The 56302-nt window shown below is 42.1% G+C and carries 64 protein-coding genes, 1 tRNA gene, 2 pseudogenes and 1 riboswitch (2 of these 68 only partly in view); of the genes and pseudogenes, 12 read left to right on the top strand and 55 right to left on the bottom strand.

Going from position 1 to position 56302, the window contains the following annotated elements:
• The 4 genes from GYO_RS34325 to GYO_RS43120 all read right to left on the bottom strand — a co-directional run.
• Positions 1 to 1322: the start of a type I restriction endonuclease subunit R gene (locus tag GYO_RS34325; RefSeq protein WP_041521178.1), read on the bottom strand. 1810 nt of this gene lie to the left of the window's left edge; the window shows 1322 of its 3132 coding nt (coding positions 1-1322); its start codon is at positions 1320 to 1322; its stop codon lies beyond the left edge, outside the window.
• Between the two features lie 53 nt (positions 1323 to 1375).
• Positions 1376 to 2653 carry a restriction endonuclease subunit S gene (locus GYO_RS34330; RefSeq protein WP_014114350.1) on the bottom strand — a complete coding sequence of 426 codons (1278 nt, stop codon included), beginning with the start codon at positions 2651 to 2653 and terminating at the stop codon, positions 1376 to 1378.
• A gap of 6 nt (positions 2654 to 2659) precedes the next feature.
• Positions 2660 to 5536 carry a type I restriction-modification system subunit M gene (locus tag GYO_RS34335; RefSeq protein WP_014114351.1) on the bottom strand — a complete coding sequence of 959 codons (2877 nt, stop codon included), beginning with the start codon at positions 5534 to 5536 and terminating at the stop codon, positions 2660 to 2662.
• Positions 5537 to 5946: 410 nt separating this feature from the next.
• Positions 5947 to 6210, bottom strand: coding sequence for a hypothetical protein (locus GYO_RS43120; protein WP_014114352.1), 264 nt, complete (start codon positions 6208 to 6210; stop codon positions 5947 to 5949).
• 747 nt (positions 6211 to 6957) lie between these two features.
• Here GYO_RS43120 and GYO_RS34345 point away from each other — a divergent pair.
• Positions 6958 to 7620: pseudogene (locus tag GYO_RS34345) on the top strand (YtxH domain-containing protein); the annotation flags it as partial.
• Here the strand turns inward: GYO_RS34345 and GYO_RS44280 are convergent.
• From GYO_RS44280 to GYO_RS34490, 29 genes and pseudogenes are all read right to left on the bottom strand, one after another.
• A pseudogene (locus GYO_RS44280) lies at positions 7597 to 7740 on the bottom strand (helix-turn-helix domain-containing protein); the annotation flags it as partial. The pseudogenes GYO_RS34345 and GYO_RS44280 sit on opposite strands and share 24 nt — an antisense overlap.
• Before the next feature lie 165 nt (positions 7741 to 7905).
• The gene (locus GYO_RS34350) at positions 7906 to 8880 is read right to left on the bottom strand and encodes a tyrosine-type recombinase/integrase (protein WP_014114354.1); all 975 of its coding nucleotides are present in this window, start codon (positions 8878 to 8880) and stop codon (positions 7906 to 7908) included.
• A gap of 148 nt (positions 8881 to 9028) precedes the next feature.
• Positions 9029 to 9832, bottom strand: coding sequence for a sporulation transcription factor Spo0A (spo0A, locus tag GYO_RS34355; protein ID WP_003226427.1), 804 nt, complete (start codon positions 9830 to 9832; stop codon positions 9029 to 9031).
• Positions 9833 to 10108: 276 nt separating this feature from the next.
• Positions 10109 to 11389 (bottom strand): SpoIVB peptidase, encoded by a 1281-nt coding sequence (spoIVB, locus tag GYO_RS34365; protein WP_014114356.1) that lies wholly within the window; start codon positions 11387 to 11389, stop codon positions 10109 to 10111.
• Positions 11390 to 11563: 174 nt separating this feature from the next.
• A complete protein-coding gene (gene recN / locus GYO_RS34370; RefSeq protein WP_014114357.1) occupies positions 11564 to 13294 on the bottom strand; it encodes a DNA repair protein RecN in 1731 nt (576 codons plus the stop codon).
• Positions 13295 to 13329: 35 nt separating this feature from the next.
• Positions 13330 to 13779 carry an arginine repressor ArgR gene (argR, locus tag GYO_RS34375; RefSeq protein WP_014114358.1) on the bottom strand — a complete coding sequence of 150 codons (450 nt, stop codon included), beginning with the start codon at positions 13777 to 13779 and terminating at the stop codon, positions 13330 to 13332.
• 96 nt (positions 13780 to 13875) lie between these two features.
• Entirely contained in the window at positions 13876 to 14721 is an 846-nt protein-coding gene (locus GYO_RS34380; protein WP_014114359.1) for a TlyA family RNA methyltransferase, read from the bottom strand.
• Complete coding sequence (gene dxs / locus GYO_RS34385) at positions 14718 to 16619, bottom strand: 1-deoxy-D-xylulose-5-phosphate synthase (protein WP_014114360.1); 1902 nt, start codon at positions 16617 to 16619, stop codon at positions 14718 to 14720. Before dxs ends, GYO_RS34380 begins: the two co-directional genes overlap by 4 nt.
• Positions 16620 to 16799: 180 nt before the next feature.
• Positions 16800 to 17690: a polyprenyl synthetase family protein gene (locus tag GYO_RS34390; RefSeq protein ID WP_014114362.1), complete on the bottom strand. Its 891-nt coding sequence runs from the start codon at positions 17688 to 17690 to the stop codon at positions 16800 to 16802.
• Positions 17680 to 17934 (bottom strand): exodeoxyribonuclease VII small subunit, encoded by a 255-nt coding sequence (locus tag GYO_RS34395; RefSeq protein WP_014114363.1) that lies wholly within the window; start codon positions 17932 to 17934, stop codon positions 17680 to 17682. The genes GYO_RS34390 and GYO_RS34395 overlap by 11 nt, the downstream gene beginning before the upstream one ends.
• Complete coding sequence (gene xseA, locus GYO_RS34400; protein ID WP_014114364.1) at positions 17931 to 19277, bottom strand: exodeoxyribonuclease VII large subunit; 1347 nt, start codon at positions 19275 to 19277, stop codon at positions 17931 to 17933. The genes GYO_RS34395 and xseA overlap by 4 nt, the downstream gene beginning before the upstream one ends.
• A 135-nt stretch (positions 19278 to 19412) precedes the next feature.
• The gene (gene folD, locus GYO_RS34405) at positions 19413 to 20264 is read right to left on the bottom strand and encodes a bifunctional methylenetetrahydrofolate dehydrogenase/methenyltetrahydrofolate cyclohydrolase FolD (protein WP_014114365.1); all 852 of its coding nucleotides are present in this window, start codon (positions 20262 to 20264) and stop codon (positions 19413 to 19415) included.
• Positions 20265 to 20275: 11 nt separating this feature from the next.
• Positions 20276 to 20671 (bottom strand): transcription antitermination factor NusB, encoded by a 396-nt coding sequence (nusB, locus tag GYO_RS34410; RefSeq protein WP_014114366.1) that lies wholly within the window; start codon positions 20669 to 20671, stop codon positions 20276 to 20278.
• A gap of 264 nt (positions 20672 to 20935) precedes the next feature.
• Complete coding sequence (gene yqhY, locus GYO_RS34415) at positions 20936 to 21343, bottom strand: fatty acid biosynthesis protein YqhY (RefSeq protein WP_003236896.1); 408 nt, start codon at positions 21341 to 21343, stop codon at positions 20936 to 20938.
• 20 nt (positions 21344 to 21363) lie between these two features.
• On the bottom strand, positions 21364 to 22716 hold the full coding sequence (gene accC / locus GYO_RS34420; protein WP_014114367.1) for an acetyl-CoA carboxylase biotin carboxylase subunit: 1353 nt from the start codon (positions 22714 to 22716) through the stop codon (positions 21364 to 21366).
• 11 nt (positions 22717 to 22727) lie between these two features.
• Positions 22728 to 23210 carry an acetyl-CoA carboxylase biotin carboxyl carrier protein gene (gene accB / locus GYO_RS34425; RefSeq protein WP_014114368.1) on the bottom strand — a complete coding sequence of 161 codons (483 nt, stop codon included), beginning with the start codon at positions 23208 to 23210 and terminating at the stop codon, positions 22728 to 22730.
• Positions 23211 to 23366: 156 nt separating this feature from the next.
• Positions 23367 to 24023: a stage III sporulation ratchet engulfment protein SpoIIIAH gene (gene spoIIIAH / locus GYO_RS34430; protein WP_014114369.1), complete on the bottom strand. Its 657-nt coding sequence runs from the start codon at positions 24021 to 24023 to the stop codon at positions 23367 to 23369.
• Positions 24024 to 24713: a stage III sporulation protein AG gene (spoIIIAG, locus tag GYO_RS34435; RefSeq protein WP_014114370.1), complete on the bottom strand. Its 690-nt coding sequence runs from the start codon at positions 24711 to 24713 to the stop codon at positions 24024 to 24026.
• Positions 24706 to 25326 carry a stage III sporulation protein AF gene (gene spoIIIAF, locus GYO_RS34440; RefSeq protein WP_014114371.1) on the bottom strand — a complete coding sequence of 207 codons (621 nt, stop codon included), beginning with the start codon at positions 25324 to 25326 and terminating at the stop codon, positions 24706 to 24708. Before spoIIIAF ends, spoIIIAG begins: the two co-directional genes overlap by 8 nt.
• A gap of 13 nt (positions 25327 to 25339) precedes the next feature.
• Entirely contained in the window at positions 25340 to 26539 is a 1200-nt protein-coding gene (gene spoIIIAE / locus GYO_RS34445; protein WP_014114372.1) for a stage III sporulation protein AE, read from the bottom strand.
• Between the two features lie 18 nt (positions 26540 to 26557).
• Positions 26558 to 26959, bottom strand: a complete 402-nt coding sequence (gene spoIIIAD, locus GYO_RS34450; RefSeq protein WP_003230228.1) for a stage III sporulation protein AD — start codon at positions 26957 to 26959, stop codon at positions 26558 to 26560.
• A 6-nt stretch (positions 26960 to 26965) separates the two neighbouring features.
• Entirely contained in the window at positions 26966 to 27172 is a 207-nt protein-coding gene (gene spoIIIAC / locus GYO_RS34455) for a stage III sporulation protein AC (RefSeq protein ID WP_003153142.1), read from the bottom strand.
• A gap of 22 nt (positions 27173 to 27194) precedes the next feature.
• Positions 27195 to 27710: a stage III sporulation protein SpoIIIAB gene (gene spoIIIAB / locus GYO_RS34460; protein WP_003226383.1), complete on the bottom strand. Its 516-nt coding sequence runs from the start codon at positions 27708 to 27710 to the stop codon at positions 27195 to 27197.
• On the bottom strand, positions 27704 to 28627 hold the full coding sequence (gene spoIIIAA, locus GYO_RS34465) for a stage III sporulation protein AA (RefSeq protein ID WP_014114373.1): 924 nt from the start codon (positions 28625 to 28627) through the stop codon (positions 27704 to 27706). Before spoIIIAA ends, spoIIIAB begins: the two co-directional genes overlap by 7 nt.
• A 75-nt stretch (positions 28628 to 28702) precedes the next feature.
• Complete coding sequence (locus GYO_RS34470) at positions 28703 to 28984, bottom strand: YqhV family protein (RefSeq protein WP_003226379.1); 282 nt, start codon at positions 28982 to 28984, stop codon at positions 28703 to 28705.
• Between the two features lie 143 nt (positions 28985 to 29127).
• A complete protein-coding gene (gene efp, locus GYO_RS34475) occupies positions 29128 to 29685 on the bottom strand; it encodes an elongation factor P (RefSeq protein ID WP_014114375.1) in 558 nt (185 codons plus the stop codon).
• Between the two features lie 24 nt (positions 29686 to 29709).
• Positions 29710 to 30771 (bottom strand): aminopeptidase PapA, encoded by a 1062-nt coding sequence (gene papA / locus GYO_RS34480; RefSeq protein ID WP_014114376.1) that lies wholly within the window; start codon positions 30769 to 30771, stop codon positions 29710 to 29712.
• A 2-nt stretch (positions 30772 to 30773) separates the two neighbouring features.
• Entirely contained in the window at positions 30774 to 31214 is a 441-nt protein-coding gene (aroQ, locus tag GYO_RS34485) for a type II 3-dehydroquinate dehydratase (RefSeq protein WP_014114377.1), read from the bottom strand.
• Between the two features lie 87 nt (positions 31215 to 31301).
• On the bottom strand, positions 31302 to 31838 hold the full coding sequence (locus GYO_RS34490) for a YqhR family membrane protein (protein WP_014114378.1): 537 nt from the start codon (positions 31836 to 31838) through the stop codon (positions 31302 to 31304).
• A 225-nt stretch (positions 31839 to 32063) separates the two neighbouring features.
• Here GYO_RS34490 and GYO_RS34495 point away from each other — a divergent pair, with 225 nt between their 5' ends.
• Together GYO_RS34495 and GYO_RS34500 are read left to right on the top strand one after the other, a co-directional pair.
• Positions 32064 to 33020, top strand: coding sequence for a DUF1385 domain-containing protein (locus GYO_RS34495; protein WP_014114379.1), 957 nt, complete (start codon positions 32064 to 32066; stop codon positions 33018 to 33020).
• A 39-nt stretch (positions 33021 to 33059) separates the two neighbouring features.
• The gene (locus GYO_RS34500; RefSeq protein WP_014114380.1) at positions 33060 to 33455 is read left to right on the top strand and encodes an SA1362 family protein; all 396 of its coding nucleotides are present in this window, start codon (positions 33060 to 33062) and stop codon (positions 33453 to 33455) included.
• Here the strand turns inward: GYO_RS34500 and GYO_RS34505 are convergent.
• The 3 genes from GYO_RS34505 to lipM form a co-directional block, all read right to left on the bottom strand.
• Positions 33452 to 34327 (bottom strand): patatin-like phospholipase family protein, encoded by an 876-nt coding sequence (locus GYO_RS34505; protein ID WP_014114381.1) that lies wholly within the window; start codon positions 34325 to 34327, stop codon positions 33452 to 33454. The genes GYO_RS34500 and GYO_RS34505 overlap by 4 nt on opposite strands.
• Before the next feature lie 124 nt (positions 34328 to 34451).
• Positions 34452 to 34880 (bottom strand): transcriptional regulator MntR, encoded by a 429-nt coding sequence (mntR, locus tag GYO_RS34510; RefSeq protein ID WP_014114382.1) that lies wholly within the window; start codon positions 34878 to 34880, stop codon positions 34452 to 34454.
• 99 nt (positions 34881 to 34979) lie between these two features.
• Complete coding sequence (lipM, locus tag GYO_RS34515; protein ID WP_014114383.1) at positions 34980 to 35816, bottom strand: octanoyltransferase LipM; 837 nt, start codon at positions 35814 to 35816, stop codon at positions 34980 to 34982.
• A gap of 190 nt (positions 35817 to 36006) precedes the next feature.
• Here lipM and GYO_RS34520 point away from each other — a divergent pair, with 190 nt between their 5' ends.
• On the top strand, positions 36007 to 36387 hold the full coding sequence (locus GYO_RS34520; RefSeq protein WP_014114384.1) for a rhodanese-like domain-containing protein: 381 nt from the start codon (positions 36007 to 36009) through the stop codon (positions 36385 to 36387).
• Positions 36388 to 36424: 37 nt separating this feature from the next.
• Here the strand turns inward: GYO_RS34520 and gcvPB are convergent, their stop codons facing one another.
• Genes gcvPB through gcvT form a run of 3 tightly spaced genes read right to left on the bottom strand, consistent with a single transcriptional unit; the run spans position 36425 to position 40348 of the window.
• Positions 36425 to 37891, bottom strand: coding sequence for an aminomethyl-transferring glycine dehydrogenase subunit GcvPB (gene gcvPB, locus GYO_RS34525; protein WP_014114385.1), 1467 nt, complete (start codon positions 37889 to 37891; stop codon positions 36425 to 36427).
• On the bottom strand, positions 37884 to 39230 hold the full coding sequence (gene gcvPA, locus GYO_RS34530; RefSeq protein WP_014114386.1) for an aminomethyl-transferring glycine dehydrogenase subunit GcvPA: 1347 nt from the start codon (positions 39228 to 39230) through the stop codon (positions 37884 to 37886). The genes gcvPB and gcvPA overlap by 8 nt, the downstream gene beginning before the upstream one ends.
• Positions 39231 to 39259: 29 nt before the next feature.
• Positions 39260 to 40348 carry a glycine cleavage system aminomethyltransferase GcvT gene (gcvT, locus tag GYO_RS34535; protein WP_014114387.1) on the bottom strand — a complete coding sequence of 363 codons (1089 nt, stop codon included), beginning with the start codon at positions 40346 to 40348 and terminating at the stop codon, positions 39260 to 39262.
• Between the two features lie 174 nt (positions 40349 to 40522).
• A riboswitch (glycine riboswitch) is annotated at positions 40523 to 40624 on the bottom strand.
• Positions 40625 to 40792: 168 nt separating this feature from the next.
• Between gcvT and GYO_RS34540 the strand changes: the two genes are divergently transcribed.
• The 4 genes from GYO_RS34540 to sinR all read left to right on the top strand — a co-directional run bounded on the left by GYO_RS34540 (position 40793) and on the right by sinR (position 44009).
• Entirely contained in the window at positions 40793 to 42466 is a 1674-nt protein-coding gene (locus tag GYO_RS34540) for a DEAD/DEAH box helicase (protein WP_014114388.1), read from the top strand.
• A 20-nt stretch (positions 42467 to 42486) separates the two neighbouring features.
• Positions 42487 to 43281, top strand: coding sequence for a YqhG family protein (locus GYO_RS34545; RefSeq protein ID WP_014114389.1), 795 nt, complete (start codon positions 42487 to 42489; stop codon positions 43279 to 43281).
• A gap of 185 nt (positions 43282 to 43466) precedes the next feature.
• Positions 43467 to 43640: an anti-repressor SinI gene (gene sinI / locus GYO_RS34550; RefSeq protein WP_003226347.1), complete on the top strand. Its 174-nt coding sequence runs from the start codon at positions 43467 to 43469 to the stop codon at positions 43638 to 43640.
• Between the two features lie 33 nt (positions 43641 to 43673).
• Complete coding sequence (gene sinR, locus GYO_RS34555; protein ID WP_003226345.1) at positions 43674 to 44009, top strand: transcriptional regulator SinR; 336 nt, start codon at positions 43674 to 43676, stop codon at positions 44007 to 44009.
• Between the two features lie 93 nt (positions 44010 to 44102).
• On the opposite strand, the gene tasA is transcribed toward sinR, so the two are convergent.
• The 3 genes from tasA to tapA form a co-directional block, all read right to left on the bottom strand.
• Entirely contained in the window at positions 44103 to 44888 is a 786-nt protein-coding gene (tasA, locus tag GYO_RS34560) for a biofilm matrix protein TasA (RefSeq protein ID WP_014114390.1), read from the bottom strand.
• A gap of 63 nt (positions 44889 to 44951) precedes the next feature.
• Positions 44952 to 45524, bottom strand: coding sequence for a signal peptidase I SipW (gene sipW, locus GYO_RS34565; RefSeq protein WP_014114391.1), 573 nt, complete (start codon positions 45522 to 45524; stop codon positions 44952 to 44954).
• Complete coding sequence (gene tapA, locus GYO_RS34570; RefSeq protein ID WP_014114392.1) at positions 45508 to 46269, bottom strand: amyloid fiber anchoring/assembly protein TapA; 762 nt, start codon at positions 46267 to 46269, stop codon at positions 45508 to 45510. The genes sipW and tapA overlap by 17 nt, the downstream gene beginning before the upstream one ends.
• Before the next feature lie 270 nt (positions 46270 to 46539).
• Here tapA and GYO_RS34575 point away from each other — a divergent pair, with 270 nt between their 5' ends.
• A complete protein-coding gene (locus GYO_RS34575; protein WP_014114393.1) occupies positions 46540 to 46866 on the top strand; it encodes a YqzG/YhdC family protein in 327 nt (108 codons plus the stop codon).
• 41 nt (positions 46867 to 46907) lie between these two features.
• Here the strand turns inward: GYO_RS34575 and GYO_RS34580 are convergent, their stop codons facing one another.
• From GYO_RS34580 to corA, 10 genes are all read right to left on the bottom strand, one after another.
• Complete coding sequence (locus GYO_RS34580) at positions 46908 to 47087, bottom strand: YqzE family protein (protein WP_003226330.1); 180 nt, start codon at positions 47085 to 47087, stop codon at positions 46908 to 46910.
• Positions 47088 to 47158: 71 nt separating this feature from the next.
• Positions 47159 to 47533 carry a competence type IV pilus minor pilin ComGG gene (comGG, locus tag GYO_RS34585; RefSeq protein ID WP_014114394.1) on the bottom strand — a complete coding sequence of 125 codons (375 nt, stop codon included), beginning with the start codon at positions 47531 to 47533 and terminating at the stop codon, positions 47159 to 47161.
• Complete coding sequence (comGF, locus tag GYO_RS34590) at positions 47534 to 47917, bottom strand: competence type IV pilus minor pilin ComGF (RefSeq protein WP_041520999.1); 384 nt, start codon at positions 47915 to 47917, stop codon at positions 47534 to 47536.
• Positions 47918 to 47942: 25 nt separating this feature from the next.
• Complete coding sequence (gene comGE, locus GYO_RS34595) at positions 47943 to 48290, bottom strand: competence type IV pilus minor pilin ComGE (RefSeq protein ID WP_014114398.1); 348 nt, start codon at positions 48288 to 48290, stop codon at positions 47943 to 47945.
• Complete coding sequence (gene comGD / locus GYO_RS34600) at positions 48274 to 48705, bottom strand: competence type IV pilus minor pilin ComGD (RefSeq protein ID WP_014114399.1); 432 nt, start codon at positions 48703 to 48705, stop codon at positions 48274 to 48276. The genes comGE and comGD overlap by 17 nt, the downstream gene beginning before the upstream one ends.
• Positions 48695 to 48991, bottom strand: a complete 297-nt coding sequence (comGC, locus tag GYO_RS34605) for a comG operon protein ComGC (RefSeq protein WP_014114400.1) — start codon at positions 48989 to 48991, stop codon at positions 48695 to 48697. The genes comGD and comGC overlap by 11 nt, the downstream gene beginning before the upstream one ends.
• Positions 48992 to 49004: 13 nt before the next feature.
• Positions 49005 to 50042: a competence type IV pilus assembly protein ComGB gene (gene comGB / locus GYO_RS34610; protein ID WP_014114401.1), complete on the bottom strand. Its 1038-nt coding sequence runs from the start codon at positions 50040 to 50042 to the stop codon at positions 49005 to 49007.
• On the bottom strand, positions 50029 to 51099 hold the full coding sequence (gene comGA, locus GYO_RS34615; RefSeq protein WP_014114402.1) for a competence protein ComGA: 1071 nt from the start codon (positions 51097 to 51099) through the stop codon (positions 50029 to 50031). The genes comGB and comGA overlap by 14 nt, the downstream gene beginning before the upstream one ends.
• A gap of 213 nt (positions 51100 to 51312) precedes the next feature.
• Complete coding sequence (locus GYO_RS34625) at positions 51313 to 51723, bottom strand: CBS domain-containing protein (RefSeq protein WP_014114403.1); 411 nt, start codon at positions 51721 to 51723, stop codon at positions 51313 to 51315.
• Between the two features lie 62 nt (positions 51724 to 51785).
• On the bottom strand, positions 51786 to 52739 hold the full coding sequence (gene corA, locus GYO_RS34630) for a magnesium transporter CorA (protein WP_014114404.1): 954 nt from the start codon (positions 52737 to 52739) through the stop codon (positions 51786 to 51788).
• 143 nt (positions 52740 to 52882) lie between these two features.
• Between corA and GYO_RS34635 the strand changes: the two genes are divergently transcribed.
• Positions 52883 to 54211, top strand: a complete 1329-nt coding sequence (locus GYO_RS34635; RefSeq protein ID WP_014114405.1) for a hemolysin family protein — start codon at positions 52883 to 52885, stop codon at positions 54209 to 54211.
• Between the two features lie 40 nt (positions 54212 to 54251).
• On the opposite strand, the gene rsbRD is transcribed toward GYO_RS34635, so the two are convergent.
• Entirely contained in the window at positions 54252 to 55091 is an 840-nt protein-coding gene (gene rsbRD, locus GYO_RS34640; RefSeq protein WP_014114406.1) for an RsbT co-antagonist protein RsbRD, read from the bottom strand.
• A gap of 86 nt (positions 55092 to 55177) precedes the next feature.
• Here rsbRD and GYO_RS34645 point away from each other — a divergent pair.
• Positions 55178 to 55248: transfer RNA gene (locus GYO_RS34645), tRNA-Gln, on the top strand.
• A gap of 66 nt (positions 55249 to 55314) precedes the next feature.
• Here GYO_RS34645 and mgsR read toward each other — a convergent pair.
• Complete coding sequence (mgsR, locus tag GYO_RS34650; RefSeq protein ID WP_003226302.1) at positions 55315 to 55692, bottom strand: transcriptional regulator MgsR; 378 nt, start codon at positions 55690 to 55692, stop codon at positions 55315 to 55317.
• A 233-nt stretch (positions 55693 to 55925) separates the two neighbouring features.
• Here mgsR and GYO_RS34655 point away from each other — a divergent pair, with 233 nt between their 5' ends.
• Positions 55926 to 56171: a DUF2626 domain-containing protein gene (locus GYO_RS34655; RefSeq protein ID WP_003226300.1), complete on the top strand. Its 246-nt coding sequence runs from the start codon at positions 55926 to 55928 to the stop codon at positions 56169 to 56171.
• A 39-nt stretch (positions 56172 to 56210) separates the two neighbouring features.
• Here the strand turns inward: GYO_RS34655 and GYO_RS34660 are convergent, their stop codons facing one another.
• A protein-coding gene (locus GYO_RS34660; RefSeq protein WP_041521000.1) for an MBL fold metallo-hydrolase crosses the window boundary here: on the bottom strand, positions 56211 to 56302 show its end. The gene runs 544 nt beyond the window's last position; the window shows 92 of its 636 coding nt (coding positions 545-636); its start codon lies off the right edge, out of view; it ends in the stop codon at positions 56211 to 56213.

A 56302-nucleotide genomic window follows, 5' to 3' on the forward strand; every position in this document is an offset into this window, starting at 1 on the left:
GCCTTATCAAGGTTTGCGCCTAAAAGTGAATATTGGGAACGATGTGCCTCGTCAATCATTATAAGGATATTTGGACTTTTATTTAATTCCGGAAAAATTTGTTCCAAGTCCCTATCTTGAAATTTGTGAATCATAGCCATTACTAAATCCGAGTTATCATTTGCTAATAACTCTTTCAAACTTTTGCCGTCAGGAACGTCTTTAGGATTTATAAATTCTGCTGTCTTTATCGTGAAACCAACACTTTGTCCTGTTTCCGATAATTGTTCTTCCAACTGAGTACGATCTGTGATAAAGATTATTTTCCAAGTCTGTAGTTTAGACTTTAATTTCATTTCTCGAACCAGGAACATCATTGTAAGTGACTTGCCGGAACCTTGGGTGTGCCAAATAATCCCGCCACGTTCAAACTTATTTCGTCCTTCTTCTAGACGTTTAACAGCTAATTTCACAGCCCTAAACTGTTGATATCGGCCGACTACCTTTATTCTTTTTCCTTTATCGTCAGTTTTGAATACAGTAAATACTTGTATGATATCTAAAAGGTTACGGAGGTCAAGCATACCCGCTACTAATCTTTGTTGGTCATTAGGAGAGGACTGTCCATGTTCTAAATCGTTAACTGTTCTTGGATATGGATCTGTCCATCTGTAAAACAGCTTCTCAATATGAGTTGTGATTGTGCCAAATTTTGCAGAGGTTCGGCACGTAGTTATTAAAAATTGGTTGTAATAAAAAAGTTCCTGATTCCCTTCTCCGGTTGCATTACGCTGTTCAGAATACCTTAATAGTTGGTCAATAGCTTCAGTAATCGGTTCTTTAACTTTTGGTGATTTTGCTTCTACAACTACTAACGGCAGACCATTTATAAACAATACAATATCAGGGATGATGTGGTTTTCAGTCCCAATAATTTGAATTTTAAATTGTGAAATAGCGGTAAATATATTATTTTCAATATTTTTAAAGTCAATGAGTCTAACTGTAGGACTTAATTCACCTGTCATCTCATTTTTTTCAACTGTCGTATTTTCAAGTAGTAAATCTAAAACTTTTTTGTTATTTTCCAATAAGCTATTTTCATCAAATGTTGTGACCTTTCTAATAACTCCTTCTATCTGGCTCTGAGTCAAAAAAGGATTTATTCTTTTCAATGATTTTCTAAGTTTGGGTAACAAAACAACCTCCGAAAAGCTATTCCTATAGCTTTCCAAAGGATTTTGTTGCATCTTTAATTCAATTACTTCATTTTCTCCATTATTCCATCCTAAATTTTTCAGTTGTTCTAAAAAAGGCATTTCGACATGATTATACTCGTCCAATTTAAGACTTTCTCTCTGGGTGCCAGAATATTTGTTGTCATTAGAAATTATCACTATAAAGCCACACCCTTTTTCGATAATTCATTTACATGGATTTTTCCAGTTAATAAATCTTGCATTAAGCCTTTCTTAATTCTTTTCAATTTATCATTTCTTATCTGTTCCTCTTTAATTCGTGCCCTAATGCTCTTCATACTTTCAACTATTCGAATTTGTTCCTCAATACTCATTTTCGGAACAAGAAGTTCTTTCATATCACCAACATTAAAGTGCTGTTGTGCAATCCCGCCTTGATATTTCAAAATTTGACTCTTGCCGCCTTTTGAATTTATCCATGTAACAAGAAACTCCGGAATCATTTTATTTAAATCAGGTTTGGTAATAACTAAATCAATACAATTAATTCCATCTAATTTCTCGGTGACGATTGCTGACACCCCAGGATTTCCAGTCCTAACAGAAACTATATCTCCGGTCCTCAGTATACTCTTAGAATTCCTCGCATTGTCTTCCCTTGACATATATACTAAATTGGTAAGTTCAATTCCAGTTTCTTTTACATTAAATGAACGCAACATGGGAATACCATCTTCAACGTAATATTGAGATGGCTTTACAACGATTCCAACTTTTATTTCCTTAGTTAATTGAGAACTTGGAAGTACTCCCCACTCCTTAGGTATTATTCCAATTGGACTCTCCTTAAACTCGTGAGTTAATTCTGACCTTATATTTCCTTTATCATCAATCCCCTTAGTTAACAGTTCTTGTAACAGGCCATCTTTAATACGGTTATATTTTTCAATAAGTTGAGAACTCAAGGTTATTGATTTATCAATTGATCTTAACACTCCGGCAATTTCTTTTTGCTCCTCAATAGCTTCAGGTATTACAAACTCCAAATTTTTAACAATTTTTGCATTTAGGTTGCTCTGTGTGGTGTGAGCAGAATGTTCAAGAATTGAACCTCTTTTGAAATCAAGTAAATAATATAAAAATTCAAGGTCTACCTTATTAAGGTTTGGGATGATATTTAATATTGCCTGATTTGTTGCAACTTCCATTTTATTAATCCTTGGAACACCTAAAGTTGCATATATTGAATATAGTAATGTGTTTTCAGGAACTAACCAGGCTGATGAAGATTGTAATCCATCCTGAGTGATGTTTTTTTTAGTAACCGTCAAATATTTTTTCGTACTTGTCATATCTTCAATGGTAACAAAGGGAATATCTCCATTGTAATAAGATGAGTTATCGCTTTTTGGAGTTCCACCGGATTGCATTTTAATTGCTAATTCCTCTAACTTAATTTTAATCCAATCGCCCATCCAAATTTACCCCCGATAACCTAAGCTTATTAATAACTCATTTAAAGCTTGATCTGCCATTTCTTTACTTTGTTCAATTTCTTCCCATGAAATTGCATATTTATCATAAAGATTTTCCAGGCTATTAATTAGCGTCCTTTTTTCGTTATTTAAATAACGGTGTAACTGAGCATTAATTAAATCATATTGTTTTTCTAAAATTAATGCTTTGCTTTCCTCAAGTGTAATAATCCCACCTATTTCTTCAAGTAAATAATCTAAACTTTCAAATTTTGTTATGAGGCTTACTTTATCTTTAGAAATGGAATTATATTGTTTTGTTATTTCCTTAAAAGCCTTTTTTGCATCGCTAATTTGTCCGAGTACTTCTTTATTAGTACTACTTTCCTTGTTTAATTCCTTTTCTAAATTTGTTACAGATTTTTTTATATCCTCGAAATCATTGGTAGATTTTAAGCTTTCTTTAAATGGGAGAATTAATTCTTGTATATCTAAATCGTATTTTTCCAATTCTTTATCAGCTAACTCGATTAACCGATTTGTTTCCGCTGCCTCTTCTTCTGTTCCGTACCGCTTTAAAATCATTTTCAAGTTTAACAAATCATGTTTCTCTTTAATGTTTGCCTTCAATCCTTTTATTTCCTTTTCCAAATCTAAAATTAGCTCCCTGGCATTAATAAAAGGTGCTGCAAGGTCAATTCGCTGTTTTTCTTTACTGAGATAATCAATTTCATTTTTCAACTCTTTTTTCATTAAAGCAGCTGTTATCTTTTCATCTTCCTCTGCCTCATATTCTAAAACAGCAGAAGCCTCTTCAACTGCTCCAACTAATGATATCTCTTTTAATGATAATTTTTTTTCTAATTCTTCTATTTCAGCTTTTTCCAATTGGAAGAAATGCTTAATAATATACATGTCAGGAATTAGGCTTGGTGCCCATCCATTCGCCATAATTGTTTTCAAGTCATATTTAACACTGTCCCACCAATTTACAAAAACTCCGGCTATTTGATATTGATCTAATACACCAATAGGCACAAATTTTTGCTTAATAGTTTCAAGAAGTTCTTTCCTAACAGTTGGTAATTTACCGCTGTTTTCTTCTCCTGCTTTTGTAATCAATGTAGGTGCCAAAGTAGCAAAATCATTTTTAGCTATCTCCCACCATTTAGTCAACTCGTTCTCTAAAGTAACAAAGGTATTAATTACATTGTCATTTCTCTCAATTATAGTTTTAATCGATTCTTTCCTGTCTACAGTGTCAATAAAAACTTTATAATTTTCTTCCTTGGCATCAAATAAAAGCTCAGTGTTAAAATTAAATTTTTGTGAGTTAGTTTCCTTAACAGCATTAATTTCGTCAACAGGTACACCACCAATAATATGAGCTTTTACGTCTTGAGGCTCGGGTTCAGGAGTGTTATCAACATATCTTCTGATATTCAAATTGTAGTCATTTTCATCTCTGATTGTTGATATATCAACGAGCTTCGAGTATTTTTCTTCCTCAATTTTATTGGTAAATACATATTCAATCTTTTCTATATCTTCAGGCCTCAAGATATTCTGATTTTTACCTTCTGCGTAATCTTGATCTGCATTAATAAAGAAAATTTTATCCCTTAGTTCATCAGGTTTATTTTTATTTAAAACTAAAATACAAGCAGGAATACCTGTACCATAAAATAAATGTTGCGGTAACCCAATAATTCCTTCAATAATATTATCTTTTATTAAACCTTCGCGTATTTCTTTTTCCTTTCCCCCTCGAAACAAAACACCGTGAGGCATGACCACAACTACTTTTCCTTCTCGCTTACAGCTTGCCAACATATGTTGAACGAACATTAAATCTGCTTTTTTACCTGTTTCAGGCGCAAAACCATATCTAAAACGGTTAGTTATAACCATATCTGCTTTTGTGTAGTTTTGAGAAAATGGTGGATTGGCGATGACTCTATCAAATTGTTTTAATTGTCCATGTTCTACATTTAAAGGCTCAGTGAGAGTATCTCCGTACTCAATTTTATAGTTTGTTATGTTGTGCAGTATTATATTCATTTTACAAATTGCCACTACAGTTGGATCGAGCTCTTGTCCATGTAACTCCAAATTTTGAGCTTTCCACCCTTGCTCTTCAACATATTGATATGACTGAATAAGCATACCACCGGAACCAGCAGTTGGGTCATATACACTCATACCTTCCTCAGGTTTTAACAAGCGTACTAATAAACGAACAACTTGTGGAGGAGTATAGAATTGGCCACCTTTTTTACCTGATTCATCAGCAAAATACTTTAATAAGTATTCATAAGCTGCTCCTAACAAATCGGGAAACTCAAAATTATCATTAACTAAAGCAGGGAACTGATTAAAATGGTCAATCATATCCTTCAAATCTTTATTTTTGACAATCTGTTTTCCATCTACTTCCTTATTGAAGTTTATTCGACCCTTAAAAATTCCTGATAAGGTTAGAGGATTCGCTTCTTCAACAGCATCCAGAGCCTTGTTTAGCATTTGGCCAATATTATTTTGTAGGTGTTTTATCGGTGGTTGTTCAATACCATTCTCGTCAATGAATCCTTCGTTCCATCTAGCTCTTTTAGGAACAAAGAATGTTTCACCATAGGTAGCTGGATCTTCCAATAATTCATTTAAAAATTCTTCATCTTCTGGTTCCCCAGTGTTAAGGTGAGAGTAGGTAGTATTTCGCAGGTGTTCTCTTTTCTCATCAAATACATCTGACATCCGCTTCAAGAACAACATTCCAAATATGAATTCTTTGTATTCAGCTGCATCCATTTTTCCTCGAAGTATGTCTGCTGCTTTCATCAAGAAGGATTCTAACTGCTGTAATTTTATCTTCTCTTGTCTCATGATGTGGCTCCTCTACTATCATATATACTAAATAGATTGCTCTAATTCTTAAGTATATTAAACTGGACAGTCTATGGCAAATATAGCCCCCTACCGATTTAGAAAAACGGTATAGGGGGGAAAGGACCAGGTCTAGGTTGGGTGAAAAAAATTGATTCCCCATTATTCAGATTTTCGTAAGTGTAAATACAAAAAAATAACCACCCAGCACCTACGCTGAGTGGTCATGAGTTTAACTTACTACCTTAGTAAAGCAAGTAATGGATTTTCTGGTTGAGGTTGATTTTCTTGATCCATCTGCTCAAGCTTTTTTTGGTCAACTTTAATCTTAGATAAGTCGTTACTAAATTTTAGCCTTTGATTCAGAGGAATACATAACATTGTCATATCCTGAACTATTGACTGCTCGATTATCTTCCCTCAAGCCTATCAACCCACTCGTCTTCAATATCTAATCCGATAATTACTTTGCTGTATAACTCATATCTATACAAGCTCTCAGTTTTGCTAAGTTTATGGAAAATCGCTAATTCTTTTTCATTCATTGGAAATATAGGTTTTGGCTTTGAATTTCCTCTTTTTACTATGGTTTCATCCAAGTTGGCTCGTCTTTCTTTCTCAAACTTTGATACCTTCCTTGTCATATTATGAATACTTTTCACTGGTCTACCCATTGTAATCTTCCTTTCAATTTTCTATTTTTCGTTTTTTGGGGAATGGATTTTTTCACTCCAACCTCCCCTCGGTCTCTTCGTTCACCTAACCATAAAAAATGGGGTATAGGGGGCTATCCCACTTATGCCGTACTATTTCCCAGATCCGATTTTCATATATACTCTGGTTACTCTGTTTAGCATGTTTAGTTAATATTATTACAATAAGTGAATGTAATGGTACGTTTAACTCCTTGGCTTCATTAATGAGCTGTTGAGCCACCATCATTGGAAGCCTTAATGCGATTTGTTTAATGTTTTTAATCAGCTTGGTATCATAATAGTATCTATATAGTATCTATACGTACCAAACAAAAGAGTAAGTCTGCATGAAAAAATTAGTCTGATCTAATCACTGCAGGAAACGGAATCAGAATGATTTTTCTTATAGAAAAGTGGACCCAACTCCGTTTGCTGCAAATGCCACCTACAACTTCACAACCTCCCAGACAGTGTGCTGCTTATTATTAAGCGCTTTTCTCTTGTCAACATTTGTGAAACCATGAGCATTTTATAAACTCCTTAATCATAGTTAGGCTGGCAAGTCTTACATTTCTTTTAGAATCACCGAAATAATTACTGATTGCAGATTCAAATTCACGCTTGCCTTCACCGAACATTCTAAGCCCTACTCGCTTTTCTTGAGCCATACTTAGCTCACTTGAAGCCTCTCCTTTATTTCGTCATTGAATTTTGACGGCCTTCCAGGATGATATGGTCGGAGCCGGTTACTGGAACGAGTATGATCGCCACAACGGGACCACAATTTACACAAAAAATCCTGCACTATCGCAATTCAGTCGCGAACAGAGACTTAGTGGGCGATGGGGTGATCAAATCGCTAAGAACCTCGCCTACTTTATAGGCACAGTTATTGTTCGCAATCCAGATACACACGGTCTAAATGAGGCAAACTTTACATTTGATGAGAACGGAAATATCACGAACGTAAACGGCGATGAGCTTGTCTACGATAAAAACCTAAACGCAATGCTGCCGGCTGGCGCGATCGGCGGCGGGGATGCCATTAAAGTAACTCCCAAAAGTGCGAAAAAACTTGCCGAAAAAGTTAACGCGATGGTCGAGGATCTGAGAATGATGAAAAAAGAAGCGCAAAATGCTTATCAAGAGCACGATGAGAAAGTTGCTGAACTAAAGACGGAATTTTACGGTCAAGTTGGCCATGGCTTTTATGATCAGCTAAATGCGCAGGATGTAACCAATACGTTAGAGGATATAGCCCAGTCTTACGATAAAGGACCGATATTTTACGACACACAGGCTGAACAATCATACATAGATTCGCTACAGGCAGCAATTACAGACCTTGAGGAAATAGTCGGTTTCGGCATGACGAGACAACACCTTTAGAACCTCGATCGCGGCAGGCGTTAGATCGGATTTATTGCGGTATATGTGCGTACGGATGGCGCCATTAAGCTCGTCCACTGAACGGAACGACGCCATTTTAGAGGCTTCTTTCGTATACATTCGGTTTCTCTCCTCGATAAGAGACGGCAACCGTAGCGGAAAATTAGACGCACTTAAATAAGCGTTGACTTGTACGCTTTTTTCCGATAAAATAGACGTAGGCTAGGACGTACTATCTATCGGATTTATTTCCGCTGGATGGCGTTCTTTTTTTTTGTTTTTTTTTTATAAGTTGAAAGTATTTAACGGAGAATGTTTTTGATACTTCTTTGCAATTTCATCCTCTGTAAAATCTAAATATGCTTTTTGAGTTACCTCTACACTCGAATGCCCTAATATGCGTGAAAGTGTGACAAAGTCTCCCCCGTTTAATAAATAATATTTAGCAAAATTATTTCGTAATTGATGTGGAGTCACTTCAATATTCACAGAGTTAGCTGCCTTTTTTAATACTTTTTCAAAGCTACTTACATCTTGTTTGTTCCCTCTAGTCGTGGGAAAAAGATACTCACTATCACTGAATCGATCCCTATATAGAAGCCATCTTCGTAAATCTTTTGAGAGCCGGTCGGATATAAAGGCATAGCGCTGCCGTTTATTTTTAGGGTTAGTAATTAAAATCGAATGCGCTTTAAAATCTAAATCTTCCGGCTTCAAATTAACGCATTCCCCTATCCTCATCCCTGTATCGAGAAGAGTACGAACCATAATCCAATTTCTATACCCATGAAATGTTGTTGTATCGAAGGCGCTAAATAAGCGCTTTATTTGAGAAAGAGAGAGTAATTTTTTCTTTTTGCGTTCAGGTTTAATATTTGCAACGGTCGAGGCCGGACTTTCCTTTATTTCTCTTTCGCTTACCAAAAAATTAAAAAACACTTTAATATTTCGGATATAATTAGCGATTGTGGTATCACTAATTGCCTTTGAATGGTCTGATCTCGCATATGGATTATTAAGGTTTTTAGTCCCCTCGTTAGAAACTACGGTGTATTTGCCGCGTAACCTTAGGTATTTTATATACTTGCGGAGGTGGGCCGCCTTAACATCGCGGGGATCATCGATTTCAAATTCATTTCGGAGGTAAATTGAAAAGAGGCGTAAGGTTTGTTCGTAACTAGCCTTCGTTTTTTTCGAAAGGTTCTTCGAGTCGCAATATATCATAAAATTATCGATTTGAAATTCAAATTCATTAAACATAAAAAACGTCTCCTTTCACCACATTTACATACGGCAAAGAAGACGTTAAATTAATCGGTAAGTTTTCGAGTCATTTATCGTTGTGTTAACGATATTTATCGGTAAACTCTTTATTGATCACGTAATGCAAACCCGCTTCAAAAAAGCCTTAAGAAGCCTTATGTTCTAATCTAAGCTTATCCGCAACCATTGCAATGAATTCGCTGTTGGTAGGTTTAGCTTTTGTCATGCTGACAGTATAACCGAACAGCGAGGAAATGGAATCAATGTTACCTCTGCTCCATGCCACTTCGATCGCATGGCGGATCGCTCTTTCTACACGGCTAGCGGTTGTGTTGAATTTTTTGGCGATGTCCGGATAGAGGACTTTTGTAATACTGCCGAGCAATTCAATGTCATTGTATACCATTGAGATTGCTTCGCGCAGATAGAGATAGCCTTTAATATGTGCTGGGACGCCGATTTCATGGATAATGCTTGTGATGCTCGCGTCGAGATTTTTCTTCTTTGGTTCAGGCTGGCTGCTGCGTATAATGCTGCTTTGCGATGATGGCGCACGATGCGTCACGCTGCTGGCATTTCCGCTGACTTGGCGGATATGTCCGACAAGATTTTCCATATCAAACGGTTTGAGAATAAAGTAGGAAGCGCCTAAATCGACGGCCTTTTTCGTGACATCTTCCTGTCCAAAGGCTGTCAGCATAATGACATTCGGCTGTTTTTTCAGATCTGATTCCCTCAGCCGCTCTAAAACCGCAAGTCCATCCAAATGCGGCATAATAATATCCAATACGAGCACATCGGGATCTTTTTCTTTAAACAACGACAGGCATTCCTGTCCGTTATAAGCAACACCGATCACTTCCATGTCTTCCTGTCCTTCTATATATTCACTCAACAGGCTTACCAGCTCTCGATTATCGTCAGCAACACAAACTTTAATTTTCTCCACGTTTCTTCCTCCCCAAATGTAGTTAACAGGATTCACCCTTGCTACATGTTTACATTCGACAAAACCGCTATATACCCTCTAAAAAAAATCATAATCACCAATATTAGTGGCATATCTTTGTTATTCTATGTTTTTCTCCGTTTTTCGACTAAAAATGAAATTTGACAAACAAGGAAACGTGAATTTGTCGAAAAATCTTCTTTTGTACATTTTACCGTATGTATTCCGAGAAGTGAAGAGGGATCAAAACAAAAAAACTGCCGGAAATACCGGCAGTCAGCTTGCTTTTTCTTTTTCGTAAATATCGATTCCTGCTTCTGACAGCATCCATTCAATATGAACGCCGTAGCCGCTTGTCGGGTCATTTACAAACACATGGGTGACAGCGCCGATCACTTTTCCATTTTGAATGATCGGACTCCCGCTCATCCCCTGTACGATGCCGCCTGTTTCTTTCAACAGTCTTGGATCGGTTATTTTTAAAACCATTCCTTTTGTCGCCGGGAATTTTTGCGGTGTTGTGCTGACGATTTCAATATCAAACTTTTCTACCTTGTCATCATCAATGACCGTTAAAATTTCAGCAGGCCCTTTTTTGACTTCAGTAGAAAACGCAACCGGCAGTGCTTGATCTGAAATGTTGTTTTGAATCGGCTGATGCAGTGTGCCGAAAATGCCAAATGGGCTGTTTCTGTTAATATCCCCGATCGTTTTACGTTCTGAGGAAAATCGCGCCAGTTTTTCTCCCGGATTTCCGCCTGTCCCTTTTTCAATGGATGTTACAGTTGATTTAACAATTTCTCCATTTTCCACTACGATTGGTTTCTTTGTGTCCATGTCAGAAATCACGTGGCCAAGTGCTCCGTATTTTTTTGTTTTCGGTTCATAAAAAGTCATTGTGCCGATGCCAGCAGCAGAATCCCTGATGTATAAACCAATTCTGTACTTGCCTTCTGCTTCATCCTTTTCCGGAATGAGCTTTGTTTTGATTTTTTGTTTGTCACGTTTAATGAGCAAATCTAAAGATTCTCCGGTTTTACCGGCTTTCTGAATAAATGGGGCCACATCATTCATTTTTTCAATTTTCTGTCCATTCATCTCAATAATGATGTCGCCCGCTTCAATACCGGCCGTTTCTCCCGGAGATTTTTTGCCTTCACTTGTATTGATTTGATGAAATCCGACGACAAGAACACCGACGGAATGAAGCTTTACACCGATTGATTGTCCGCCAGGTATGACCTTTAAATCAGGAAGAACCTGCACTTTTGTTTTTTTGATTGGAAATCCGGCAAGATCGTATACTAACTCTGACTCACCTGATTTTTTGCCTGTCACCTTGATTTCATGCGGGTCTTTCTTTACTGTAAACGCTTCTGATGATTCTTGTGCATGAGCGTTTACTGATAAACCTGTTTCAATCGCTTGTGTTTGGGTTTCAAATACTCTCATTTGCGTTGGAATCAGTAAATACTCTTTTAGCGGTTTGCATAAACCTACACTTAATAACGAAACAAGGAGAATTAAACCTACTGCTTTTCTGATGTTATCGGGCATTCACTACTTCACTCTCCTCGCTCCTATCCCACACCTTCTTTATGTCTTGCTGCTACATCTTTAATTTTGCCTTCTGACACCTTATTTATAACTGTCATATAAAGAAAAACATTGGATATACTGATGAACGAATGGATGTGTGCGAAAAAAAATAAGCTGCGCTTCTCGCGCAGCTTACCCAGTTGTTTTGACTTGATCCGCTTGTTTTAGAAGTTCTTTCGCATGGCGTTTCGTCAAGTCTGTTACTTCGACTCCGGCAATCATGCGCCCGATTTCCACTACCTTTTCCTGCTTAGACAGCGGCTTGACACGTGTCGTGGTTCTGCCGTCTTTTAACTCCTTCGCAATATAAAGATGCGTATCGGCCATGGCAGCTACCTGAGGCAAGTGTGTAATACACAGCACTTGTGATCCTATTGAGACTTTATGGATCTTCTCAGCGATTGCCTGCGCGACTCTGCCGCTTACACCGGTATCTACCTCATCGAATATAATCGACGTCACATCCTGCTGCGAGGAAAAAATGCTTTTGATGGCAAGCATCACCCGGGACAGCTCCCCTCCGGAAGCGACTTTCGAAAGGGATTTCAAAGGCTCGCCTGTGTTGGTTGAAATTAAAAACCTGACCAGATCAATTCCTTGGTCAGTCAGCTGAACAGGCTGGCCGTTTACAATCGGCGCCTCCTCATTGCGAGACGCTGTTCTGACCTTAAATTCCGTATCAAAAGTTGATTTTTCCATATAGAGGCTTTTTAATTCTCGATGAATCTCATCGGCCAGCTTTTTCGCCCATGCTTTCCGGATTTGTGAAACATTTGCCGCTTCCACCGCAACATCTTTGCCGACTGAGTCAAGCTCCTTCTTCACGCTTTGAAGATGGCTGTCCCTGTTTTCAATTTGGTCAATCTCTTCTTCAATTTTAGAGGCGTATTCCAAAATCTCCTCAACAGTTGCACCGTATTTTCGTTTCAGCTGTTTGATTTCATTAAGACGCGTCTCAATATAATTCAGGCGTTCCGGGTCATATTCAAGCTCATCCAGCATATTTCTCATCTGAAATGTAGCGTCCTCCAGCAGATAGTAAGAGTTCGACACACTTTCAGACAGTTTTTTCAGCGGTTCGTTAATATCGGATATATCTTCGAGCTGCGCTGATGCCATTCCGACCCAGTCCAGTCCGCCCTGCTCACTGCGAAGCGCGTTATATGCATTTTGCAGCGATTCATAGATCTTCTCAAAGTTTGAAATTTGCTGGCGCTCTTCTTGGAGCTGTTCATCTTCATTAAGCTCGAGCTTTGCCGATTCGATTTCTTCGAGCTGAAATTGAATAAGGTCCAGGCGGTGGGCCATTTCCTGTTCGCTTTCAGAAAGCTGTTTTAGCTTTTTAAGCAGCTTCATATACCGATGGTACCCTTCCTGATATGCTTGAAGCGCGCTTTCTACTTCGGCTCCGGCAAACTTGTCCAAAAGCTGGAGATGATTTTCGTCCTCCATTAACAGCTGGTTATCGTGCTGCCCGTGAATATCTAATAAAAGCCTGCCGATCTCTCTTAACGAAGCAATCGTGACAAGCTTGCCATTAACACGGCAAACGCTTTTTCCGCTCGTGCTGATATCCCTTCTCATGACGATCATTTCGTCTGAAACGTCGATTCCCTGCTCAGTGCATACGTCAAAAACGGGGTGGCCGCTCTCCAATAGAAACAGCCCTTCAAGCTCGGCTTTTGTCTCTCCATATCTGACAAATTCAGATGATCCGCGGCCTCCGACTAAAAGAGAAATGGCGTCTATGATGATGGATTTGCCGGCTCCGGTTTCTCCTGTTAAAACCGTGAGCCCTCGTTCAAAAGAAACCGTCAGTTCCTCAATAATGGCAAAGTTTTTAATCGATAGTTCAGCTAACAAACAGCATTACACCTCTTATCTTTGTTAGATTTCTGTTACAGCAGCTCAAGCAGCCTGTTTTTTACGCCGTCTGTATCTTCAGGAGTCCGGCAAATAATTAAAATCGTGTCATCTCCGCAAATGGTTCCCATAATTTCATCCCAGTCTAAATTGTCCATCAGCGCTCCGATTGCCTGGGCGTTTCCCGGCATCGTTTTCAGCACAATCATATGGCTTGCTGAGTCTATTTTCACAAATGCGTCCATCAATGCCCGCTTCAGCTTGGACAACGGATTGAAACGCTGGTCTGCCGGAAGACTGTATTTGTAAGAGCCGTTATTCGTAGGCACTTTCACAAGGTGAAGTTCTTTGATATCCCGTGAAACCGTGGCTTGTGTTACTTTGTATCCATCCTGCTTCAGCATGTCGACCAATTCATCCTGCGTTTCGATTTCATTGCTTGTAATGATCTCTCTGATTTTAATATGCCTCTGGCCTTTGTTCATGTAAGCACCTCTATTTCCAGCTTATCTGTTCTTTTATGTTATATGATTCTCTGCAAATTGTACATGAATGCAGAAAAAAGGAATAATAGCGCCCTATTATTCCGGTACATCTGCTTTTTTTTCTTTTAACGTCTTATGTGCCTCTTCTACAACGCGGATGATCTCTTCTTCCGGCAGCTCTTGTCCTTCCTGTCCCTCTCCCGGCCAATGCAAATGAAGGAGAAATTCAATATTTCCGTCTCCTCCTGTGATTGGAGAAAATGACAGGCCTTTGCAAATATAGCCTTCAGCCGCAGAGAAACTATTCATTCGCTTGAGAACATCCACATGCACTTTAGGATCTCTGACAATCCCTTTTTTGCCGACGGATTCCCGTCCCGCTTCAAACTGCGGCTTAACTAGAGCCATGCAGTCGCTGCCCGGTACGAGTAATGTTTTGAGGACAGGCAGGATGAGCCGCAGTGAAATAAAGGACACATCAATTGTGGCAAACTCCGGCATGCCCTTTGTAAAGTCTGCCGGTGTTGCATAACGAAAGTTCGTCCGTTCCATCACGACGACCCGTTCATCCTGTCTAAGCTTCCACGCAAGCTGATTATAGCCTACATCCACAGCGTATGACTGTTTAGCTCCATTTTGCAAAGCGCAGTCCGTAAAACCGCCGGTGGAGGAGCCAATATCAATCATAATTTTATCATTGACAGAGACGGGAAATTCCTTCAACGCTTTTTCGAGCTTTAAGCCGCCCCTGCTCACATACCTCAGCGGGTTTCCTTTGACTGTTAGCGGAAGGTCGCGATCAATTTTTTCTCCAGGCTTGTCCAAGCGGTTTTCGTTTGAATAGACGATCCCCGCCATAATGGCTCTTTTGGCTTTTTCACGCGTTTCCGCCAGCCCTCTTTCCACTAATAATACATCTAATCGTTCTTTCTTTGACGTCATGATCCAATTCCTTTGTGTGTCTTTGGCGGCATCAGTAATCTAATACGATTTGCCACCTGCTGTTTTGTCAGTCCAATTTCCTCAAGAAGCGCCGTTACACTTCCGTGTTCAATAAACCGATCAGGTATACCCATTCTGTCGATCGGAGTATGATATTCACCTTGATCATGAGCGAATTCTAAAATCGAGCTTCCGAAACCGCCTTCTAAGACCGCTTCTTCAATTGTTAAAATTGGCAAGCCTTCTTTTAGGATACTCTTCATCATCTTTTCATCAATCGGCTTAATAAAACGCGCATTCACAACGCGCACGGAGAGTCCTTCTTTCTGTAGCTCTTCGGCTGCTTCAAGCGTCATTTCGATTGTTGTACCGAATGTTAAGATGACTGCATCGTTCCCTGGACGCAGCACCTCCCACGTACCGATCGGAATCGTTTTCAGCTGTTCATCCATTTTTACGCCGAGTCCGTTTCCGCGCGGAAAACGCATCGCAATCGGGCCTTCGTCATAGCTGAGTGCTGTATGAACCATATGCTGTCCTTCATTTTCATCTTTCGGCATCATTAAGACGATGTTTGGAATGTGGCGCATAAACGCAATATCAAACACACCTTGATGTGTCTCACCGTCAGCACCTACGAGTCCTGCACGGTCAATTCCAATAAACACATTGGCGTTTTGGCGGCAAATGTCATGAACCACTTGATCATATGCCCTTTGCAGGAAGGTTGAATAAATCGCCAAAAACGGCTTCATCCCCTGCATTGCCATTGCTGCAGCCATCGTTGCGGCATGCTGTTCTGCGATTCCTACGTCGAACATTCGGTCAGGGAATTCCTTTGCGAAGCCTTCTAGCTTTGAGCCGACAGGCATAGCCGGCGTAATGGCTACAATGCGTCCGTCCTCGCGCGCCATTCGCTGCACAGTGCCGCTGACAAGGCCGCTCCATGAAGGAGCTGCTGCTTTCGGTTTTACAAAGTCACCGGTATTGATTTTATATGGTCCGGTACCGTGCCATGTTCCAATCGTATCGGTCTCAGCCGGTTTGTACCCCTTCCCTTTTTTCGTGATGACATGCAGGAGAACAGGGCCTTTCGTTTTTTTGGCGTATTGAAGATTCTCAATCAGCTCATGATAAGAATGTCCGTCCACCGGGCCTAAATACGTAAAACCAAGCTCCTCAAAAAACATTCCGGAGACGAGCATGTATTTCAGGCTGTCTTTGATCCGTTCCGCCGTGGCGGCAAGTTTGCCTCCAACTGCCGGAATCTTTTTAAACAAGTATTCGAGCTCATCTTTGACCCACTGGTACTTCCCGGCAGTGCGCAGCCTTCCGAGCATAGAATGAATGGCACCGACATTCGGTGCAATACTCATTTCATTATCATTTAGGATGACAATCATGTCTTTTTTCTCGTCGCCGATGTGGTTCAAGGCTTCAAGCGCCATTCCGCCGGTCAGCGCGCCATCACCAATAATCGGAATAATAAATTCATCCGTTCCTTTAATATCACGTGCAGCTGCCATTCCCATCGCGCCTGACAGAGAAGTTGAGCTGTGCCCGGTTTCCCAAACATCATGCTCGCTTTCACTCCGCTTTGGAAATCCGCAAAGCCCTTTGTATTGGCGAAGCGTCGCAAATTCTTTTCCGCGTCCTGTCAGCAGCTTATGGACATACGACTGGTGGCCTACATCCCACAAAAATTTGTCTTTTGGGCTGTTAAATTCCTTATGCAGCGCAACAGTAAGCTCTACGACACCTAAGTTTGGGCCGATGTGGCCGCCGGAAGCGGATAAAGTTGTAATTAAAAATTGACGGATTTCATCACTTAATTTCTCTAATTCATCAATGGACATGTTTTTTAAAAACGACGGGTCCTGTATTGATAAAAGATCCAAAGCGGATCAACTCACTTTCAGCATGAATTTCTGCAATGATACATGTCTTCTGCATGTCGAGCTGGACAACAGCCAGATCTCAGACATAAAAAAAGACAAACGCGCTTTTCCTTTTCATTTTTCATATAAACTGCTTACATTTTACCATATCTCGTGCAGCCGCTTCAAATTAGGATCGGTTTAGTGATCTCTTGCCGCAATTAAATCACAAAGCTCATATAAAAGGTCTTTTTGAAGAGAGAGTCCGCCGATCAAACGCTTCGCCTCTTTTATGTGAACATCCAATTTATGTTTGGCTCCTTCCAGTGAAAGAAGTGACGGGTAAGTCGATTTTTCGTTTGTTGTATCCGAGCCGACACGTTTACCGATTTTCTCTTCACTGCCTTCTAAATCTAAAATATCGTCTCTAATTTGAAAACCGATTCCAATATGCCTGCTGAAGGTACGCAGTGTTTCAATATCTTCCTCAGGCGCATCCGCCAAAATCGCGCCGGCGATTACGCTAAAACCAAGGAGCTTGGCGGTTTTCCGTTCATGAATGGATTCAAGTTCTTCAAGCGTGACTTGGCGGTTTTCCGCTTCCATATCAGCTACTTGTCCCCCGACCATTCCTTCAGTGCCTGCCGCTGAAATCAGCTCATTCACAAGCCGAAGGCGCTTTTCTGCTGACACCTCGTCTGACAAGTGGGAGGTGATCAGCTTAAAGCTTTCCGTCAAGAGCCCGTCACCCGCTAATACTGCTGTCGCTTCACCGAACACTTTATGATTTGTCGGCTTCCCGCGGCGCAAATCATCATCATCCATACAAGGAAGGTCATCATGAATCAATGAATACGTGTGAATCATTTCGACAGCACAGCCGACCGGAATGCCGTCCTTTTCACTTTTCCCGTATGCGTTTAAAACGGCTAGTACAATGAGAGGACGCAGCCGCTTTCCGCCAGTCTCAAGGGAATATAACATAGATTCTTTTAATGAGTCCGGCATATCGAGCTTTTCTGTATAGACAGAAAGCTGATTTTCAATCGTTTTTTTCCGCTCCGCCAGAAAACTCGTTAATTTATTTGTCATTTTCGTCTTCCTCCTGAACACTGAAAGGTGCCAGTTCGCCGTCTTCTTTTAAAATGAAGTCCATTTGTTTTTCGACTTTTTGCAGCTTTTCATGACACATTTTTGAAAGAGCCATGCCTTCTTGGAAATAGTTAATCGCTTGCTCTAAAGGCACATCACCCTCTTCAAGCTTTGACACAATGCTCTCAAGCCCTTTCATCGCTTCTTCAAATGTCATGTTTTCATTTTTTTTCACGTCTGTCATTTTTCTTCCCCTCTCTTTTCTAATACTTCACAGGTCAGCACGCCATCCTTCAGCTTGACCTCAAGCTGGTCCTTCTCTTCTATTTGATTGACACTTTTAATGAGTTCGTCTTCTTTATAAGCCAAGCTGTATCCTCTTTCCATCACTTGAAGAGGACTTAACGCATTCAGCTTGCCAAGAACAGTTTGAAATTGGGAATGCAGCTGCTTCATTTGGATATTCATATTTTTTCTCAGCTGATTTGTTTGTTCCTCATATCGTGTTCTCGCTTGCTTCAGCTGTTCATGTGGATGCAGCGCCTCTAATCTGTACGTTTCACGCTCCAGCTGTCTGTTTTTTCGATCTAAAAGAGCGGTAAGCTGTGCTTGAAACTGCTGATAGGCAAGGTCAAACTGCTGCTCTTTTTGCGCATACAAACGCTTTGGAAAACGAAAGGCATACGAGGATTGCAGCGTTTGAATCCGTTCTTTTTTCTGACCGAGATGCTGCTGCATCGCTCTTGTCATTCTGACTTCCGCTGTTTTTGTCCGTTCGATTAAATCAGTGGTATGCGGTACGGCAATCTCAGCTGCTCCTGTCGGTGTCGCAGCTCTAATATCAGCGACAAAATCACTGATCGTAAAGTCGGTCTCATGCCCGACAGCCGATATAATCGGAATGTTAGAAGCAAAGATCGCACGTGCTACAATTTCTTCATTAAATGCCCACAGTTCTTCTATCGAACCGCCGCCTCTCCCGACAATTAATACGTCGCACATCTCTTTTTCATTTGCCTCTTCAATGCGGCTAACGATGGATCTGCTTGCATTTTCGCCTTGTACGAGCGCTGGAAGAACAAGGACTTTTACAAGGGGATATCTTCTTTTGAGAGTTGTAATGACGTCTCTAACAGCGGCACCCGTCGGAGATGTCACAACCCCGATTGTGGCTGGAAATGCGGGGATTTGTTTTTTGTAGCGGTCGTCAAATAAACCTTCTCCGGCAAGCTTCTTTTTTAACTCTTCGTACGCTAAATAAAGTGCTCCGACCCCGTCAGGCTGCATTTCTTTGGCATATAATTGGTAGTTTCCGCTCGGTTCATATACGGAAATTCCGCCTCTGACCAGCACCTTCATGCCGTTTTCAGGTTTAAAAGGCAGACGCTCGCTCTGTCTCGCGAACATCACCGACTGCATTCTGGCGTTTTCGTCTTTCAATGTGAAATAAATGTGGCCTCTTGTGTGTATTTTTACATTCGATAATTCGCCTTTAATCCAAATATTTTCAAGGTGAGGATCTACATCGAATTTTCGTTTTATATACTTTGTCAGCGCTGAGACGGTAACAAACGCTGTTTCACCCATGTCTCAAACTCCTCTCATAAGCATTCCTGCACCATAACTAAAGAAAACCCGCCCTGGCTTTAGGAGCCTGAAGAAGCGGGTATCGTGCTCATATTCACGGCGGGCAAAACCCCGCCTGTGAATATCTCCAATTATCTATGATAACGTACGTTTCGCAGATTTAACAGTATTATGCGCAAGCATCGTGATGGTCATCGGACCTACTCCGCCCGGAACCGGCGTGATGAAGGATGCTTTTTCCTTTGCCCCTTCAAATTCAACATCTCCGCAAAGCTTTCCGCTTTCCAGACGGTTAACGCCTACGTCAATGACAACAGCGCCTTCTTTGATCTGGTCTGCACTGATGAAGTTGGCTCTGCCGACTGCGACCACCAGGATGTCCGCTTTTTTCGTATGTTCGGTCATATTTTCTGTTCTTGAATGACAGTAAGTAACTGTCGCGTTTTCATTTAATAAAAGCTGGCCGACAGGTTTGCCGACAATATTGCTTCGGCCGACTACAACAACCTCTTTACCGGAAAGGTCGATATTGGTTTTCTTCAAAAGCTCAACAATTCCGTGAGGCGTGCAAGGAAGAAACGTATCTTCGCCAAGCAGCATTTTCCCTACGTTTAACGGATGAAAACCGTCTACATCTTTATCAGGAGAGATACGTTCGATCACCGCTTTTTCAGAAATATGGTCTGGAAGCGGAAGCTGAACGAGAATGCCGTGAAACTCAGGGTCTTGATTGTATTGATCGATAATGGAAAGCAGTTCAGCTTCTGTGAGGCTGCTGTCAAATTGATCAAGCTTGAAATTCATTCCCATTGTTTCAGCCGCTTTTTTCTTTCCTCGCACGTAAGAGTGAGAAGCAGGATCATCTCCAATCAAAATAACCGCCAGTCCGGGGGTGACCCCTTGCTTTTTAAGCTCTTCTACCTCTTTTGCCAATTGTTCGCGTTTTTCTCTAGCCGTTTCTTTTCCGTCGATGATTGTTGCAGTCATTTTCTTTCCTCCTATGATTGGTCAATATCAGATTTAATGTTAGAAAGAACCCCGTTTACAAATTTTGTCGCTTTGTCATCACCAAACCGTTTTGCCAGCTCAATCGCTTCGTTCATGGAGACATTCACCGGAATGTCTTCGGCATATGCCATTTCGTAAGCTGCCAGACGCAAAATCGCGCGGTCAACATTGGCAATCCGATCGAGCTTCCAATTCACCAGATGCTTGGAAATCATTTCATCCAGCTGGACTTGATGTTCCAATACCCCGTGTACAAGCTGTTCAAAGAAAGGATCTGTTTTTTCTTCATCCAGTGCGTGTTCTATGGCTTCATTCACTGCAATATCGCTGACATCAATTTGAAATAGTGCCTGCAAAGCTTTTTCTCTTGCTGTTCTTCTTTTCATTTTCTTTCTCCTTTGATCCTCTTTATCCGCTTGTCGTTAAGCCACAAAGAGATCATAACATATTTTTTTCGTATCCGCATATTGAAATCAAGGTTTTTTCACCCTATTACCGAATATTTTCATGCACCTTAATATGATCATTCGGATTTCACGATCATGAAGAAACTCGGCTGCCTTGAGCCGGCTTTCTTCATGCTTTGAAATAAAGGGTAACGTGTAAAAAAACCAAAGGGCCGCCCTCCCCTTGGTTTCGTGTTAAGCCATTTACATTTCTTCGTCGATTTGGACTTCCTGGGCTTTTGTGTCAAATTGAATGCCGACGATGTGAATATTGATTTCATTAATCGAAAGAGACGTCATATTTAATAAGGTTTGACGAATGTTTTCCTGAACGGACGCTGCAACTTTCGGTATCGAAACACCAAATGTAACGACACAGTATACATCGATCGTAATTCCATCATCCGCCAGATCGACTTTGACACCTTTGCCATGATTCACTTTACCGAAGCGTTCGACGACGCCTGTCGCAAAGTTTCCGCGCATTTCGGCAACACCGTCAACTTCTGAAGCTGCAATGCCGGCAATGACCTCAATGACTTCCGGGGCAATCTCAACCTTACCCAAATGCGTATCTTCTTGATCCATTTTAAGCAAGCTGTTGTCTTTCATTCAATTCACCTCCGTAAAAATTATGAGCCCATTACATCATATGTTTCTAAAAATTTCGTATTAAACTCTCCGCCAACAAATGTTTCGTGTTCAAGCAGTTTTAAGTGGAACGGGATTGTTGTCTCAATGCCTTCGATGACAAATTCGCTCAATGCGCGCTTCATGCGGGCAATCGCTTCATCTCTCGTTTTTCCGTATGTGATCACTTTTGCAATCATGCTGTCATAGTACGGAGGGATGGAGTAGCCCGGGTACGCAGCTGAATCGATACGGACACCAAGACCGCCAGGAGGCAGGTACATTTTAATTTCACCAGGTGACGGCATGAAATTTTTACTTGGATTTTCTGCGTTGATTCGGCATTCGATGGCCCAGCCTTCAAATTCAACATCTTCTTGCTTGAGGCTCAGTTCCATTCCTGATGCCACTTTGATTTGTTCCTTAATCAGGTCAGTTCCCGTCACCATTTCTGTGACTGGGTGCTCTACCTGAATTCTCGTGTTCATTTCCATGAAGTAATAGCGCTGTTCATTGTAGTCATATATAAATTCAACTGTTCCAGCACCTGTATAGCCAACCGCTTTTGCAGCCTTTACCGCTGCATCGCCCATTTGCTCCCTAATTTCTGAATCAAGCGCAGGAGATGGTGATTCTTCCAAAAGCTTTTGCAGGCGTCTTTGGATCGAGCAGTCGCGTTCCCCTAAATGGATGGTATTTCCGTAGTTATCGGCAAGCACTTGGATCTCAACATGACGAAAATCCTCTATGTATTTTTCGATGTAAACACCTGGATTTCCAAATGCAGTTGCAGCTTCCTGCTGGGTAATCTTAATGCCGTTAATCAGTTCCTCTTCGGTGCGGGCAACCCTGATTCCTTTTCCGCCTCCGCCTGCTGTGGCTTTTATAATTACAGGATACCCAATTTCGTTAGCAAGTGAAACCGCTTCTTCCACATTTTCTATAATTCCTTGTGAACCCGGTACGATCGGCACGCCGGCCTGTTTCATCGTTTCCCGCGCAACGTCTTTTGTTCCCATTTTTGAAATGGCGTCAGCGCTCGGGCCGACAAATGTGACGTTAACTTCTTCACATAATTCCGCGAAATCTGCATTTTCAGCTAAAAACCCATATCCCGGATGAATAGCATCCGTGCCTGTCAGCTTCGCAACACTCACAATATTTGTAACGTTTAAATAGCTGTCTTTTGATGCTTTCGGTCCGATACAAAAAGCTTCATCGGCCATTTGAACATGAAGGGCATCTTTATCAGCTTCTGAATAAACAGCGACAGTCTCAATTCCGAGCTCTTTGCAGGCTCTGATGATTCTGACAGCAATTTCTCCTCGGTTGGCGATCAATAGCTTTTTAATCATGTTAAGTCTCCTTACTCTGCTTTTACAAGAAATAGAGGTTGTCCGTATTCGACCAGCTGGCCGTTTTCTACTAATACTTCAACGATTTCGCCTTTTACTTCCGCTTCGATTTCGTTGAAAAGCTTCATCGCTTCTACAATGCAGACAACTGTGTTTTCATTTACTTTTGAACCAGCCGTTACATACGGGCCAGCTTCCGGAGATGAAGATGCATAAAATGTTCCTACCATTGGTGAAGTGATTTTATGCAGATTCTCATCTTGCTTAGTTTCTTCTTGGGCAGGTGCCGGCGCTGCTTGCTGCGCTTGCGGCTGAACTGCCTGCGGAGCCTGTGCCTGTACAGGTGCTGCCGGCGCCTGCTGCATGACTTGAACAGTGCCTGCTTCATGTTTTTTCAGTTTTAAGGATACACCTTCATTTTCATATACGAATTCGTCAATTGTAGACTCGTCAATTGCTTTAATCAGCTCGTGGATTTCTTTAATATTTAACATTCAATCGCACTCCTATGTATGAAATTTCTTTTTTATAGGTTACTACTAAAAGTACATACTATGTTCATCTTACAGGAGCGGACTTTTGAATTCAACTCTAATATGATTGGCACGCCAAAAAGCCCGCTGTTTAAGCGGGCGTGTTTTTCCTCTTTTTTACTTGGATGGTTCAAATGTGACAGCGACGTCTTTCATTGTTTTGATTTCTTTTGCCACAAGGTCTATAATGGCTGTCGCCTTCGATTTGGAGTGTTTGTCTGATTTGACTGTAATGTTGATTTTATCTCCTTCAGCATTGACGAGCGCGTCTTCGTAGCCTTGTGTTTTAATAAGCGTTTCCAGCTGTTTTTCTGTTCCTTCCACTTCACTGAGAGCCGTCATTTTATCATATGCTTCGCTCTTTTCCTTTGCTGTTGCATCATCGCTTGACACAATGGCATTCAGTTCTTCTCTTTCTTTGCTTCTGGCATCTTCTAAATCAAGACGGTACGTCGTGAACAGATCATCATCGGCTGTTTCTGTTACAACAGTTCCTTTTTCACTAGCTTCAGCGGATGTCTCCTTGTCTGCTGATGAATCTTTTGTGCCCTTTGTTCCATCCTCTTTTTCTGTTTCAGTTTCTGTACCGTTTTTTTCCTTTGTGTCTTGCTTGGGAGGCGCTTTTTCAGTTGCGACCTCTCCGCTGTCAGACGCGCTTTTTTCACTTTGCATTTGCACGGCATTTTTGCTTTCCGGCGACATGATATAGTAGACGCTTAACACCACGACAAGACTGAGCATTGTTAATAGCCAAACGGTTTGTTTTTTGAGCATTTATGAATCCTCCTTTATTTTTTTAGGGGCAACCGCAACCCGGTGGCTTGGAACATCCAGGACCCGTGTCACCGCTTCAATAATGGTTTGTTTTATTTGAACGTTGTCCACTCCTTGAGCAACAACGAGTACACCGCGTATATCAGGCTTTTTCGTTTGGACGACGACTGGTGTTTCCTTATCGCCGTTTTTGATCATGACGATTTCTTCTTCTGATGTCTGGTCTGTAACGCTTCTTGTTCCGCCTTCTTTGTCTGTTTCTTCAGTGGTTGTATTTTTGTTTGATTTGTTTTTTTCGTATACTTTCAGCGACGTTGCATCAACATTCACGACTACAGAGACATCGTCCACACCTATGATCGTTTCAAGAATTTCTTTCAGCTGATTTTCGTATTCTTTTTCATAATCATCGATCGAGTCCTTAGGTTCATCAGATTTTGAGGCTTTAAACACTTCGGCTGTTTTCTCTTTGCTGTCTTTGGTATCTTGTGATGATACTGGCGTTATCGTTTTGGCGTTTTCTGTTTTCTCAGGTGAAGAAAACAGCTGGCTGACAAGCATAAAGGAAACTCCGAGAACAAAAACGAACAGAAAGTAATGATATTTGGTCAGCTTCGGCTTTTCACCGTCCTTCGTTTGCCCCGGAAGAAACTGCTTTTTCAATACATTCCATAATCCGTTTTTATTCATTGCCGACACTCTCCCCGCCTTCCATATAAACCGTAATTTTCTCACTTCCGATTTCCCAAATGTCCGCGAGCTGTGACTGGATCTGTTTGGCTTCTTTTTGTTCGGCTGCTTCTTTCGTTACGTATGCATGATCTGTATCAATGTGGACCGGCGCGACCGTTTGGACCGTTTTTTCAGAAGACGGGGCCATATACACGCTGATTGTTTGAATATCCTCTTCTGAATCTACCTTTTCTCCTGCCGTGAGTTTGATGTTGCCTACTTTGTATTCATCATGACTGAATCTCTCCTCCGCTTTCTTTTTTAGTTGGACAGCCATTTCTTCTAAAATATATGCACGCTGGGAAGCTTGTATTTCTATTTTTTTTGAATTGATTTGATTTTTTATGTCGGCAGACTCTGACTGCCCGTTTTTTGTAAGATATTCAAAGATGACTGCAGGGTCTGTGTTGAAAAGCTTAAAAATCGGCGTGAGCATGACGACAATTAAGAGCAGGCTGACTACCATTTTTGCGTACTTTTGCATGCTAGAGCTTGGCAGCAGCATATCAATCACAATTGCAAATAGGATAAACAACACGATGGTGGTAAGCCATTCAGTTAAAAAACTCATCCGCCAGCCTCCTTTATTTCATCATCATCGTGAGGTTTCCGGCTGTGATTATGACGGTAAGGCTTAAAAAAAACATGAGAGACACAATGGCGAGAGCTGCAAAAATATAAATGACGCTTTTGCTGATGACGTCGAGGCAGGTTATGACGGGCCCGCCTCCAAGCGGCTGAAGAATCGCGGCTGCCAGCTTATAAATAAAAGCGAGGGAAAGCACTTTGATTGCCGGAAAAGCCGCAATACAGATCAAAATAGCGACTCCGAGAATCCCTACTGTATTTTTCAGCAGTAAGGAAGCGCTGATCACTGTATCTGTCGCGTCTGTAAACATTCGGCCAAGCACAGGAATAAAGTTTCCGGTTATAAATTTAGCCGTCCTGAGCGTAATGCCGTCTGTCACTGCAGCTGAGGCTCCCTGAACAGAGATGACACCGAGAAAAATGGTGAGAAAGACGGCGAGCGCCCCGATGGCGATATTTCTGAGCAGGTTGGCCAGCTGCGTTACTTTATATTGTTCGGTCATTGTGCTGACAATGCTCAGAATCGCTGATAAGAAAATGAGCGGCATGACAATATTCTGAATCAAAAGACCGCTCGTGTTCATCAGAAAGAGGATAACAGGATGAAAGAAGGCTGCAGATACAGCTCCGCCTGAGGAAGCCAAAAGCGCTAAGAGGAGCGGAATGAGCGCCAGGATAAAGCTGGTCATCGTCTGAATGGCCTCTGTCGCATAATTGATTGCCACATGAAAACTGTTTAGCGCAAGGATAATCAGCACCATGTACACAATTGAGTAAGCGACCTTACTGACGGTGCTTTGTTGAAATGCATTTTGCAGAAGCTGCAGGATAACGCAAAATATCGTGAGCAAAATCAATGTGCCCAACAGCTTTCCGTTGGCAAGCACTTCATGAAACAAATAAGAAAAGAGAGCTTTCAGCCATTCTTGCGGTGAAAATGATTTATCGCCATTGATAAACTCAATTATGCTGCCTTTTTGACTTTCCGGCAGCAGTCCGCCGTACTCTGTCATAATGTCATTCCAAAATTCACTAATCTTGTCTGTTTCAAGCGAGGCCGCTGTCCTTTCCGCTAATTGCTCAGCCGTTTCAGCATGGTCTTCCGTTTGTTCGGCGTCACCGGCTGCTTGTACAATGTCTGCACGGCCTGCTATGATCAGCACGGCCAGAAGCAAAGCCCATTGAAAACGCTTCAATCTACCGCCTCCTTTCGGTTATGACATAGAAGGTATAAGTCCGAGAATCGTTTCGATAATGACGGTTAAAATAGGCACAGCCATAACGAGAATTAAAATTTTCCCCGCCAATTCTATTTTCGAGGCGATGGCCCCTTGTCCGGCATCTTTTGTGAGCTGCGCCCCGAATTCAGCAATATAGGCAATTCCGATAATCTTTAAAATGGTTTCAACATAGACCATGTTGACGTTTGCATTAATCGCGATTTTCTCTATCATTCGAATAATGTCGTAGATTTGGTCTACCAAATAAAGAAAAATGGCACATCCGGCAAACACGACGATTAAAAACGCAAAAGTCGGCTTTTGTTCTTTTACAATCAAAGAAAGGAAGGTGGCGATCAGCCCTAAACCTACAATTTGAACAATGTCAATCTGCAAGCCCCCCTATCCTTGGAATAAAAACACAGCTTTTATCTTTTTAAAAAGGTCATCTACAATCGTTGCGACCATAAATAAAATATAGATAAAACCTAACAGCGTCACCCACTGGGCGTATTCTTTTTTGCCCATCTGATCCAAAATCGTGTGTAAAAATGCAACCACGATTCCCACTCCGGCGATTTGAAATATGACATTCACGTCTACTCCCATTTTATTTTTGCTCCCCTCACGTTTACATCAATAGAAGAATGAGTAGCAAGCCCGCTAAAAAGCCCAAACTTTTTATCATTTTTTCATTTTTCGCTTGTGCCTGCTCAGCATCCGCTTCCGAGGCTTCCAAATGTGTCAGCGCCAGCTTGATGTGCTTTTGCTGCGAGATTCGATCATGAATCCCGAGCGTCTCACCAAATTGCTTCAGCACTTCATATTCGCTTTTTTTCAAAGACATGGTGTCCCACACCTTCTTTAAGCTTTGCTCCCACGCCGTTTTCGCAGAATCACTTCCTTTGTCCAGCTGATCACTGAACGTGATAAAAAGAGCTGAAACAGGCTGTGCCAGCTGCTTGGCAATCTGCTGTGAAGCAATATGAAGCGGTGTATGGCCGTACATGATTTCAGCCTCGAGGGATTGGAGCGCCGCACGCAGCTGGCGGATTTGCCGCGGCCGTTCTGTGTAAATCTTCGCCATCTCAAAACCTGTCCATGTTGTCGCCACCACAATGAATACAGCACCCAGCAGCTTCAGCATGTCTTCACGCCCATCGTCCCAGACAACACATTTCCGTCTTTGTCATAAATGCGGCTTACTGTGCCCGGTCCCTTTGCTCTCGATAATTCCAAATAGCGTTCAAAGGCTCTTTCTTCCCACAAACGCTTCAATGAAGGACGCTTCATCAGGTCGGATAGGCTCCAGCCATGCGCCGAGACGATTACTGAAACACCTGCATGCAGCGCCTCAAGAAGTGCATCTGTATCTTCAATGCGCCCGATTTCATCGACAATGATCACCTCAGGGCTCATGGATCGAATCATCATCATCAGCCCCTCAGCCTTTGGACAGGCGTCTAATACGTCAATCCTCTGTCCAAATTGATGCTGCGGAATGCCGCGCAGGCATCCGGCAATTTCTGACCGTTCGTCGACGATTCCTGTCTTTACGGGCAACATATGGTTTTTGCCGGTGCTCGAGAGTCTCGCAAGATCCCGAAGAAGTGTTGTTTTACCGGTTTGCGGCGGACCGATAATCAGCGTATTCAGCCAGCTTTCTCGATATAAGAATGGAAGCAGCGGCTCCGCAATCCCCAGCTTTTGCCGGGCAATTCGTATATTAAAAGATGTGATGTCACGGAGGCCTTTCACACCTCCGTTTTCCGTGATGACTCTGCCTGCCAGTCCGACTCTGTGACCGCCTCTGATCGTGACATACCCTTTCCTCAGCTCTTCTTCGAGCGTATACATACTATAGTTGCTGAGCCGGCTGAGGATCAGATGGGCATCCTCGACCGTGCCGGCATAGGACAAAAAAACAGGTTGTCCTTTTCGAATCAATTCAACAGGGCGGTTGACCCGAATTCTGACTTCTTCGATTTCCAGCCATTGTTGTTCCGGTATTTCAGAAAGGGCGTTTTTCATGGATTCAGGGAGAACCTCAGCGATTTCATTCAACAGAGCCTCCTCCTTTCTACCGATTGGCTTCTTTAAAATGTATGATGTAAGGCAGACTTTATGACAAGCCTCTCTTTATTTATGAACACCCGCCAAAATCAAAACAACACCCGTAAAAATCAGAATCAGCTTTGCATACGACAGCTGTCCGGCAATTTGATAGATTCCAACAGTCATGGTGATGATAAAAATCAGCGGACCGACAATAGCGAGAATGCTGTTAACCACAACCGCCTTCCGGACATCATTTGTTACAAGCATGATAATCGCTGCCGTCAGTTCAATCATAGAGGATAATACTCGCAATCCAGCCATTGTTAAAACAGTAGAATTGATATTTCCAAGTAAAAATTTCATAGCACTCTCCCAACCTCCCATTTTTTTATAGGATATGCTCTAGCTTGCGGAAGTAGTCTTGTCATTTTCGTATAAAAGAAAGATTCTGTTTTTGGGCACAAAAAAAGCCTGCTCCCATTTGGGAACAGACTTCTTTTTTCTTTCTATGCTCTTGAAACGTAAGAACCGTCTGTTGTATTGACAACAAGTGTGTCGCCTTCATTCACAAAGAACGGCACGTTTACAACAAGGCCTGTTTCAGTTTTCGCAGGTTTTGTACCGCCTGATGCTGTATCACCTTTAATGCCAGGTTCAGTTTCAACAACTTTCAGCTCAACTGTGTTTGGAAGTTCGATACCGAGCGTTTCATCTTGGTACATCATGATATGCACAGACATGTTTTCAAGCAGGTATTTTAATTCCTCTTCGATTTGAGTCGCGCTCAGTTCAAGCTGCTCATAAGAAGAAGTATCCATAAATACGTGCTGATCTCCGTTTGCATATAGGTATTGCATTGTTTTTGTTTCGATTTGCGCTTTCGCTACTTTTTCACCAGCGCGGAATGTTTTTTCCTGAATCGCGCCAGTGCGAAGGTTGCGAAGTTTAGAGCGGACAAACGCCGCACCTTTACCAGGTTTTACGTGCTGGAAGTCAACGACGCGCCAAATGCCGCCATCTACTTCGATTGTTAATCCTGTACGGAAATCGTTAACTGAAATCATGTTTAATGTCCTCCTATATTCCAATCACAAAATAATAAGTTCTTTTGGGGAATGGGTGATTGTCCTGTTGCCGTTTTCTGTAATCACGATGTCATCTTCTATGCGGACACCGCCTGTTTCTGGTATGTAAATGCCCGGCTCCACTGTGACCACCATGCCCGGTTCAAGGATAGCTGAAGATCTGACGGACAATCCCGGCGATTCATGAACTTCCATGCCGAGCCCGTGCCCGGTTGAATGGCCGAAATATTCACCGTAGCCTTTTGCAGCAATGTGATCCCTTGTAAGGGCGTCAGCCTCTTTTCCTGTCATCCCCGGCTTAATATGTGCGACGCCAAACGCCTGAGCATCAAATACGACCTGATAAATCTCCTTCAATTGATCACTGGGCTGACCTACAGCGACCGTACGGGTAATATCAGAACAATATCCTTTATAATAAGCGCCGAAATCAAGCGTAACAAGGTCTCCACTTTCAATCAGTTTGTCACTGGCCACACCGTGCGGAAGGCTTGACCGAAGGCCCGAGGCGACAATCATATCAAAAGAAGAGCTGTCAGCTCCCTGGCTTCTCATATAAAACTCCAGCTCATTGGCAACAGCAATTTCAGAAATGCCGGGTTTCATAAACGTCAAGATATGTCTGAAGGCATCATCTGCAATCTTCGCAGCTTCCTCTAATATCTTAATCTCTTCACTAGACTTAATCAAGCGCAACTTTTCTACGGATTCAGCCACAGGCACTAATTCAGCCTCACTGATAACCGCGCTGTACGAGGCGTATGTGCCGTATGTCATGCTGTTCTGCTCAAAGCCGAGGCGCTTGATGCCGAACGCTTCAACCGTGTCGGCAGTGGTCTGAATCAAGCTGCCTCCATGTTCAATGATCTCAAAGCCCTTTACCTGAGCCTTTGCCTGCTCTGTATAGCGAAAATCAGTAATAAACGCTGCCCTGTCACCTGATATAACAGCCAAGCCCGCGGAACCTGTAAATCCGGTCATATAGCGTACATTTGTGCTGCTTGTTATCAGCATTCCGTCAATCCCCAGCTGTTCAAACAGGTTTCTTATTTTCTCTAGCTTCATCTTTATTCTCCCCCTTGCTGGCTTAATAAGTAGCGAACAGCAAGCTTGTAGCCTTCAGCTCCAAGACCGACAATCTGCCCTTTCGCAACCGGAGCGATAACCGACTGATGCCTGAATTCCTCCCTGGCGTATAAGTTTGATAAATGCACCTCAACCACAGGAAGACTGATGCTTGAAACAGCATCCCTGATCGCATAGCTGTAATGACTCAGGGCTCCAGGGTTCAGAACAATCCCGCCGTATTGCTCCTCAGCCTCGTGTATCGCATCTATCAAATCACCTTCGTGATTAGACTGAAAGAAAGTAAGCTGGATATGTAAGGCTTCTGCAAATTGAAAAAGATCTGTTTCAATATCGGTCAGTGTCTGGCGGCCGAATACCTCCGGTTCACGCTTCCCCAGCCGATTGACATTCGGCCCGTTCAAAATTAAAAAATGAGGCACATGAATCTCTCCTTTTCGCGAGGGTTTCTCATGTAAAAAATGTTCACTTCTCGTGAACATTTTATCATACTGCAAAAGGATAATACACTATTCTCTATGTGTTCCCAACGCACGTGCCAGCTTTTCCGAATTCAGCTCATTGTATTCAAATGAAATAGAATAACCAACAAACAGCCCGTAAAGCAAATAGATGCAAATGGTCGTAATAACTGTATCTGCTTTCAGTTCGGTCACCGCGCGAACATCTGGAAAAATCGGATTAAAAACAAAAAACACGATCAGCCAAAGCAGCAAGCCGTATAAAACCCCCGGCCACATTGTTTTTAAACGTTTCAATAGAAGATAATAAAGAAACGCTGCGCCAATTGAAAGAATTCCGATCAAAATAATGCTGATTACGGTTCCCAGTCCATGTTTTTTCCACTCCCCTAGCACAAATGGCTGCAAAATCATATTCGGACTGATTTCGGAAAAATGAAATAAATACGCTATATAAGCAATGAAACTCCATAATACGCCTCCGCAAAAACCTGTTGCCGCCACCCTTCCGGCCATCGGAACAGGCGGTCCTTGCTTCTCATTCAATTGTTGATCTTGTTCTGTATCTTTTTCGCTTGTCATCATGGCACCTCCAGTTAAAGTGTGCCCAAAAAATAAAATGTCAATAAAAAAGCTCACACTTTTTGGCAGCAGCGAGTAAAATTTGAAAATAACGGGTATAATGCATGTAGAAAAAGCAAGGCTATGACAATTTTTCAGCCTGTCAATCTAGAGGTTTAGCGCTGTTTCCTGTACAATAGAGTGAAAGGAAATGGTTAGCAATCCTAAAGAAATAGGCAGGTTGATAATATGTCAAAACATAAAATTCCGCCCGCTTACGGCGGGCAGGCAGTTGTGGAAGGCGTTATGTTTGGCGGAAAGCATCATTACGTTACGGCTATTAGAAGAACGGATGGAAGCATTGACTTCTTTAAGCTTCCCCGCAAACACAATCCGAAACTGAACATCGTGAAAAAGATACCGTTTTTACGGGGGATCGCGGCCATTATTGAAGCGAGCGCAAATGGCACAAAGCATTTGAATTTTTCAAGCGAACGTTACGGGCTCGATCCATCTGAAGACGAGACACTTGAGCAGGAAGAAAAAAAAGTCTCCGGGCTGTCTATGTATCTCAGCCTCGCGGTAATCGGCGTCTTATCATTTTTGTTCAGTAAATTCGTATTTACATTGGTTCCTGTTTTCTTAGCTGAACTGACAAGGCCGATTTTTTCATCGGACATCACTCAGATTGCGGTTGAAAGCCTGTTTAAATTGATTTTGCTGCTCGGTTACATTTATTTTTTGTCCATGACGCCGCTCATTAAAAGAGTGTTTCAATATCATGGAGCCGAACATAAAGTCATAAACTGTTATGAACAGAATTTGCCAATTACAGTGGAGAATGTTCAAAACCAGTCCCGGCTTCATTACCGCTGCGGATCAAGCTTTATTTTATTTACGATTATTGTCGGCATGTTTGTCTATTTGCTTGTTCCGACAGATCCGCTTTGGCTGCGTGTTATAGATCGTGTTGCACTGATACCGGTCGTACTCGGCATATCCTTTGAAGTTCTGCAGCTGACAAATAAAGTTCGTGATATTCCCGGACTGAAATTCCTTGGCTACCCGGGCCTCTGGCTTCAGCTGTTAACAACAAAAGAACCTAAGGATGACCAGGTTGAAGTTGCCATCGAAAGCTTTAACGAGCTTCTCAGACTCGAAGAAATGTCTGGACAAAATCAGAAGCCTTCTCACAACGTCATCTAGTATCCGTTGCCCTGCTATTACTTTCGGAGGTGGACAGTTATGAATCATCGTGTACAACCTATTATTGCTGTATTAATTGCGCTGGGAGCGTTCGGTTTCCTCTATATGTTGGTAACCACTCCCGGAGAAATGGCAAAAATGGCGGTAACCGTCATCGTGGCAGGTATCATTATTTATTTTATTGTGAAATATGTAATGAATCGAAATGCAGGCAGCGAAGGAGCAGCATTCAAAAAAGCGGCGAAACAATCACGGCGCCGGATGAAAGAACAAAAAGCAAAGCACCGCGCCGGACATAAGGGACGTGTCAGCCACCTGCGAAGCGTTCCGAGCGCCAGCAAGCCTAAGCCGATGATTCTCAAGAAAAAAAGCCAGACTCAACTGACTGTTATAGAAGGGAAAAAAAATAAAAAGAAAAACAGAGCGCTTTTTTAATAGGTCCACTGTTTTAAAAACTGCTCTGTCCGTCTTTTACCTAGCTCAATCAGGGCTAGTTTTTTTTGTTGTGTTAAATGAAAATCGGTCGCCATTACGTCGTCAACCGGCAGAAAAATGATGTTTTGTTCATAGCGTGACGCAATATGCCTTGCGTCATGTGCATCCTTCATCGTTTCAAACAGGGCGCCAAACAGTTCGAAAGCGTTGCGGATATTTTTTTTCGGACGCTCTCTTTCACGCGGCGCAAGCGTTACACCGATCACTGGGCGCTTTCTTTCCTTTGAAAACAGCCAGATTGGAAAATTGCTTAACACCCCTCCGTCAACTACCGTGGCGGTGCCTTTGTCCGTTTTTAATTTTATCGGTTCAAAGAAATACGGAATGCTGCAGCTCATTCTTACTGCTCTGGCAACAGGAAACATATCGGGATTTAACCCGTAACGGACCAAATCGTCCGGCAAAACAATCATGGTGCCGTTTGTCAGATCAGAAGCGATCAGTCGCAGAGACCCTTTCTGTAAATCACCGAAAACCCTTATGCCTTTCGCTCTTAACAGATCAGCAATCCATTTTTCTATCGTGTCGCCTTTGTATAAGCCGAGACGCCAGTAGATGGACACCCACTGGAGCATCTTTAAGGGGAGAAATGAGTATCGCTGGTCCAGCAATTTCTCTCCGTCCACTTCTTTAATCAAAGCGTGGATTTCCTTACTGGTGTAACCTGACGCAATGAAAGCGGCAATAATTGCGCCAGCGCTTGTACCCGCAACCCTTTTAAAGCGGAAGCCTTTTTCCTCAAGCACTTCATAAGCGCCTGCCAGCGCAATGCCTTTTACTCCTCCGCCGGAAAACACACCGTCAATATACATCTCATTCTCTCCCCCTTCATCCGATCGTTTACTATCATTTTAAGAAAACACGCGAAGAAATAGACCAACGAATGACGCGAGGCGCAGCGCATCAAAAAAGACGGCCTCCTTTGAGACCGCCTTTTTACTGATTATGATGTTCTGATTTCTTTTGGATTGATTTCAGATCTTTTTTACGGGCATCATCTTCTTCAAAGTATTGAACAAGATCCCCGATGCGATCAATGCTGTTCCAGCTTAAATGATGTTCGATTCCTTCAACATCGTTATATATTTTCTCTTCATCAACACCAATGATTCTTAAAAACTGCTCAAGCAATTCATGTCTGTATACTAGCCGTTTGCCTATTTTTTTCCCTTTAGACGTTAACACGAGACCGCGATATTTTTCATAAATTAAATATTCGTCTTTATCTAGTTTTTGAACCATTTTTGTTACAGAGGAGGGATGGACTGCCAATGCTTCCGCGATATCGGAAACCCGTGCATATCCTTTTTCTTCAATCAGCATATAAATCTGTTCAATATAATCTTCCATACTTGGTGTTGTCATCGAAACCCTCCCAAAAAGCACCTTAACTTTATAAACCATTACAAGTTTACACTAATGAACTTGAAAAAACAAGGATGCTCCGCGGGACAAAAGCCCTTTTTACCGCTTATAATTCCATTCATCTGAGGCGTATTTTGTTTCTGCCAAGTGATGAACAAAATCAAGCTCTTCCTGAGACAGTTTGTACGGCTCCAAATGAATGTTAAGGCCTGTTTCAAACCCTTCTTTAAAGGCTTTACGGGCCTCATCCATCGTCACCCGCTTATCGGTGAGTTCATTAATGGCAACCGCTTTATTTTTGAAATTGCGCTGCATCCGCTCTCTGACTCTTTCACTCGGATACAAGAACAGATCGAACAGCTTGTCCTCATCTAAATCAAGCAGAATGGAGCCGTGCTGAAGAATCACGCCTTTTTGTCTCGTTTGCGCGCTTCCCGCCACCTTGCGTCCCTCGACCACCAGTTCATACCACGAAGGCGCGTCAAAACAAACGGATGACCGCGGATTTTTTAAGCTTTCTTTTTCTTTTTCGGTTCTCGGGATGGCAAAGTATGCGTCCAGACCAAGATTTCTAAAGCCTTGGAGTATGCCTTCTGATATGACCCGGTATGCCTCAGTGACAGTCGCCGGCATTTCAGGATGCTCTTCCGAAACAATCACGCTGTATGTCAATTCCTGATCGTGCAGCACACCTCGCCCGCCGGTCGGGCGTCTGACGAAACCGAGATTATACTTATGTACTGCTTCAAAATTGATTTCCTTTTTAATATTTTGAAAATACCCTACAGAAAGAGTCGCCGGATTCCAGCCGTAAAAACGGATAACCGGGGGAATTTTCTTTTCGCTGTGCCAATATAAAAGCGCTTCATCAAGCGCCATATTGAATGCAGGACTTGCATTGCCTGAGTCTATAAACCGCCAAGTTTCTTTTTCCATTTTGAGACCTTCCTTACCGTTTTAATAGAATCAGTTTATCAAACTGCCGGGAAAATGAAAATATTTTAGTTCCATTATGGATGACAATCGCGCTGTGCTTTACTATAATAGTATTTGTCGAAAACGGCTCTATGGCCTTGTTTTTATGAAGCAGGGTTTTGATTTTATATGCTAAAGGAGTAGAATCACATTGTCTAATATGATCGTTTTGATTATTTTTGCTGCGTTTATCGTCTATATGATTGCTTCATATGTTTATCAGCAGCGAATTATGAAAACACTTACGGAAGAAGAATTTCGCGCGGGTTACCGAAAAGCGCAACTCATTGACGTTCGTGAACCGAATGAGTTTGAGGGCGGACATATTTTAGGGGCCCGCAACATTCCGCTTTCCCAGCTGAAACAGAGAAAAAATGAAATCCGTCCGGACAAGCCTGTCTATCTATACTGCCAAAACAGTGTCCGCAGTGGACGCGCGGCACAAACCCTGCGCAAAAACGGCTGCACTGAGATTTACAACCTAAAAGGCGGCTTTAAAAAATGGGGCGGAAAGATTAAAGCGCAGAAATAAAGCAAAACAGCTGTCTGTAATAGACAGCTGTTTTTATTTATCTCTCTTCCTTCTCATACCTGAGCACCGGGTGTCTTGCCGCTTTTGTTTCATCCATTCTTTTTACAATCGTCGTATGCGGCGCCTCCTGGACGAGTTCCGGATTCTCCTCCGCTTCCCTTGCGATTTGAATCATAGCGTCGATAAACGCATCCAGTGTTTCCTTTGATTCCGTCTCTGTCGGCTCAATCATGATACATTCTTCAACATTAAGCGGGAAATAAATCGTAGGCGGATGATAGCCAAAATCGAGCAGCCGTTTTGCAATATCTAGCGTACGCACTCCCAGCTTTTTCTGCCGCTTTCCTGACAATACAAATTCATGCTTGCAATGACGGTCAAACGGAAGATCGTAATAAGGCGCGAGCTTTCTCATCATATAGTTCGCGTTTAACACTGCGTTCTCAGTAACAGCCTTTAATCCGTCAGGCCCCATGGAGCGGATATACGTATACGCTCTGACATTGATGCCGAAGTTGCCGTAATACGGTTTCACGCGGCCGATCGAGTCAGGGCGGTCATAATCAAATGTAAAGTGCCCTTCCTTTTTGATTAAAACTGGTTTTGGCAAATAAGGAATCAGATCTTTCTTTACGCCGACAGGGCCTGAGCCGGGACCGCCGCCGCCATGAGGGCCAGTGAATGTTTTATGCAGGTTGAGGTGTACCACGTCAAATCCCATGTCTCCCGGTTTCGCTTTGCTTAAAACCGCATTTAAATTAGCGCCGTCATAGTACAGTTTCCCCCCCGCTTGGTGAACAATTTCCGCCATCTCGGTGATCTGTTCCTCAAACAAGCCGAGCGTGTTCGGATTCGTCAGCATAAGAGCAGCAGTTTCTTCATTCACCGCTCTTTTTAAATCCTCCAGATCGACAAGCCCATTTTCATTTGATTTCACCGTAACCGTTTCAAAGCCTGCTACTGTCGCTGAAGCAGGATTCGTCCCGTGAGCGGAATCAGGAACAATGACCTTCGTCCGCTTGAAATCCCCGCGCGCTTCATGATAGGCGCGGATCATCATCAGCCCCGTCCATTCGCCATGCGCCCCGGCAGCGGGCTGAAGCGTAACCTCATCCATTCCCGTTATTTCCTCAAGGTGCTTGCTTAAATCATATAAAAGCTCTAAAGCGCCTTGCACCGTGTCTTCATCCTGAAGAGGATGAATCGCAGCAAAACCGGGAATTCGCGCGATTTTTTCATTTATTTTCGGATTGTATTTCATTGTGCAAGAACCGAGCGGGTAAAAGCCGGAATCCACCCCGTGATTACGTTTGGACAGCGCTGTATAATGGCGCATAATATCCAGCTCGGACACCTCCGGCAGCTCTGCGTCCTCGTCACGAATATAGGTGTCTGACAATAGATCCTCCAATTCGATTTCCGGTACATCGAGTTCCGGCAGACTGTAGCCGATACGGCCTTCTCTGGAAAGCTCAAAAATAAGTGCCTGATCCTGATTACTCATGGCGATCCCCCAATTCCTGAATGAGTGCGTCGATTTCTTCTTTTGTTCTCAGCTCCGTTACAGCAATCAGCATATGACAGTCCATCTCAGGATACGTCAGCCCAAGATCATATCCGCCGATGATGCCTTTTGCCAGCAAACGCTGGTTCACAGCTTTCACCGGTTCATCCAGTTTGATGACAAATTCATTAAACATCGGTCCGTCAAACATAACGGTAAGGCCAGCTTTTTTTGCTTCTTGCTTTGCATAGTTGGCTTTTAAGAGATTTTGACGGGCGATTTCTTTTACGCCATTTTTTCCGAGAGCAGTCATGGCGACAGAAGCTGCCAGCGCATTTAAAGCTTGGTTCGAGCATATATTTGATGTCGCTTTATCTCGTCGGATATGCTGCTCCCTGGCTTGTAAAGTAAGCACAAAGCCTCTTTTTCCGTTTTCGTCTTCCGTTTGTCCGACGAGGCGGCCTGGCACTTTTCTCATTAATTTTTTGGTGACGGCAAAAAAGCCGCAATGCGGGCCGCCGTATGCTGAAGGAATGCCGAAAGGCTGCGCATCACCGACGACGATATCAGACTGAAACTTGCCCGGCGGAGTGAGGAGACCTAACGCAAGCGGGTTGGCTGACACAATAAACATGGATTTTCCTTGATGAGCGATAGGCTCAATATCCTGTAACGGCTCGACCCGGCCAAAAAAATTCGGGTACTGAGCGATCACGGCGGCTGTGTCCTCGCAAACGGTTTGGCGCAAAGCATCAAGATCGGTAACGCCATCTGCAGCGGGAACTTCAACGACTTCAATATATTGACCTTTTGCGTACGTTTTCAGCACTTCTCTCGATTCAGGATGCACGGTTTTTGACACAACGATTTTTTTCTTTTTCGTGTGGCCTGAAGCAAGCATTGCCGCTTCCGCCAAGGCAGTTCCGCCATCATACATAGAGGAGTTGGCAATATCCATTCCTGTTAGTTCACAAATCATCGTTTGGAATTCAAAAATAGCCTGAAGCTCCCCCTGTGAAATTTCCGGCTGATAAGGTGTATACGCCGTATAAAACTCAGAGCGGGAAATGACATGATCCACAATGACAGGCTGATAGTGATCATATACACCTGCTCCTAAGAAAGACGCGTGTTGTACCGTATCACGATTTTTAGAGGCCAGCTTTGTCAGTTCTCTTGTTAATTCCGTTTCTGATTTCGCTTTTTTGATTTGATACTCTTTTTTATATCTGACGTTTTCCGGTATATCAGCAAATAATTCATCGATGCCGCTTACGCCGATAACGGCAAGCATTTCCTGTTTATCCTCTTCTGTTGCAGGCAAATAACGATGCTTCATGTGTTGACTCCTCTCCCCAAGAAAAAATATTAGCGTTTATAAAATGGTGTTTTGACAACCTTTGCTTTCACTAATTTTTTGCGAATCTCCACCTCTACGACTGTCCCGATTTCACTCGCTTCCGCAGCAATTAGGGCAAGGCCGACGTTTTTCCCTAATGTCGGTGACTGCGTGCCGGTTGTCACCTTTCCGACAGACTTGCCATTATAGAACACTTCATATCCGTGCCGCGGTATCCCTTTTTCGGTCATTTCGAGTCCGACAAGCTTTCGCTTCGCTCCGTTTTCTTTCTGTTCACTCAATACTGACTTACCAAAAAAGTCAGATTCTTTTTTGTGCTTTACGGCAAAGCCAATACCTGCTTCAATCGGTGTAATATCCCGGGTCAGCTCCTGGCCGTAGAGCGGGAGCTTCGCTTCAAACCGGAGCGTATCACGTGCGCCAAGACCGCATGGAATTAATCCATGTTCCTCACCCGCATCCATGATTTCTTTCCACAAATACATGGCATCATGAGCACGGCAGTAAATTTCAAACCCGTCCTCTCCCGTATAGCCGGTGCGCGAAATGAGTGCTTTGCAGCCGCTGATATCTGCCTCATCAATAAATGTAAACGGCTTTAATGCAGACAGATCTGCAGACGTTAGCGTTTTTAAAATCGTTTCTGTTTTCGGCCCCTGTACAGCCAAGAGCGCGATTTGATCTGACTGATTGTCAATCTGTACATTACCTGTTACATGCTCTTTCATCCACTCCAGATCTTTATCTATATTAGAAGCATTTATGACAAGCAGATAGCGGTTCTCTCCTTTTTGATAGATAAGCAAATCATCGACGGTTCCGCCATCCGGATAGCACATCGCCGTATACAGCGCACGGCCTGACGTTAACGCGGAAATATCATTTGTCATCAGTCTTTGCAAAAAAGGCAGACTGTCTTTTCCGGACACTTCGATTTCTCCCATATGAGATACATCAAACAGCCCGGCCGCAGTTCGGACAGCCTCGTGTTCCTTTTTTATAGAAGAAAATTGAACTGGAAGCTCCCAGCCCCCGAAATCAATCGTTTTCCCTCCATATTCTTTATACAGTTCAAATAACGGCGTTCTTTTCAGCATCGAATTCCTCCCCTTTTTCAACGGCGCGCTGCTAAAAAACATACAAAAAAAGGACAGAGAAACACCTCATGTAAAATGAAGGTTCTCTGTCCTGGCACCTGAAAGTTTACTTTGCATTCGCAAAGACGTCCCCTTTGGTGGCTTGCGCATCCGCGCAAACACTCTCCAGAGTTGCGTCGAGCAAGAGTTCTTTTGCCTGAGAGATTCACTCCGCAGTTTGCTCCTTCGGCGCCTGTATCCCGAGGTTCTCGGTCAGGTCTCTCCCCTTGCTGTCATTCGCTCATATTTTCATGCTGTTATGGACATACTATAGCAATATCTTACATCAAATACTTACTCATATCCTACCATCATCACTATATGCTGGGCAACAGCAATTTGGGCAGATTTTTCTTATAGTGTTCATTTTAAGAATCGAAGAATAAGAAAGGCGGTTTCAAAGCAATGAATGCAGAAATGATCTACGATACAAAATGGCCTGAAAAATTCGCTGAAAGACTGAAAAACGATGGCCCGTGGGCGAACTGGGAACTGTACAAGCTCTCTGCAGAAATCCAGAAAACATTAGCTATTCCTGAATTTGAAGGCTTACGGGCCCCTTTATACCTGCCTTCCTTTACACCGCTTCCCCACCAGCTTGAGGTAGCGCAAAAAGTGGTTGAAAAAATGAACGGGAAAGCAATTTTAGCAGATGAGGTGGGTCTCGGGAAAACGGTTGAAGCCGGACTGATTCTAAAAGAATATATGATTCGCGGTTTAGCCAAAAAGATTTTGATCCTTGTGCCCGCTTCCCTTGTGTCTCAGTGGGTCAAAGAGCTTCAGGAAAAATTTTTGATCCCGGCTGTTGAACAAAAGAAAAGCTACGTGTGGGAGCAATGCGATATTGTCGTCTCATCAATCGACACTGCAAAGCGCTCGCCCCACCGTGAAATTGTGCTGTCAATCCCATATGATCTCGTCATTATTGATGAGGCACACAAACTGAAAAATAGCAAAACGAAGAACTATGAATTTGTCCGGAATCTCGTAAAAAAATATTGCCTGCTTCTTACCGCGACGCCAATTCAAAACCGTATCGAAGAAATTTTCAATTTGGTGTCCTTATTAAAGCCTGGCCATTTAGGCAGTCAGAATCACTTTCAGGAAGAGTTCGCCAAAAAGAAATCCAGTTTAGAAGCACATGAGCATTTAAAAGATCTTGTGAATAAAGTCATGATCCGCAACAGACGGCATGACACCGGGCTGAATTGGAAACAGCGACATGTTGAAACAGTGCCAATTGAATTTTCTCCATCAGAGCAGGCGCTTTACGATGAAATTTCCAGCCTGAAAGAAGGCATCAATAAGCCGGCCAGCATGTTCTCAATTATGACTCTGCAAAGAGAATGCTGTTCGAGCAGGGAAGCTGTGTATATGACGCTGAAAAAAATGCTTGATCAAACAGAGAAACAAGTACCGGCCATTGATGAACATACCATTTCGGTTTTAATAGACCGCATCAATCAAGTGACACAAAACTCTAAAGCGCTTCAAGTGGTTGACCTGATCAAAAAGATAGACGATAAGGTCATCATTTTCACAGAATACCGGGCCACCCAGATTTACCTGCAATGGTTTCTTCAACAAAACGGTATCAGTTCTGTGCCGTTCAGAGGCGGATTTAAACGCGGGAAAAAAGACTGGATGAAGGATCTTTTCCGCGGAAAGGTCCAAGTCCTGATTGCAACTGAAGCAGGCGGCGAAGGGATCAACCTGCAATTTTGCAATCACATGATCAACTATGACCTGCCATGGAATCCGATGCGTCTTGAGCAGAGAATCGGAAGAATTCACAGGCTCGGGCAGGAGCGTGACGTGCACATTTACAACATGGCGACAAAACATACAGTGGAAGAGCATATTTTAAAGCTGCTTTATGAAAAAATTCATTTGTTTGAAAAAGTGGTCGGCAAACTTGATGATATTTTAACGAAAATTCAAGTGAACAATTTTGAAGAGCACCTGCACGATATTTTGTACCATTCAGCAACAGAAGAAGAAATGAAAATAAAAATGGATAACTTAACCTCATTTTTGTCTTATAAAAAACAGCAGCCTGCTGAAAAAAGAGGATCTTAGCCTGTAAGGAGGTTTTATAAGTGAGACAGCAAGAGGTTCACGATTTTCTGCTTCGTTTTTTTCAGGCAAACAGCTGCCAAATCGTCGATCAAGGTTCAGGCTATATGACAGTGCAGCTTACAGTTGAAATGGACAAACAGATCATGAACCGCCCTTTCTACTGGCACTGGCGCGAGAAGACAGGCGGCGATCCGAATCCGATGAAAATCACTTTTATTACAGATAAAGAATCTGCTCCAAAAGACCTAGATGGCGAATTTATTTATTTTGGGGCACCGCGCCTTTTTCAAATGTTTAAAGCTGTTAAACAAAATGGGAGATTTACCAGAATGTATGAGAAAATTGAATCAGCCGGAGCTAAAGTCCCCCTTCAGCCTTGGCTTGGTATAAATGTCACGATTTCATACCAGTCCGACATGAAAAAGGATAAGCTATTGTCACTAGGTCTTCACCTAGTCTCTGGAACCATAATTGAAGATTTTCACAGCAAGCTGACACAGCTGCCACTGACGTCTCAAATATGTGACTATTGCTTCACCATATCGCCTATGATCAAACCAGAAAGCGGCCTTAAGCGGATGGAAAACTATATTGCCAAATCCGCCATGCAGGAACCGTCAGACTGGGCAGAACAGGCGGTAAACAGGTGGAAAAATGATATGACATTGCTTGACAAGTTTTATGAGCATATAGAAGAAAAACCAGAAGAGTATCATCTAGAAAAACAGGCGCTGAAAGCCTTGTATCAACCAAAGATATCAGTTGAAATTGAAAATGGCGGATTATTTTATCTGCAAAATAATATTTCAATCTAACTTTTTTTACCATTCGACATCGTTCTCGTTTTTTTTGAAAAAATGCGATTATAATAAAGGTATATTGGAAAAAAATTCTGGCAATTTCAATGGCAAATGACTTCCAGAGACCAATGAAGGCATACAATGAGTCATGGCCGGACTGGCTGAAATACATAAACAAGTATTTTAGGAGGAGAAACTGCATGAAAAATGCAAAACAAGAGCACTTCGAATTAGATCAAGAATGGGTTGAATTAATGATGAAAGCCAAAGAGGCAAATATCAGCCCGGAAGAAATACGAAAATATTTACTTTTAAACAAAAAGTCTGCTCATCCTGGTCCGGCAGCCAGAAGTCATACCGTAAATCCTTTCTGAATGTGCTATAATATCACAAGGAAGGTGATGACATTGATTGGCCAGCGTATTAAACAATACCGTAAAGAAAAAGGCTACTCACTATCAGAACTAGCTGAAAAAGCTGGGGTAGCGAAGTCTTATTTAAGCTCAATAGAACGAAATCTACAAACGAACCCCTCCATTCAATTTCTCGAAAAAGTCTCCGCTGTTCTGGACGTCTCGGTTCATACTTTGCTCGATGAGAAACATGAAACCGAATACGATGGTCAATTAGATAGTGAATGGGAGAAATTGGTTCGCGATGCGATGACATCCGGGGTATCGAAAAAACAATTTCGTGAATTTTTAGATTATCAAAAATGGAGAAAATCCCAAAAAGAGGAGTAGTGCCTGAGCAGAGGCACTAACTCCTCTTTTGTCAATAAACATAGAAACGGCCCAGTATATCGTATACTGGGCCGTCTCTTTTTATTGCTGCTATTAATTCTTATCCTCACTATGCGCTTTTTCATTTTCTTTCACGTAACCGTCTTTATCAGTATGTTCCTTTTTGATTGTCAAACCATTCCATTGTGTCGCTTCAAACGAAAACTGAAGCTGAATGGAGTTTCCTTGGTATTTATTTTGGACCATTAGCCCGTTTTCATCTTTTGTTTTGTCGTCTTTGAATTGGATTTCCATTTGAACTTGGTCGAAATCAGTCGGTGTTTTTGGAATACCATCATATTCAGGAGCGGTTTTACCGTCAATTGTTGCTACATTGACTTTACCGCTTGCATTTAAGAATTTAGGGTCAATTTGTTTTTTGATTTTTTCAGCTGCCGCTGCATCATTCTTAGCGGACATCAAATACAAGTCCTTGAGATTGGCATCATCTAAAATAATATTTTTCGGATATCCATTGCCGCCCTCTTTTCCAACTGTCAATAAGGTCACTTCAAACTGGCTCAGAAAATCTTCTGCAGATGTATTGCTGCCTCCGTTTGCTTTAAATTCGCCGTAATTCAGCGCCATTAATACCTCTTTGATTGCAAGTGAGCCGTTATTTTCAAATTGGAAATCTTTCGTCAATTTGTCTCCCGGCTTTAGATTTGACAGATTAACACTCGCTGAATTTTCTTTAGCAGATAAATCAAGCGTACCTGACGCAAAAGTAGCATCCGTTGATTTAATGTCGTTAAATGCTGCCCATGTTCCTCCTCCAACTAAAGCTAATCCTAGTGCCGCAGAAGCAACTCCTAAACTTAATTTCTTTTTCATACCCATGGCAAACTCCCCTTTTATTGAATGATATTATATCGAAACCTGTTGCCAGGTTTACAACTGATGTTAAGTGGACATGGTGCTGTCCTTTGTATCTGTTTCCAAGGCTTTAGTCTTTCTTTCAATTTCTCTAATGGCACTGCTGATCGTCACAAAAGCGTACACCAGCAACATCACGCCGGGAACAATCAGTAAAACAGCAGTTCCGATCGGCTGACTGGCAAAATGAAGCATATAGCCGGCATATGGAAGCTGAAAACCTGTATATTGTGCGCGGACATTTTCGTCCGATACAAGCGCTGAATCAGCTGCTGCGTTATTGTCCCCTTTTGTTTTAAATAACAAATGGTCTCCTTGCTTCGTTTTGTCAACAATCCTGTGGGTGACCGCCGTATTTGCATCCTGCATAAATGTAATGACGTCCCCCTTTTGGAGCTCCTTCACATCAGTGATTTCTTTGACCAATATTAATGAACCTGTGTTGAACTCCGGCTCCATTGAACCTGAAAGAACTGATTTCAGCGTGTATCCAAACACTGCCGGCTCTCCCCCGGATGAACGTGTTGAAATCACGACAAGTGTCAGCACAATAATGAGAGTAAAGATGATCACGTAGAGAATATTACTCATCAGCTTCATTGCTTTTTTCATCCTCTTCCCCGCTTTCCTTTTGAACTGATTGAGTTTCTTTTTCTTCTGTTACAGTTTCTTGAGATGTATCTTCTTTATTTGATTTTTCTTGTATATCCTTTTGTGATGTTTCATTCTCCTTTTTGACGGCCGGCTTCGTTTCTTTTTTAGGCACTGTCGGTTTTTCATCGCACTTTGCAAGCGTCATAGGCTCCGACCACTCAAAAATACTGCCGTCTGCCGGGTACCCGGCCGGTTTATATACTTTAAATGCATAAATGCCGGGTTTCATTTTTTTCTTCGTCTCAATTTTATAAAGTGAATCGCCGATTTGTTTGGAAACGAACCCTTTTTCGATCACGTTCCCATCCTTTAACGGTTTGCGGGCATTTTCCAGCTTATGAAGCTCCCACTTCCACTTTGATTTCCTAAGTCCCTCGCCTGTATTTTCGAGCTCAGCAAACAGAGAAATAGGTGAGCATACAGTGCCTTTCGTATCCGTTTGATTAGACAAGTGCAAATCACTTTGATCCCAGCGTTTATCATAATCGCAGTTTTTATCTGTATGCTGAAAGTCTGTACACGTTTGAAGCGGGACATCAAATGTTTCAATATCATGAAAAGCAGCGCTTGTATCACCGGAAAATTGTAAGCATATCGCGGCAGTCAGACTGAAAATGACTGAAAGCTGAAAAATAAGCAAAACTTTCAGTTTCGTCTTCGTCTTTTGCTGATTGCGAAACAATCGAAACATATCTTACCTCCTGTAAAACACTGTCACTTGATATAACAATTGTTCTCTTTAAAGAACTGCACAAATAGAGTATAATCAACGTTTAATCGATTGAAAAACACCAAAATCGTTCATTTTGTTCGTTTAAGAGAATGTTTTCATCATATTACAAAGTCTTGCTCAGTATTGCTCACCTTTTTGTTTTTTTGAAATTTTTGGGATTATTATGCGAAAAATTAAATGCATAGCCAATTATGATTTGGTAATAATAAACAACGAAAGGGTGACAGCATGATGATCAAACAATGTGTGATTTGTCTTTCTCTTCTCGTTTTCGGCACCGTTGCCGCTCACGCAGAAGAAGCACCGCTTGTGACCGCCCGCCACATGTCCAAATGGGAAGAGCTTGCAGTAAAAGAAGCAAAAAAAAGGTACCCGCTCGCACAGGTACTGTTCAAACAAAAAGTATGGGACCGCAAAAGAAAAGATGAAGCAGTGAAGCAATACCATTTAACCCTGAGGGAAGGATCAAAGGAATTCGGCGTATTTGTGACGATTTCATTTGATCCCTATAGCCAAAAGGTTAATAAAATTGCCATATTAGAAGAATATCAATAAGGTCCTCCATTTTTGAAGGACCTTATTCGTTATATTTGCGGTTATTTTTTTCGCTTCAGCCATAACCTGAAACCATAGGGTAAAATACCGAACCAATGCTGGGAAGCGGGCGTTTTTGTTTCTTTCCGGACCTCTTTTCGTTCTTTTCGCTCATCTCTCGGAGTATCTATATATTTGACAAATTGCTGAGTCATATATTTGACATAATCATTCGTTTTCACGTGATCACCTCATCATTCAATTATTATGAAGTGTTGGCTCACATGACTTTTTTTATACCCTTTTCTTTGCCCTATTCTGTCCAGCTCAGCAGTTTTTTCTGTTTTTGATCAAACACGATCTGTGCAGTTCTTTCTGTTCCCGACTCCGTCAACGCTTTTAGGTTGATTTCTTTTTGCTCTTTTATCGATGTATCGTAAATGTAATAAGAAACCTGCCCATATGGAAACTGCTGTGAATCCTTTTGGCCTTTCCGCTGCTCAAGAACATGCCGAATTGACAGAAGCGCGCCATTCTGAAGCAAATTCTCTCCTGTGTAAAACTCTTTTGTTTCCTTTTCAAACATGCAGCGTGAAATATATTGCGCAGCAGTAAAGTTCACGCTCAGCAGCACAAGCGCGGACACAAAAAGAACAGCGGGATAAATAAACCCTTTCGTGCTGTCCATTTACCCTCCTCCTAAATACGGATAAACCGGAAAAGCAGTTTGATACACTTTTTGGTTCTCACTCTCAATTTCCAGCAAAACAACACCATTTTCAATATCGGCTCTCATGGCTGCAATATCATCTAGAATCGGAACATGCCCTTTGCCATCTACCCTTTTTCTTATCATTGAATGATAGGTTTCAAAACGTATGTCTTGCCCAGAAGAATTGGTACAGATCAACACGCTCCCATGTTCGGCTGTCTTGACTGCGTGTGACTGCTTGCACTCGTTCATCATCTGTTCCATCGAAATCAGCCATTCTTGCTGTGTGAAACCGTCATGTTCCTGCTGCCGTGACAAAAACAGATGGAAGATCATAGCTAACGATCCCGATATGAGCAAAAAGACGGAAAACGAAAATAATACGTTAAGAAGCGTATAGCCAGTCTGTCCGCAGAATGCTGAGGCAAAATGGTTTTTCTTTATAAGCTGCTGCTGAGATGCATACGTTTTGATATTCCCCCTCCTCCTCCCACTTTAGCGTATAGTTATTATTGTTCATTGTAACCGCTTTCTCCTCAGTTCCTTCACCAGTCATCATATATTTGCTAATGCTTTCATTCATCATTTGGTAGCCGATTTCTCGAGATTCCGTCATATTTTCATCAGCTATCAGCTTGTCCCATAAAGGAACGACTGTCAGTAGCAGAAACAGCCACAGGCTTAGCGCAGACATTGTTTCTATTGTAGAAAAACCTTTATTTTCTCTCCACATTGACTCTTCCGCTCCCTAAATAAACTGTTATGTCATAAGCAACATGTCCTTTTACTCGTATTTTTCCGCCTGCATTCGGGTGCCCTTTCTCATTAAATTCCAAACGGTCTTTTAATGTCTTCGGTTCTATAGAAAGTCCCGTCGCATACGGCCGTTCAATTACCGTATCCCCCATATCTAATTGATATTCTTTTCTCTGAAAGAGAATTTTTGTTCTTTGATGACTGGAAATTGCAGTCTGCTGTGCAAGCATAATATCGTTTTTCAGCTGCCATGCCGCCTGACGGACAGCTGTGTTGTCATAAGCAGGAGGAAGCGTGGTAAACACGGCGATCAAGAGGATAGAGGCGAGGCTTAACACAAGCAAGCTTTCTAAAAGGGTAAATCCCTCCTCCTCGTTTAATTTAATGTTCAACCTTAACTTCTCCGCCAGTGATAATAATGTGCTTCCCATTTGGACAAACTGCATCCTTTTTCACATAACCCTCTGATTGTAAATCAGCAAGACTCGGTGTCTGTCCTTCATGGTCAAGCTCAAATGCAGTCATTTGTGCCTTAATCATGTTTTGAAGGCCTTCACAGCCCTTTTTCTGAATGGTTTGATTATGTTTCGTGACGTTCGGTATCGTAATTAAAAGCAAGATCGAAATAATAAAGAGCACAATTAGCATTTCAACAAGTGTAAATCCTTTCTCATTCATCAGCCTCTTCCTTTCACATTTGATTCATCATCTGATACATAGGCAAAAGCATAGATAAATACACAATTAAGATCATCGCTGCAACAAATCCATAAATCATAGGCTGAAGGATGCCTGTCCATTTTTGCGCCTTGTGTTCCAGCCGCTGCAATATGAACTGACTGTATGTGAAAAGCTCCCGATCAAGGCGGCCGCTCAGCTGTCCGTGAGATATGACTTTTGAAAAATCAGTTTCATAAAAAGGGCTTTCACAAATAGCGGTTTCAATTGATTCACCAGCTTTTAGCCGTTCAATCACTTGTTCAGCCTCGCAGCGGTAAAAAGGGAGAAACGTTTGATGTTTAAATGCGTTAAGGCTGTCATATATTGAGAGACCTGATTGTAAAAGGCTGCTTAGCTGCAAAGAAAAAAAGTAGCTGTTAAACAGCCTGACAAGGTTTCCAACTAAAGGAATTCTGACACAAATAAGCATTTGCCGGGCAGGTGATTTTTTCTTAAACACAAGCCAATAATAAAGCCCGATACCTCCTGCAAATAGAGCCAACAATATGATTACAAGATCAATATGCTGAAAAAAAGCAAAAAGCATATCAGTTGAACGTGTGGTTTCCATATTCATCGATTGATAAATACCGGAAAACTGAGGAATGATGATGGCCTGTAACATATAAAACATGACAGCGACTGTGAAGATGAGGAAAAGCGGATATCGCAGCACCCTTTTCAGCTGGTCTGCCTGTGCAATTTTGCGTTCCAGCAGCTCTCCGCTCTGAATCATGGAGGCAGGCAGTTCACCATGTGTTTCAGCAAAATAACAGATACCTACGGCTTCCTTATGAAATGACAAACCCTTTAATACTTGATAAAACGGGGCCCCTTCCCTCAAACGAGTGATCGCATCAGTCAAGTCAGCCGCCTGCCTCTTATTCATCTGAAGTTCCATCAGCCGTATTCCATCCAGAAGCGTATATCCGCCCTCCGTCATTTCACCGAGCCGCTTCAATAACTGGGCTTGATCCTTTAACGGCCAGGTTTTTCTAATCTGTTTCATGATAAACCCACCGGTCATAGTTGTTTGTCGTCAAATAGCCGAGTGCAATTCCTTTTCTGATAATTTGACGTAGCGTTTGATATTGGTAATTTGCATGATTTCCTTTTGCCTCCTGAATACATTGCTGAAGATTTTTTCCGTAAAGAAGCTCATAAACGCTTGCTCTCCTGGTGTTTCGTGACTGGCGGCAATATACTGATGAACATCCGTTTTCACAAAACGGGCAAGCCAAATCAACCAAGCGCTGAGCCGCTATTGCAATAACAGTCTGTTCGATTTCATTCATATTGATGCCGAATTCAAGCAGCCTGTAAATCGCGCCCTTCGCATCTCTCGTATGAAGGCTCGTCAGCACCAAATGCCCTGTCATCGCTGCCCGTACCGCGATTTTAGCTGTTTCCGCATCTCTGATCTCACCTAAGATAATCATATCCGGGTCATGGCGCAAAATAGCCTTCAGCCCTGCGGAATAAGTCACACCGGCTTTTTCATTCACCTGCACCTGAAGAACATCCTCGTCCCTTGTTTCAACAGGGTCCTCCAGTGTGACAATATTTCGATTAAAGTGTTTTTTTGCATATTGAACAAGAGAGTATAATGTGGTGGTCTTCCCTGAACCAGTCGGCCCGGTAAAAATGAGCATGCCGTGGGAATGTTTTAAAAATGAGAGTAAAGTGGCTCCTGTCTTCGGAAATAATGACAGCTTATCAATCGAAGGGATATTGTATTGAGGCATTACTCTGATCACGAGGCTTTCTTCATTAATTGTGGGGAGCGTTGACATTCTTAAATGAACATTTCCCTCCTCTAGCTTTAATGTAAGCGAACCATTTTGCGGCTTCCGCCTTTCCCCTATGTCCATCGCTGAGAGAAATTTAAAATGTGAAATCAGTCTTACGCACTCTTCTTTTTTCATGTGCCTTTTTTTCAGCAAGGCATGATCAACCCGAAAATGAATGATGGCGTCCCGCTCCCTCGGTACAATGTGAATGTCAGAAGCCTTTGTTATATATGCCTCTTCAATCAAGGTTCTGCTTGTCTTTTCTATTGAATCCAATTTGATTCCCTCTCCTTTCAATGCGTATTGTAGAAAAAGAAGGACCTGTAATCAAACCGTGGAAAGGTGATTTCCGGAGATGTTATATGTAGAAAAATCAATTCCTGCTGACAGAAAAGATTGTTTCAGCTGAATGTACCTCATTGATTTCATTATTTTCTCAATAAAAAAGCAGGCATGATGATCATCATGCCTGCTTCACTCCATCTTTCATTATGCTGATTTAGAAATTTCACTTAATGCTTCTCCGGCTTTTTGATCAGTATCCTTCTCAACGGATAGATCGCCTAATGCCACAATACCGGCAATTCGTTCGTTTTCAAGAATCGGTAAACGGCGGATTTGGTGCTCTGCCATAAGCTGCCCCGCTTCTTCAGCGGACATATCGAGATGGCCGGAAACGATGTCGGCGCTCATGATGTCACTTGCTTTTGCATCCATCTGATTTTCAGCTAAGCATCTCGTCACAATATCCCGATCAGAAACAATCCCCTGAAGTGTGCCATTTTCACAGATTGGAATAGAACCGACATTGGAGTCTCTCATCTTTTTCGCTAGTTCCGTGATTGAAGCGGTTGGTTCACAGCATTCTACATTCTTTGTCATGATGTCTCTTATTTTCATTTCCATTCCTCCTTTACCGTGTTCTATTTATTCTTTATCCGCTGCACAAAAAATGAAACCTCCTACAGTGTCCGCCTTTTCCGGGTTTTCTTTTTCTTCTTCCGCTCCTGCAGCATATCTCCCGTCCAGCCTTTCTTCTTCAAATATAGGTAGATCAGAACCGTCGAAGTGAGAATCAATAAGAGAGAAAAGAGATATCCGTATTTCCAATTCAGCTCAGGCATCACTGAAAAGTTCATCCCCCAGAGGGCACCGAGTGCTGTAACCGGCGTAAAAAGCGTCGTGAAAATGGTCAGCGCTTTGAATATTTCATTTCCCCTGTGAGAGGTAATGACTTCCTCTGAATGCAACAGACTATTAAGCTCCCCTTCAAATTCGCTAATGTATGTAAACCCCCTGTCAATTTTGAGTTGTATCCGCTGATAAACCTTTTTACCTTCATTTTGGGGCAAAAAGGTTTCTTTCAATGCCATTTCAATTTTTTTAGTGCTTAGGATTAAGTTTTTCCAGACCATCAGCTCATGGTGCAGGAGATGGACACGGTTTAAAATGCTTTTGCTATTATCGTCTTTGATTTGCCATCTGAGCTTTCTCAGCTTTACTTCAAATTCATCTAAACCGATTAGATACACATTCATTAACTCGCCGAGAAGGATCAAAAATCCCTCCATGGTACTATCCGCTCTTTCCATTTGCTGGACAACTTGTTTTCCCTTAATCCCCTTCAAAATCGAAAAATCAAAGTTAATTGTGAAAAAATATTGCCTGGTTATATAAAAGTGAAAAACGGTATGGTCTTTTTCCTCACCCAGCCCCTGATCATATACAATCGAGCCAAATACCGCTTCATTTTCTGTTTCAGTCGTGTCTACGCGCAAAAAATTAATATGATGGTTATTTTCAAACCACTTCTCACATTGAGGCCAGTGAGAAAAGTGGATCAGATCTCTTGCTTTATTTCTTTCCTGAGGCCCCATTTGGTACCAAAACCAATCCTTTCCCGTATGTGCCTTCATGTCAAGCTCCTCCAAACTTTTGTTCTTTTATTCTTTAATTGCCCAAGAAAGGCATTGCTAAACCAGTCAACCGCTTCAACGCATGTTTTGTGAGCAATTTCCGGTGGTATGGAATGTAGAAAGACATCGGAAAAGGGAGGTGCATGCCTTCCTTGGAGAAGGCAGTTGTTTTGGAATTTATCAATTTACTAGCAGTCGCTATTCTCATTTTGTTAACAGGTTTTTTTGTTGCCGTAGAATTTTCAATCGTAAAAGTGCGGCGATCCAGAATTGATCAGCTTGTCGCAAAAGGAAAGAAAGGTGCTAAAGCGGCAAAGCATGTCATCACTCATCTTGATGAATATTTATCAGCCTGCCAGCTGGGCATCACAGTCGCAGCTTTAGGACTGGGCTGGCTTGGAGAACCGACTGTGCAAACCCTGCTTCGGCCGCTTTTTCATAAAGCAGGCTTAAATGAATCGCTTACCCACCTTCTTTCACTTGTCATCGCCTTTTTAGTGGTGACGTATTTAAACGTCGTCATCGGGGAGCTGGCGCCAAAGAGTTTCGCCATTCAAAAAGCAGAAAGCATTACATTGATGCTTGCCAAACCGCTTATTTGGTTTTATAAGATCATGTTTCCATTCATTTGGCTGCTGAACCACTCTGCTCGGTTGATTACAGGGGCGTTTGGACTGAAGCCGGCATCAGAGCATGAGCTGGCATATACAGAGGAAGAGCTGCGGGTTCTTTTGGCTGAAAGCTATAAAAGCGGTGAAATCAGAAAAAGCGAATTAAAATACATGAATAATGTCTTTACCTTTGATAAGCGAATGGCAAAGGAAATCATGGTGCCGCGAAATGAAATGGTCAGTTTGTCACTTGATGAAGACTCCATTCCAAACCTGGAGGAAACAGTGAAGCAAACAAAATATACACGGTACCCAGTTGTCAGGGAGGATAAAGATAATGTCATTGGCGTAATCAATATGAAAGAAGTGCTGTTTTCAATGCTGTCGAAAGATTTCTCATTAAAAAAGCAGCAAATTGAACCTTTCATTCAGCCTGTTATCCACGTTATTGAGACAATTCCGATTTATAAATTGCTGCTGAAAATGCAAAAGGAACGTACTCATCTGGCGATCCTCATTGATGAATATGGCGGGACTTCCGGTTTGGTCACTGTCGAGGATATTATCGAAGAAATTGTAGGAGAAATCCGTGATGAATTTGATGCAGATGAAGTGCCTCATATCCGCGAGCTCGGAAAGGATCATTACTTATTAAATGCAAAATTATTAATCAGCGATGTAAACAACCTGCTTGGAACAGATTTATCAGACGCAGAAGTAGACACCTTGGGCGGCTGGTTTCTCACACAAAACATAGACGCCGAGCCTGAAAGTGTCATTGAATATGACGGCTACTCTTTTAAGGTAAAAGACATCGACAGCCATCACATTTTATTTATAGAAGTAAAAAAAGCTGAATAGCCCGAGGGAGGCTGTTCAGCAGCTTTTTTCAGCAATGGCATCAACACTCTTCTATCTTAAACCCTTTATTGGCCAGGGCTTTAGCAAGACTTTGCTCGGTTTTCACATTCGAAAAATCCAGACCCAGCTTCACCACAGTTTGGGCAATTTCAGGTCTGATTCCTGAAATAATTGTCTCAATGCCGAGCAGTTTGGTGCTGTCAATCACTTTAAAAATTTGATAGGCCACCATTGTATCGACGATGGGAACACCTGAAATATCTAAAAATAAATATGAGAGCTTTAACGCTGAGCACTGCTGCAGCACCGACTCCAAAATCGTCCTCGCTCTGTACGTATCAATTTCACCGACAAGCGGAAGAATCCCTATCCCCTCAGATATCGGCATAATCGGCGCACTCAATTCATTAATCATTTCTTTTTGCGCGTTTAATTGTATCATGGTGACCTGGTAATATTCTTCAGTAAAAACTTCGATGATCTCATCAATGGTTTGATTCAAAATCTGGCTCCACTCACAAATGTCCTGAATGCTGATTTCTTGAGAGGAGGCTTCGCTGAATTTCTGAATCCATTCAAACATGACGTGCCTGAAGGCGTTAAACTGGCCGACACTTTCTGTTACAGTCACTTCATGAACGGCACGGTCTCTGGCACATTGAAGAGACCATCGATTGAGCTCATCCTTTACGTCTTCTGCTTTGCTAAGGGATTTCGCCACGATGGTCACTAATGATTCGTGCTGGTCTAATAACTTTTGTTCTAATTTTTGCTGATCTTTAGCGGTATGCAGCCAGTTTCCTTTTGACGTGCAAGTTTCCAGCCATTGTTTCATAATATCTTCTTTGTGCTCTGTTACATGCTGATCAAGAGCTATCATCTTAATGAGCTACCTCCTGTTTTTTAAAAATATATGCTTCATATGTATAACATGTCTGCCTCTACACATACTATGTTTACATTCAATGGGCTATAGCCAAGCGGTAAGGCAATGGACTTTGACTCCGTGATCGTTGGTTCGAATCCAGCTAGCCCAGTTTCTGAACAGGTGAAAAACCGAAGATAAGCTGATTCGTATAAATCAGCGGATCTTCGGTTTTTCATCATGCAGATTGATGAACTGTTTTCTTCTTCGATAACTTCAACAGTTCTCCCGGATTATAACCAATCACCAGCTTTTTGTTGTCCACAAGAATCGGACGTCGCAAAAGCTTCGGCTTCTCGATTAAAAGTTCCAGCACCTCATTTACCGTCATCTCTTCAATGTTTAGATTTAAGTTTTTGAAGGTCTGGCTTCTTGTCGCTAAAATTTCATCAATTCCTTCTGTCGTTAATGATAAAATGTACCTCAATTCTTCCACTGTCGGGGTTTCTCTGAATAAGTGCCGTTCGTTAAATTCAATTTGATGCGCTTTAAGCCAATGTTTTGTTTTTCGGCATGACGTGCAGCTTGGATATGAGTAAAAAATTAATTGTTCCATTCGTTTTTTTCCTCCTCAGTTAACCATCTCTTTGTAGAATAACTACCCGGATCATTTTTTATTTAAACCATTTACAGAACTTTTTTTCGGATTATTTTTAAAAAACCATTCATATAATAGAAAACGCAATCAAAGGAACAAATTCCATTTGTATATCAATAATGAAAATGTTTACATTTATAGGTGTGATCTATTATAATAGCAATCAGAGGGACTCTCGGGAGGGGATAAAAATGAATCGCATGTTCCGGGTGTTAGGATTTTGGACGGGAATTTTTGCAGTCATGTTTTATTTGGGTGATATGAAAGATGCTTCCCTTTTATTTTTTGGACAGACGATCTTATTTGTATTTCTATCGTATTTGAACTTAACTGAACGCATGTATATTTATATTTTTGGGGCTTATTTAACGATTTTCTTCGCCGGCTTTACATATTACTCGATTTTTATTATGGTGCCCGGCGGCGGAGGCCATTAAATGCAAAAAGAGACAAACCTTCTCGGTTTGTCTCTTTTTTTACAATGAAAACCCATTTAAAAACGGATTTTGATCCTGCTCTGTCTGCACGTCTGTTTCAAGGCCATGGCCGCTTAACACCAACGTGTGCT

Source organism: Bacillus spizizenii TU-B-10 (genome assembly GCF_000227465.1).
GTDB classification, from domain to species: domain Bacteria; phylum Bacillota; class Bacilli; order Bacillales; family Bacillaceae; genus Bacillus; species Bacillus spizizenii.

Bases quoted from the DNA above. Each gene is read 5' to 3' on its own strand.
- GYO_RS34380 (WP_014114359.1), bottom strand. From the start codon at position 14,721: ATGACGTCAAAGAAAGAACGATTAGATGTATTATTAGTGGAAAGAGGG.
- sipW (WP_014114391.1), bottom strand. From the start codon at position 45,524: ATGAAGCTGATGAGTAATATTCTCTACGTGATCATCTTTACTCTCATT.
- tasA (WP_014114390.1), bottom strand. From the start codon at position 44,888: ATGGGTATGAAAAAGAAATTAAGTTTAGGAGTTGCTTCTGCGGCACTA.
- comGE (WP_014114398.1), bottom strand. From the start codon at position 48,290: ATGTGGAGAGAAAATAAAGGTTTTTCTACAATAGAAACAATGTCTGCG.
- gcvT (WP_014114387.1), bottom strand. From the start codon at position 40,348: ATGCTGAAAAGAACGCCGTTATTTGAACTGTATAAAGAATATGGAGGG.
- GYO_RS34390 (WP_014114362.1), bottom strand. From the start codon at position 17,690: ATGACAAATAAATTAACGAGTTTTCTGGCGGAGCGGAAAAAAACGATT.
- corA (WP_014114404.1), bottom strand. From the start codon at position 52,739: ATGAAGGCACATACGGGAAAGGATTGGTTTTGGTACCAAATGGGGCCT.
- GYO_RS34655 (WP_003226300.1), top strand. From the start codon at position 55,926: ATGAATCGCATGTTCCGGGTGTTAGGATTTTGGACGGGAATTTTTGCA.
- comGC (WP_014114400.1), bottom strand. From the start codon at position 48,991: ATGAATGAGAAAGGATTTACACTTGTTGAAATGCTAATTGTGCTCTTT.
- nusB (WP_014114366.1), bottom strand. From the start codon at position 20,671: ATGAAAAGAAGAACAGCAAGAGAAAAAGCTTTGCAGGCACTATTTCAA.
- lipM (WP_014114383.1), bottom strand. From the start codon at position 35,816: ATGGAAAAAGAAACTTGGCGGTTTATAGACTCAGGCAATGCAAGTCCT.
- papA (WP_014114376.1), bottom strand. From the start codon at position 30,771: ATGAAGCTAGAGAAAATAAGAAACCTGTTTGAACAGCTGGGGATTGAC.
- GYO_RS34335 (WP_014114351.1), bottom strand. From the start codon at position 5,536: ATGAGACAAGAGAAGATAAAATTACAGCAGTTAGAATCCTTCTTGATG.
- gcvPA (WP_014114386.1), bottom strand. From the start codon at position 39,230: ATGAAGCATCGTTATTTGCCTGCAACAGAAGAGGATAAACAGGAAATG.
- GYO_RS34330 (WP_014114350.1), bottom strand. From the start codon at position 2,653: ATGGGCGATTGGATTAAAATTAAGTTAGAGGAATTAGCAATTAAAATG.
- comGG (WP_014114394.1), bottom strand. From the start codon at position 47,533: ATGGACAGCACGAAAGGGTTTATTTATCCCGCTGTTCTTTTTGTGTCC.
- GYO_RS34470 (WP_003226379.1), bottom strand. From the start codon at position 28,984: ATGAAATTTTTACTTGGAAATATCAATTCTACTGTTTTAACAATGGCT.
- rsbRD (WP_014114406.1), bottom strand. From the start codon at position 55,091: ATGATAGCTCTTGATCAGCATGTAACAGAGCACAAAGAAGATATTATG.
- GYO_RS34625 (WP_014114403.1), bottom strand. From the start codon at position 51,723: ATGAAAATAAGAGACATCATGACAAAGAATGTAGAATGCTGTGAACCA.
- gcvPB (WP_014114385.1), bottom strand. From the start codon at position 37,891: ATGAGTAATCAGGATCAGGCACTTATTTTTGAGCTTTCCAGAGAAGGC.
- GYO_RS43120 (WP_014114352.1), bottom strand. From the start codon at position 6,210: ATGGGTAGACCAGTGAAAAGTATTCATAATATGACAAGGAAGGTATCA.
- GYO_RS34505 (WP_014114381.1), bottom strand. From the start codon at position 34,327: ATGTATATTGACGGTGTGTTTTCCGGCGGAGGAGTAAAAGGCATTGCG.
- yqhY (WP_003236896.1), bottom strand. From the start codon at position 21,343: ATGAAAGACAACAGCTTGCTTAAAATGGATCAAGAAGATACGCATTTG.
- accC (WP_014114367.1), bottom strand. From the start codon at position 22,716: ATGATTAAAAAGCTATTGATCGCCAACCGAGGAGAAATTGCTGTCAGA.
- GYO_RS34350 (WP_014114354.1), bottom strand. From the start codon at position 8,880: ATGTTTAATGAATTTGAATTTCAAATCGATAATTTTATGATATATTGC.
- GYO_RS34395 (WP_014114363.1), bottom strand. From the start codon at position 17,934: ATGACAGACGTGAAAAAAAATGAAAACATGACATTTGAAGAAGCGATG.
- mntR (WP_014114382.1), bottom strand. From the start codon at position 34,880: ATGACAACACCAAGTATGGAAGATTATATTGAACAGATTTATATGCTG.
- tapA (WP_014114392.1), bottom strand. From the start codon at position 46,269: ATGTTTCGATTGTTTCGCAATCAGCAAAAGACGAAGACGAAACTGAAA.
- comGB (WP_014114401.1), bottom strand. From the start codon at position 50,042: ATGAAACAGATTAGAAAAACCTGGCCGTTAAAGGATCAAGCCCAGTTA.
- GYO_RS34540 (WP_014114388.1), top strand. From the start codon at position 40,793: ATGAATGCAGAAATGATCTACGATACAAAATGGCCTGAAAAATTCGCT.
- GYO_RS34500 (WP_014114380.1), top strand. From the start codon at position 33,060: ATGAATCATCGTGTACAACCTATTATTGCTGTATTAATTGCGCTGGGA.
- accB (WP_014114368.1), bottom strand. From the start codon at position 23,210: ATGTTAAATATTAAAGAAATCCACGAGCTGATTAAAGCAATTGACGAG.
- folD (WP_014114365.1), bottom strand. From the start codon at position 20,264: ATGACTGCAACAATCATCGACGGAAAAGAAACGGCTAGAGAAAAACGC.
- GYO_RS34575 (WP_014114393.1), top strand. From the start codon at position 46,540: ATGATGATCAAACAATGTGTGATTTGTCTTTCTCTTCTCGTTTTCGGC.
- spoIIIAB (WP_003226383.1), bottom strand. From the start codon at position 27,710: ATGCTGAAGCTGCTGGGTGCTGTATTCATTGTGGTGGCGACAACATGG.
- spoIVB (WP_014114356.1), bottom strand. From the start codon at position 11,389: ATGCCCGATAACATCAGAAAAGCAGTAGGTTTAATTCTCCTTGTTTCG.
- mgsR (WP_003226302.1), bottom strand. From the start codon at position 55,692: ATGGAACAATTAATTTTTTACTCATATCCAAGCTGCACGTCATGCCGA.
- argR (WP_014114358.1), bottom strand. From the start codon at position 13,779: ATGAACAAAGGCCAGAGGCATATTAAAATCAGAGAGATCATTACAAGC.
- efp (WP_014114375.1), bottom strand. From the start codon at position 29,685: ATGATTTCAGTTAACGATTTCCGTACAGGATTAACAATCGAAGTAGAT.
- GYO_RS34495 (WP_014114379.1), top strand. From the start codon at position 32,064: ATGTCAAAACATAAAATTCCGCCCGCTTACGGCGGGCAGGCAGTTGTG.
- spoIIIAC (WP_003153142.1), bottom strand. From the start codon at position 27,172: ATGGGAGTAGACGTGAATGTCATATTTCAAATCGCCGGAGTGGGAATC.
- spoIIIAH (WP_014114369.1), bottom strand. From the start codon at position 24,023: ATGCTCAAAAAACAAACCGTTTGGCTATTAACAATGCTCAGTCTTGTC.
- GYO_RS34490 (WP_014114378.1), bottom strand. From the start codon at position 31,838: ATGATGACAAGCGAAAAAGATACAGAACAAGATCAACAATTGAATGAG.
- spoIIIAG (WP_014114370.1), bottom strand. From the start codon at position 24,713: ATGAATAAAAACGGATTATGGAATGTATTGAAAAAGCAGTTTCTTCCG.
- spoIIIAF (WP_014114371.1), bottom strand. From the start codon at position 25,326: ATGAGTTTTTTAACTGAATGGCTTACCACCATCGTGTTGTTTATCCTA.
- sinI (WP_003226347.1), top strand. From the start codon at position 43,467: ATGAAAAATGCAAAACAAGAGCACTTCGAATTAGATCAAGAATGGGTT.
- GYO_RS34635 (WP_014114405.1), top strand. From the start codon at position 52,883: ATGCCTTCCTTGGAGAAGGCAGTTGTTTTGGAATTTATCAATTTACTA.
- xseA (WP_014114364.1), bottom strand. From the start codon at position 19,277: ATGGGTGAAACAGCGTTTGTTACCGTCTCAGCGCTGACAAAGTATATA.